Origin of the sequence: Streptomyces sp. ISL-98, assembly GCF_018614055.1 — a bacterium.
Lineage (GTDB): Bacteria > Actinomycetota > Actinomycetes > Streptomycetales > Streptomycetaceae > Streptomyces > Streptomyces spiramyceticus.
On the sequence record NZ_JAGGPB010000023.1, the window covers coordinates 113,877 to 165,028 of the forward strand.

Annotated in this window: 45 protein-coding genes (1 of these 45 only partly in view); 30 read left to right on the forward strand and 15 right to left on the reverse strand. The window is 70.5% G+C overall.

Features of this window, described 5'->3' with window-relative positions; genetic code table 11:
• Window positions 1–1,027: the 5' portion of a fibronectin type III domain-containing protein gene (locus J7I98_RS16910; RefSeq protein WP_214921538.1), read on the reverse strand. 998 nt of this gene lie to the left of the window's left edge; the window shows 1,027 of its 2,025 coding nt (coding positions 1–1,027); the start codon lies at window positions 1,025–1,027; its stop codon lies off the left edge, out of view.
• 112 nt (window positions 1,028–1,139) lie between these two features.
• The gene (locus tag J7I98_RS16915; RefSeq protein ID WP_214921539.1) at window positions 1,140–2,123 is read right to left on the reverse strand and encodes a helix-turn-helix transcriptional regulator; all 984 of its coding nucleotides are present in this window, start codon (window positions 2,121–2,123) and stop codon (window positions 1,140–1,142) included.
• A gap of 357 nt (window positions 2,124–2,480) precedes the next feature.
• On the opposite strand from J7I98_RS16915, the gene J7I98_RS16920 reads away from it, so the two are divergent.
• Window positions 2,481–2,801 carry a (2Fe-2S)-binding protein gene (locus J7I98_RS16920; RefSeq protein ID WP_214921540.1) on the forward strand — a complete coding sequence of 107 codons (321 nt, stop codon included), beginning with the start codon at window positions 2,481–2,483 and terminating at the stop codon, window positions 2,799–2,801.
• Window positions 2,802–2,947: 146 nt separating this feature from the next.
• Here the strand turns inward: J7I98_RS16920 and J7I98_RS16925 are convergent, their stop codons facing one another.
• On the reverse strand, window positions 2,948–3,364 hold the full coding sequence (locus tag J7I98_RS16925) for a pyridoxamine 5'-phosphate oxidase family protein (RefSeq protein ID WP_214921541.1): 417 nt from the start codon (window positions 3,362–3,364) through the stop codon (window positions 2,948–2,950).
• A 139-nt stretch (window positions 3,365–3,503) separates the two neighbouring features.
• On the opposite strand from J7I98_RS16925, the gene clpB reads away from it, so the two are divergent.
• Together clpB and J7I98_RS16935 are read left to right on the forward strand one after the other, a co-directional pair.
• Window positions 3,504–6,143, forward strand: coding sequence for an ATP-dependent chaperone ClpB (clpB, locus tag J7I98_RS16930; RefSeq protein WP_214921542.1), 2,640 nt, complete (start codon window positions 3,504–3,506; stop codon window positions 6,141–6,143).
• Between the two features lie 124 nt (window positions 6,144–6,267).
• Complete coding sequence (locus J7I98_RS16935; RefSeq protein ID WP_214921543.1) at window positions 6,268–6,804, forward strand: YbjN domain-containing protein; 537 nt, start codon at window positions 6,268–6,270, stop codon at window positions 6,802–6,804.
• Window positions 6,805–6,829: 25 nt separating this feature from the next.
• Here J7I98_RS16935 and J7I98_RS16940 read toward each other — a convergent pair whose 3' ends face one another.
• A complete protein-coding gene (locus J7I98_RS16940) occupies window positions 6,830–8,026 on the reverse strand; it encodes a hypothetical protein (RefSeq protein WP_214921544.1) in 1,197 nt (398 codons plus the stop codon).
• A 153-nt stretch (window positions 8,027–8,179) separates the two neighbouring features.
• Entirely contained in the window at window positions 8,180–9,370 is a 1,191-nt protein-coding gene (locus J7I98_RS16945; protein WP_214921545.1) for a pyridoxal phosphate-dependent aminotransferase, read from the reverse strand.
• Window positions 9,371–10,050: 680 nt separating this feature from the next.
• Between J7I98_RS16945 and J7I98_RS16950 the strand changes: the two genes are divergently transcribed.
• The 14 genes from J7I98_RS16950 (at window position 10,051) to J7I98_RS17015 (ending at window position 24,787) form a co-directional block, all read left to right on the forward strand.
• Window positions 10,051–10,569: a DUF2617 family protein gene (locus tag J7I98_RS16950; protein ID WP_214921546.1), complete on the forward strand. Its 519-nt coding sequence runs from the start codon at window positions 10,051–10,053 to the stop codon at window positions 10,567–10,569.
• Window positions 10,570–10,632: 63 nt separating this feature from the next.
• A complete protein-coding gene (locus tag J7I98_RS16955; protein ID WP_214921547.1) occupies window positions 10,633–12,243 on the forward strand; it encodes a polyamine aminopropyltransferase in 1,611 nt (536 codons plus the stop codon).
• A gap of 161 nt (window positions 12,244–12,404) precedes the next feature.
• On the forward strand, window positions 12,405–13,241 hold the full coding sequence (locus tag J7I98_RS16960) for an SRPBCC domain-containing protein (protein WP_214921548.1): 837 nt from the start codon (window positions 12,405–12,407) through the stop codon (window positions 13,239–13,241).
• A 201-nt stretch (window positions 13,242–13,442) separates the two neighbouring features.
• Window positions 13,443–14,225: an aldose 1-epimerase gene (locus J7I98_RS16965; protein WP_214921586.1), complete on the forward strand. Its 783-nt coding sequence runs from the start codon at window positions 13,443–13,445 to the stop codon at window positions 14,223–14,225.
• Window positions 14,226–14,249: 24 nt separating this feature from the next.
• On the forward strand, window positions 14,250–14,789 hold the full coding sequence (gene pyrE, locus J7I98_RS16970) for an orotate phosphoribosyltransferase (protein WP_214921549.1): 540 nt from the start codon (window positions 14,250–14,252) through the stop codon (window positions 14,787–14,789).
• Between the two features lie 195 nt (window positions 14,790–14,984).
• Window positions 14,985–16,007 (forward strand): class II fructose-bisphosphate aldolase, encoded by a 1,023-nt coding sequence (gene fbaA, locus J7I98_RS16975; RefSeq protein ID WP_214921550.1) that lies wholly within the window; start codon window positions 14,985–14,987, stop codon window positions 16,005–16,007.
• A gap of 245 nt (window positions 16,008–16,252) precedes the next feature.
• Complete coding sequence (locus tag J7I98_RS16980) at window positions 16,253–17,746, forward strand: DHA2 family efflux MFS transporter permease subunit (RefSeq protein ID WP_214921551.1); 1,494 nt, start codon at window positions 16,253–16,255, stop codon at window positions 17,744–17,746.
• A gap of 19 nt (window positions 17,747–17,765) precedes the next feature.
• A complete protein-coding gene (locus J7I98_RS16985) occupies window positions 17,766–18,179 on the forward strand; it encodes a DUF3151 domain-containing protein (RefSeq protein WP_214921552.1) in 414 nt (137 codons plus the stop codon).
• Between the two features lie 250 nt (window positions 18,180–18,429).
• Complete coding sequence (locus J7I98_RS16990; protein WP_214921553.1) at window positions 18,430–19,272, forward strand: tryptophan 2,3-dioxygenase family protein; 843 nt, start codon at window positions 18,430–18,432, stop codon at window positions 19,270–19,272.
• Window positions 19,265–20,509: a kynureninase gene (kynU, locus tag J7I98_RS16995; RefSeq protein ID WP_214921554.1), complete on the forward strand. Its 1,245-nt coding sequence runs from the start codon at window positions 19,265–19,267 to the stop codon at window positions 20,507–20,509. Before J7I98_RS16990 ends, kynU begins: the two co-directional genes overlap by 8 nt.
• Window positions 20,510–20,571: 62 nt before the next feature.
• Window positions 20,572–21,444 (forward strand): alpha/beta hydrolase, encoded by an 873-nt coding sequence (locus tag J7I98_RS17000; RefSeq protein ID WP_214921555.1) that lies wholly within the window; start codon window positions 20,572–20,574, stop codon window positions 21,442–21,444.
• Window positions 21,445–21,556: 112 nt separating this feature from the next.
• The gene (locus J7I98_RS17005) at window positions 21,557–22,879 is read left to right on the forward strand and encodes a sensor histidine kinase (protein ID WP_374225135.1); all 1,323 of its coding nucleotides are present in this window, start codon (window positions 21,557–21,559) and stop codon (window positions 22,877–22,879) included.
• Complete coding sequence (locus tag J7I98_RS17010; protein WP_214921556.1) at window positions 22,876–23,535, forward strand: response regulator transcription factor; 660 nt, start codon at window positions 22,876–22,878, stop codon at window positions 23,533–23,535. Before J7I98_RS17005 ends, J7I98_RS17010 begins: the two co-directional genes overlap by 4 nt.
• Window positions 23,536–23,578: 43 nt before the next feature.
• Window positions 23,579–24,787: a cytochrome P450 gene (locus tag J7I98_RS17015; protein ID WP_214921557.1), complete on the forward strand. Its 1,209-nt coding sequence runs from the start codon at window positions 23,579–23,581 to the stop codon at window positions 24,785–24,787.
• A 236-nt stretch (window positions 24,788–25,023) separates the two neighbouring features.
• Here the strand turns inward: J7I98_RS17015 and J7I98_RS17020 are convergent, their stop codons facing one another.
• Window positions 25,024–26,637, reverse strand: a complete 1,614-nt coding sequence (locus J7I98_RS17020; RefSeq protein WP_214921558.1) for an ABC transporter permease — start codon at window positions 26,635–26,637, stop codon at window positions 25,024–25,026.
• A complete protein-coding gene (locus J7I98_RS17025) occupies window positions 26,634–27,578 on the reverse strand; it encodes an ABC transporter ATP-binding protein (RefSeq protein WP_214921559.1) in 945 nt (314 codons plus the stop codon). Before J7I98_RS17025 ends, J7I98_RS17020 begins: the two co-directional genes overlap by 4 nt.
• A 92-nt stretch (window positions 27,579–27,670) precedes the next feature.
• Here J7I98_RS17025 and J7I98_RS17030 point away from each other — a divergent pair, with 92 nt between their 5' ends.
• A complete protein-coding gene (locus J7I98_RS17030) occupies window positions 27,671–28,198 on the forward strand; it encodes a GbsR/MarR family transcriptional regulator (protein ID WP_214921560.1) in 528 nt (175 codons plus the stop codon).
• A gap of 24 nt (window positions 28,199–28,222) precedes the next feature.
• On the opposite strand, the gene J7I98_RS17035 is transcribed toward J7I98_RS17030, so the two are convergent.
• Window positions 28,223–29,083: a diacylglycerol kinase family protein gene (locus tag J7I98_RS17035; protein WP_308377832.1), complete on the reverse strand. Its 861-nt coding sequence runs from the start codon at window positions 29,081–29,083 to the stop codon at window positions 28,223–28,225.
• A 165-nt stretch (window positions 29,084–29,248) separates the two neighbouring features.
• Between J7I98_RS17035 and J7I98_RS17040 the strand changes: the two genes are divergently transcribed.
• Window positions 29,249–30,532, forward strand: a complete 1,284-nt coding sequence (locus J7I98_RS17040) for an adenylosuccinate synthase (protein WP_214921562.1) — start codon at window positions 29,249–29,251, stop codon at window positions 30,530–30,532.
• Window positions 30,533–30,692: 160 nt separating this feature from the next.
• Here the strand turns inward: J7I98_RS17040 and J7I98_RS17045 are convergent, their stop codons facing one another.
• The 3 genes from J7I98_RS17045 to J7I98_RS17055 all read right to left on the reverse strand — a co-directional run bounded on the left by J7I98_RS17045 (window position 30,693) and on the right by J7I98_RS17055 (window position 34,479).
• The gene (locus tag J7I98_RS17045) at window positions 30,693–33,269 is read right to left on the reverse strand and encodes a serine/threonine-protein kinase (protein ID WP_214921563.1); all 2,577 of its coding nucleotides are present in this window, start codon (window positions 33,267–33,269) and stop codon (window positions 30,693–30,695) included.
• Window positions 33,270–33,418: 149 nt separating this feature from the next.
• Window positions 33,419–33,883 carry a MarR family winged helix-turn-helix transcriptional regulator gene (locus tag J7I98_RS17050; protein ID WP_214921564.1) on the reverse strand — a complete coding sequence of 155 codons (465 nt, stop codon included), beginning with the start codon at window positions 33,881–33,883 and terminating at the stop codon, window positions 33,419–33,421.
• A complete protein-coding gene (locus J7I98_RS17055; RefSeq protein ID WP_214921565.1) occupies window positions 33,880–34,479 on the reverse strand; it encodes a DJ-1/PfpI family protein in 600 nt (199 codons plus the stop codon). Before J7I98_RS17055 ends, J7I98_RS17050 begins: the two co-directional genes overlap by 4 nt.
• A 184-nt stretch (window positions 34,480–34,663) precedes the next feature.
• On the opposite strand from J7I98_RS17055, the gene J7I98_RS17060 reads away from it, so the two are divergent.
• The 4 genes from J7I98_RS17060 (at window position 34,664) to J7I98_RS17075 (ending at window position 40,127) form a co-directional block, all read left to right on the forward strand.
• Window positions 34,664–36,064: an aspartate aminotransferase family protein gene (locus tag J7I98_RS17060; protein WP_214921566.1), complete on the forward strand. Its 1,401-nt coding sequence runs from the start codon at window positions 34,664–34,666 to the stop codon at window positions 36,062–36,064.
• Between the two features lie 127 nt (window positions 36,065–36,191).
• Window positions 36,192–36,899, forward strand: coding sequence for a GntR family transcriptional regulator (locus J7I98_RS17065; protein WP_214921567.1), 708 nt, complete (start codon window positions 36,192–36,194; stop codon window positions 36,897–36,899).
• Window positions 36,896–39,358 (forward strand): dolichyl-phosphate beta-glucosyltransferase, encoded by a 2,463-nt coding sequence (locus J7I98_RS17070; protein ID WP_214921568.1) that lies wholly within the window; start codon window positions 36,896–36,898, stop codon window positions 39,356–39,358. The genes J7I98_RS17065 and J7I98_RS17070 overlap by 4 nt, the downstream gene beginning before the upstream one ends.
• A gap of 118 nt (window positions 39,359–39,476) precedes the next feature.
• Window positions 39,477–40,127, forward strand: coding sequence for a hypothetical protein (locus J7I98_RS17075; protein ID WP_214921588.1), 651 nt, complete (start codon window positions 39,477–39,479; stop codon window positions 40,125–40,127).
• Window positions 40,128–40,209: 82 nt separating this feature from the next.
• Here the strand turns inward: J7I98_RS17075 and J7I98_RS17080 are convergent, their stop codons facing one another.
• Window positions 40,210–41,010 (reverse strand): SLATT domain-containing protein, encoded by an 801-nt coding sequence (locus J7I98_RS17080; RefSeq protein ID WP_214921569.1) that lies wholly within the window; start codon window positions 41,008–41,010, stop codon window positions 40,210–40,212.
• Window positions 41,011–41,303: 293 nt separating this feature from the next.
• Between J7I98_RS17080 and J7I98_RS17085 the strand changes: the two genes are divergently transcribed.
• From J7I98_RS17085 to J7I98_RS17115, 7 genes are all read left to right on the forward strand, one after another.
• The gene (locus tag J7I98_RS17085; RefSeq protein WP_214921589.1) at window positions 41,304–41,639 is read left to right on the forward strand and encodes a YbaB/EbfC family nucleoid-associated protein; all 336 of its coding nucleotides are present in this window, start codon (window positions 41,304–41,306) and stop codon (window positions 41,637–41,639) included.
• Between the two features lie 100 nt (window positions 41,640–41,739).
• A complete protein-coding gene (gene recR, locus J7I98_RS17090) occupies window positions 41,740–42,339 on the forward strand; it encodes a recombination mediator RecR (RefSeq protein WP_214921570.1) in 600 nt (199 codons plus the stop codon).
• Window positions 42,332–43,024 carry a DUF5063 domain-containing protein gene (locus J7I98_RS17095; RefSeq protein WP_214921571.1) on the forward strand — a complete coding sequence of 231 codons (693 nt, stop codon included), beginning with the start codon at window positions 42,332–42,334 and terminating at the stop codon, window positions 43,022–43,024. The genes recR and J7I98_RS17095 overlap by 8 nt, the downstream gene beginning before the upstream one ends.
• A 221-nt stretch (window positions 43,025–43,245) precedes the next feature.
• Window positions 43,246–44,517: an aspartate kinase gene (locus J7I98_RS17100; RefSeq protein WP_214921572.1), complete on the forward strand. Its 1,272-nt coding sequence runs from the start codon at window positions 43,246–43,248 to the stop codon at window positions 44,515–44,517.
• 7 nt (window positions 44,518–44,524) lie between these two features.
• A complete protein-coding gene (locus tag J7I98_RS17105) occupies window positions 44,525–45,583 on the forward strand; it encodes an aspartate-semialdehyde dehydrogenase (protein ID WP_308377833.1) in 1,059 nt (352 codons plus the stop codon).
• Between the two features lie 296 nt (window positions 45,584–45,879).
• The gene (locus J7I98_RS17110; RefSeq protein WP_214921573.1) at window positions 45,880–46,539 is read left to right on the forward strand and encodes a SigE family RNA polymerase sigma factor; all 660 of its coding nucleotides are present in this window, start codon (window positions 45,880–45,882) and stop codon (window positions 46,537–46,539) included.
• Window positions 46,536–47,831 carry a hypothetical protein gene (locus tag J7I98_RS17115; RefSeq protein WP_214921574.1) on the forward strand — a complete coding sequence of 432 codons (1,296 nt, stop codon included), beginning with the start codon at window positions 46,536–46,538 and terminating at the stop codon, window positions 47,829–47,831. Before J7I98_RS17110 ends, J7I98_RS17115 begins: the two co-directional genes overlap by 4 nt.
• Before the next feature lie 50 nt (window positions 47,832–47,881).
• Here J7I98_RS17115 and J7I98_RS17120 read toward each other — a convergent pair whose 3' ends face one another.
• The 3 genes from J7I98_RS17120 to J7I98_RS17130 all read right to left on the reverse strand — a co-directional run bounded on the left by J7I98_RS17120 (window position 47,882) and on the right by J7I98_RS17130 (window position 51,084).
• The gene (locus tag J7I98_RS17120; protein WP_214921575.1) at window positions 47,882–48,664 is read right to left on the reverse strand and encodes an SURF1 family protein; all 783 of its coding nucleotides are present in this window, start codon (window positions 48,662–48,664) and stop codon (window positions 47,882–47,884) included.
• Between the two features lie 81 nt (window positions 48,665–48,745).
• The gene (locus tag J7I98_RS17125; RefSeq protein ID WP_214921576.1) at window positions 48,746–50,533 is read right to left on the reverse strand and encodes a prolyl oligopeptidase family serine peptidase; all 1,788 of its coding nucleotides are present in this window, start codon (window positions 50,531–50,533) and stop codon (window positions 48,746–48,748) included.
• A gap of 86 nt (window positions 50,534–50,619) precedes the next feature.
• Entirely contained in the window at window positions 50,620–51,084 is a 465-nt protein-coding gene (locus J7I98_RS17130) for a hypothetical protein (RefSeq protein WP_251020743.1), read from the reverse strand.
• Window positions 51,085–51,152 lie beyond the last annotated feature (68 nt).

The following is a 51,152-nucleotide window of genomic DNA, read 5'->3' on the forward strand; positions in this document are numbered from 1 at the left end:
CGTCGTGGGCCCTCACCTCGTACACGTAACGGGTGTTGTCCTTGGCCGTGGTGTCGGTCATCGAAGCCGTGGTGGGCGTGCCGATGGCCACCAGGCCGAGGTTGTCCCCCTCGTGCCGCGCCACGCTGTACCGCACGGCGCCGGCGGACGGCGTCCAGCTGAGCGCGATGCCTTTCGCGGTGTCGGTGGCCTTGAGGCCGGCCGGCGCGACGGGGTCGGGCAGGTCGGTGGTGATGACGTACTTGGCGCCGCCCAGCGGCGACTCGTTGCCTGCCTTGTCGACGGCCGAGACGGCGTAGCTGTACAGCTGCCCGTTCGCCAGCGGCACGTCGGTGAAGGACGTGCCGGTCAGCAGGGTGCTGCCGCTGACGGTCTTCCAGTTGCCCTGGCTGTCCGTGGCGCGCTTGACGCGGTAACCGGCGAGGTCCATCTCCTTGTTGCGCGCCCAGGTGACGGTCGGCCGGTAGGTGGAGGTCGAGTACGTGGTCGCCCCTCCGGTCGGGGTGAGGGGCTTGACGGTGTCGACGCTCGCCGAGGTCCTGGGTGCGTACGCGAACTTGACGTTGGCGTAGCCGGTCCAGGCGACGAAGTCGACGCGCAGGGTGTGGCGGCCCTTGGGGATGGTGAGGTTGACGGTCTTGGTCTGGGTGGTGGAGACGTTCTTCCAGACGTCGACCTTGCGGACTCCGTCGACGTACACGCGTATGCCGTCGCGGACTTCGGTGCTGAAGGCGAAGGGGCCGCCGGAGCCGAAGTCGCGGGTGGTGGACCAGCGGACGGTGAAGTTGTCGTTGGGGAGGGTGACTCCGGCGGGGTCGCCGGTGCCGTAGTTCTCGTTGATCGACGTGTCGCAGGCGGTGAGCTTCGGCGTACCGGAGAAGGACGCGTTGGCGTAGTACGTCGCCTTCCACACGCCGTCGGCGCAAGTGACCGCGGCCTGCGCGGCGGTGGTGGGCAGGGCGACGCCGGCGACGGCTGTGCCGAGTACGGCGGCGGTCGCGAAGGCAGCGCGGAGACGCTGAGGCATGGAGTTGGGGATCGCTCTCGGTCCGGTCTGAAGGCACCAGGAGTGTGGGGGGAGCGCCGGGCGTGATCATGCCACGGGCCCGGCGCCCGGGCAACGGAGGTCTGTGGTGCAGTCAGTGATCTTGGTCGAGGATTTCCGACTGCGCGATGAGGAAGCCGAGTTGAGCGCGGCTGCCGCTGCCCAGGGTGGCGGCGAGCTTGGCTATGTGGGCCCGGCAGGTGCGGACGTTCATGCCGAGGCGGCGGGCGATGGCCTCGTCCACGTAACCCTCTACGAGCAGTTTGGCTATCGAGCGCTGTACGCCGGATATGCCGTCGGGGGTGTGGCTGTACGAGACCTGCTCCTGGAGGGGGACCGCGCGCTGCCAGAACTGTTCGAAGACCGCGGCGAGGTAGTCGACCAGGCCCGGGTGACGCAGTTCCAGGGCGACTTGGCGGTCGTCGCGCGCGGGTATGAAGGCGACCGTGCGGTCGAAGATGATCAGGCGGCCGAAGAGCTCTTCGAGCGTACGTATCTCCAGCTTGCCGTCGGCCAGGCGCTCCGCGTAGGCGAGAGTGCCCTGGCTGTGGCGGACGGTGTGCTGGTAAAGCGTGCGAATGCGAACGCCGCGCTCGATCAGCGGCCGGTCGCGTTCCAGTGCTTGCGTCAGCACATTCGCGCTCCGGCCGCCGCCGGGTTGAACCGTGAGCATCTCGCTGTGGCACTCGGCGGTCGCGAGGTTGAGCGCACCGTTGATCCGGTCGAACCCCTCCAGCACGGTGATGGCATGAGTGGGCGCCGGACTCTGGGCGCTGATGGCCATGAACGGCTCGAAAGCATCGGTGAGCTCGACCGAGAGCCGTCTACGCTCCTGGATCTCGCGTTCAAGGGGGTGAAGGCGCTGCGCGAGAACGGCGGACGGCGGAACAGGGCGGAGCCAGTTCGGGTCGTCCGGGTCGGGATGAAGCAGGGCGAACTCCAGGAGGCAGGGGGCAGGTTCCACCTCCGCGCGGGGGATGCGTCCGGTCCCCAATGCACTGGCGTAAAGTCGCGCCCCCTCGTCGCACAATTCAGTCACGGCGTGGGCATGTGTCGGGTTTGAGCTGAATACTGGCAAATCTCCACCCCCCAGGGTCCTGAACGTGCAGGAACATGATGCATCGTTCCTGTGGCACTGACGTGCCTGAATGAGCCATCGTCTTGTGACGCGGGGGAGAGGAATCCATCAAGTGAGGACGAAGCCGACTATGTACAAGAGAATGCTTCGCTCGGTGCTTGCCGGTCTTTTCTCCGCGGCCGTGGCCTTCGGGGCGATGAGTGGCGCCGGCCTTGTTTCGGGCAACGCTCGAGCGGAAACCCCGCCGGACTCCGGCTGGGATGTGATCCAGGCCGGGTCGTTGGACTCGGGCTGGGATGTGGTTCAGGCCGGGTCGTTGGACTCGGGCTGGGACACCGCACCGGCCAAGTCGGACGCATGACCGTTCCACCGGACGACCGTACCTTCAGGCGCGAAATGGCCACCGCCTACCGTTCGGGCTGGCACTTCATCGACCTGGTCACGGCCATTCCCCACCGTGGCGACTCGCTGATGGTCACCCTGTTCGGCGAACCGATCCTGGTCGCGCGCGAAGAGGACGAGGACGTCCGTGCCTATCGGTGCCTCCGCAAGCCCCGGGGGGCTCCACAACCCGTTCGCTGTGCCGTGCGCTACGGCATGGTTTTCGTCAATCTCGACCAGCGCGACCACCAGCTGATCGAGCCAAATGCCAGCACCGCCACCCCCCGCAGCGCCTGACGCGATTCCCCCGTCGTTAAAAATCGCCCAGGCGCTCCCCCACACAGCGGCGCCATCGTGGACCTGAACACGATGGCGCCGTTGTGCTGCGCCCGGCCGGTCCGGCCGGTCTCAGCTGCGCCCAGGTGTTTCACGCCCGGGTGTTTTCATTCGGGAAGCGGTGCGCGGCCCAGTGCCCTCTCCAGGGCGATCTCGATCAGTACGCGGTCCGGGTTCGGGGACGGCATCCGCTCGTACCGCTCCGCGTAGCGGCGTACCGCGTCCGCGATCACGTCCGGCTCTGTACGGACCACCGCGCGCCCTTCGAGCGTCGCCCAGTACCCGCCCTGCACCTGGCAGACGGCGACCTGCGCGCCCAGCTCGCCCGCTGCCTGCACATTGGCGACCTTCGTGCTGTTCTTGTTGGTGATGACGCGGGCGAGCCCGGCCTCCGGGTCGTACGTCACTCCGACCGGCACGACGTGCGGCGAGCCGTTCGGGCGCAGGGTCGTCAGCGTGCAGAGGTGGCGCTCGCGCCAGAAGGCCAGGTACTCCGGGCCGGGGTTGCGTACGTCGATGGGCATGCCTGAAAGCGTAGTCCCGGGGGTCAGTTCGCTATCGCCCCAAGCTTGAGTGGAATAGACTCAACTTTGTGCACGCTGAATGAGTCATAGCTGGTGATTGGCCCACTTAGCAAGGGTTTGCCAGGAGGAGAGAGCGCACGTGGATGCAGAGCTGACCAACAAGAGCCGGGATGCGATCCAGGCGGCGAGCAATCGCGCCGTGCAGGACGGACACGCGGACCTGACCCCCGCGCATCTGCTGCTGGCCCTGCTCGCGGGCGAGGACAACGCGAACATCATCGACCTGCTGGCCGCCGTGGACGCGGACCAGGCGGCCGTACGCGGCGGAGCCGAGCGGCTGCTCGCCGCGCTGCCCAGCGTCACCGGGGCCACCGTCGCCCCGCCCCAGCCCAATCGCGAGCTGCTGGCCGTCATCGCCGACGCCAACCAGCGGGCGAAGGAGCTCGGCGACGACTATCTCTCCACCGAGCACCTGCTCATCGGCATCGCAGCCAAGGGCGGCAAGGCCGGGGACATACTCTCCGCGGAGGGGGCTACTGCCAAGAAGCTCCTCGACATGTTCGAAAAGATCAGGGGAGGGCGCCGGGTGACCACACCCGACCCGGAGGGCCAGTACAAGGCCCTGGAGAAGTTCGGCACCGACTTCACGGCCGCCGCGCGCGAAGGCAAGCTCGACCCGGTCATCGGCCGGGACCAGGAGATCCGCCGCGTCGTACAGGTGCTGTCGCGGCGTACGAAGAACAACCCGGTGCTGATCGGTGAGCCGGGCGTCGGCAAGACGGCCGTCGTCGAAGGGCTCGCCCAGCGCATCATCAAGGGCGATGTGCCCGAGTCGCTCAAGAACAAGCGGCTGGTGGCGCTCGACCTCGGCGCGATGGTCGCCGGGGCGAAGTACCGCGGCGAGTTCGAGGAGCGGCTGAAGACTGTCCTCTCCGAGATCAAGGCGAGCGACGGCCAGATCATCACCTTCATCGACGAGCTGCACACCGTCGTCGGCGCGGGCGCGGGCGGCGACTCCGCCATGGACGCGGGCAACATGCTCAAGCCGATGCTGGCCCGCGGCGAGCTCCGCATGGTCGGTGCGACGACCCTCGACGAGTACCGGGAGCGGATCGAGAAGGACCCGGCCCTGGAGCGCCGCTTCCAGCAGGTGCTGGTCGCCGAGCCGAGTGTCGAGGACACGATCGCCATTCTGCGGGGGCTCAAGGGGCGGTACGAGGCCCACCACAAGGTGCAGATCGCGGACTCCGCGCTGGTCGCGGCCGCCTCGCTCTCCGACCGGTACATCACGTCGCGCTTCCTCCCCGACAAGGCCATCGACCTCGTCGACGAAGCCGCGTCCCGGCTCCGTATGGAGATCGACTCGTCGCCCGTCGAGATCGACGAGCTGCAGCGCGCCGTCGACCGGCTGCGGATGGAGGAGCTCGCGCTCAAGAACGAATCCGACCCGGCGAGCAAGCAGCGGCTGGAGAAGCTCCGCCGCGACCTCGCCGACAAGGAGGAGGAGCTGCGCGGCCTCAACGCCCGCTGGGAGAAGGAGAAGCAGGGCCTCAACCGCGTCGGTGAGCTGAAGGAGAAGCTCGACGAACTGCGCGGCCAGGCCGAGCGCGCCCAGCGAGACGGCGACTTCGACACGGCCTCCAAGCTGCTGTACGGGGAGATCCCCGGCCTGGAGCGGGAGCTGGAGGAGGCCGCGGCCGCCGAGGCGGAGGTCCGTACCGACACCATGGTCAAGGAGGAGGTCGGCCCCGACGACATCGCCGATGTGGTCGGCTCCTGGACCGGCATCCCGGCCGGGCGGCTCCTCGAAGGCGAGACGCAGAAGCTGCTGCGCATGGAGGACGAACTGGGCCGGCGGCTCATCGGGCAGCACGAGGCGGTCCGTGCGGTCTCGGACGCGGTACGCCGCACACGTGCCGGAATCGCGGACCCCGACCGCCCGACGGGCTCGTTCCTCTTCCTCGGCCCGACCGGTGTCGGCAAGACCGAGCTGGCCAAGGCGCTCGCGGACTTCCTCTTCGACGACGAGCGGGCCATGATCCGCATCGACATGAGCGAGTACGGCGAGAAGCACAGCGTGGCGCGGCTGGTGGGCGCTCCCCCCGGCTACGTCGGCTACGAGGAGGGCGGCCAGCTCACGGAGGCGGTGCGCAGGCGCCCGTACAGCGTCGTACTCCTCGACGAGGTCGAGAAGGCGCATCCGGAGGTCTTCGACATCCTGCTCCAGGTCCTCGACGACGGCCGCCTCACCGACGGGCAGGGCCGGACGGTCGACTTCCGCAACACCATCCTCGTCCTGACCTCGAACCTCGGCAGTCAGTTCTTGAGTGGGCACAGCCTCGTCGATCCCCCAAGCTCTTCGAGCAGGGGGTACCCCCAGACCGGCGAGGAAGAGAAGAAGCAGCAGGTCCTGGAGATCGTACGGGCCTCCTTCAAGCCGGAATTCCTCAACCGGCTCGACGACCTGGTCGTCTTCTCGGCCCTGTCGAAGGACGAGCTGGCGCACATCGCCGAGCTCCAGATCGGGCGCCTCGCCAAGCGGCTCGCCGACCGCCGCCTCACCCTCGACATCACCCCGGCCGCGCTGGCCTGGCTGGCGGACAAGGGCATGGACCCGGCGTACGGCGCACGGCCCCTGCGCCGCCTCATCCAGACGGCGATCGGGGACCGGCTCGCGAAGGAGATCCTCGCGGGCGAGGTCACGGACGGCGACACGGTGCGGGTGGATGTTGCGGGGGACGGCCTGATCGTGGGCCCGGCGCCGGTCAAGACGCTGTGAGGCGCTGCGAAGCGCTGCAAGGCGGACTCGGGGCCCGGCGGATTCGGGGCGGAGGGTTGCCGGACGGCAATCGGGGCTAGGGTCGATAGAAGTAACGGCATGCCATCCTCAGGAGTACCCAGCGATGTCTATTGACCCCTCCTCGATTCCGAACTTCGGGGGCCAGCCCGAACCGCAGCCGGAAGGGCCGACGGGCCCCGTCGTCCCCGACCAGGACCTCGTCAAGCAGCTGCTCGAGCAGATGGAGCTGAAGTACGTCGTCGACGACGAGGGCGACCTCGCCGCGCCGTGGGAGGAATTCCGTACGTACTTCATGTTCCGCGGCGAGGACGACCAGCAGGTCTTCTCCGTCCGTACCTTCTACGACCGTCCGCATCAGATCGAGGAGAAGATCCAGCTCCTTGAGCTGATCGACGACTGGAACCGCCGCACGCTGTGGCCCAAGGTCTACAGCCACACCCACGACGACGGCACCGTCCGCCTCATCGGTGAGGCGCAGATGCTGATCGGCACCGGCGTCAGCCTTGAGCACTTCGTGTCGTCGACGGTCAGCTGGGTGCGGGCCTCGATCGAGTTCGACAAGTGGCTCGTCGAGCAGCTCGGCCTGGAGAAGGACGTCGACTCCGCAGACGGAGACGGCGACAGCGACGGCGACGCCTGAACGGGAGGTCCTGCAAAGGGCGGTCCTACAAAGGCACCGGGGCGATCGTCACCAGATACGTCCCGTAGCTCAGCGAAAGCCCGGCCAGGGCGGCGGTCACCACGACCGCGGCTCGGGGCCGGGCTTTTGCCATGGCGCCCGCGAGGGGGATCAGCAGGGGGAAGGCGGGCAGCAGGAAGCGGGCCTTGGACTCGAAGAAGCCGGAGCCGCCGACCGTGATCAGCACCAGTACGGCCGTGTAGACGAGCAGCGGCAGCGGCGGGCGGTCCAGCAGGAACAGCGCGAACAGCACCAGCGCCGCCGCGACGATCACCAGCACCATCGCGAACGACAGGCGCTCGGGGGCGAGCAGCAGGCGGCGTACGAAGCGCAGTGACCCGGCGCCGAAGTCGAAGCGCGAGGTCCAGCCGGCCTGTACCGCGAAATACCCGCCCAGCGGGTCGCCCCGCCCTGCCCCCACCCACAGCACGAAGCCGCACCAGCCGAGCGGTGCGACGGCGGCGCCGGTCCAGATCTGCCAGGGCATACGGCCGCGGCGCTTCCACAGTTCGTACGCCGCTGCCGCGCCCACCGCCGCCGCGACGGCGATGCCGTTGGGCCTGGCCAGACCGGCCAGCGCGGCCAGGGTTCCGGCCCAGAGCCAGCGGCCGCTGAGCACGGCGTACAGCGACCAGGCGGCGAAGGCGGCGAGCACCGGCTCCGTGTACGCCATGGTCAGCACGACCGAGTGCGGGAGCAGGGCCCAGAGCAGGACCAGCAGAGTGCCGGTGGGGCGGCCGTACAGGCGCTCGCCGATCAGGTAGATGCCGCAGGCGGCTGCGGCTGCCGCGGCCCAGGCGATCAGGAGCCCGGCGGCGCCCGATGAGAGCGGGACGGGGACGAGGGTGGTGAGCGTCCGGATCAGTGCCGGGTAGAGCGGGAAGAAGGCCAGGTCGCTCTGGACGACGGCGCCGTCGGCGAAGGTGAGGGTGCGGTGGCCGTAGCCGTGGGCGGCGATTCCCGTGTACCACCGCGAGTCCCAGATGTCGCCGAGCCGCGTGAGCGGGTTCTTGCCGACGTGCCAGGAGGTGAGGGCAACCGCGAGGAGCCCGGCCAGCCGGACGGCGGCGAAGAGCGCGAGCGCGGGGATGGCGCGGCGCAGGGCGGTGCGGATTGTGGGGACGCCCGCGGAGGTACGGGGGGCGGGCCGGACGGCGGCTCTCTCGGCGGTGTCGGCGGACACGGTGTACCTCCGGGCGCGCGGGTTGTACAACCCGACGATGGGCGGAGGCGGGAGGGGGCGCGAGCGGGGGGCGGCCGAGTGGGCGTACGGGACGCCGGGGCGTGCGTTGCGGGGCTGTTTCGCAGGCAACCCGCAGCGCACGCCGCATCCGGCCTACCCCGCCAGCCCCTTCAAGCGGCCGACCGCGTCCCGGAGGACGTCGAAGCCCTTGCAGAATGCGAATCGCACGAAGGGCGAGCCTTCCCCCCGATGGTCGTAGAAGACCGCATTGGGAATCGCGACCACCCCGCACCGCTCCGGCAGCGAGCGGCAGAAGGCGAAGCCGTCGTCCTCCCCGAAGGGCCGGATATCGGTCGTGACGAAGTACGTACCGGCAGGCCGGTAAACCTTGAAGCCCGCGTCCGCAAGCCCCGCCGACAGCAAGTCGCGCTTGGCCCGCAGATCGTCGCGCAGCGCGGTGAAGTACGTCTCGGGCAGGCGCAGGGCCTCCGCCACCGCGTACTGGAAAGGCCCCGCGGACACGTACGTCAGGTACTGCTTCGCCGACCGGACCGCCGCCAGCAGCGCCGGGGCTGCGGTGATCCAGCCGACCTTCCAGCCCGTGAACGAAAACGTCTTGCCCGCCGACGAGATCGTGACCGTACGCTCGCGCATCCCGGGGAATGAGGCGAGCGGGATGTGCTCGCCCTCGAAGACCAGGTGCTCGTAGACCTCGTCCGTGACGACGATCAGGTCGCGCTCGACGGCGAGCCCGGCGACGGCCGCGAGCTCCTCGCGGGTGAGGACGGTGCCGGTGGGGTTGTGCGGAGTGTTGAGGAGGATGAGGCGAGTGCGGGGCGTCACGGCGGCCCGGAGCTCGTCCAGATCGAGACGGTACGAACCGTCGTGCGGGCGGAGGGTGACCGGGACGCGCGTGCCGCCCGCCATCGCGATGCACGCGGCGTACGAGTCGTAGTACGGCTCCAGCGCGATGACCTCGTCGCCCGGCTCCAGCAGGGCGAGCAGGGACGCGGCGATCGCCTCGGTCGCGCCGGCGGTGACGAGGACCTCGGTGTCGGGATCGTACGTCAGGCCGTAGCGCAGTCGCTGATGGTCCGCGACGGCGGTGCGCAGTTCGGGGATGCCGGGGCCCGGCGGGTACTGGTTGCCGCGGCCTTCGCGCAGCGCGCGGACCGCCGCCTCCCTGACCTCCTCGGGGCCGTCGGTGTCGGGGAAGCCCTGGCCCAGGTTGATCGAGCCCGTCGTCAGGGCCAGTGCCGACATCTCGGCGAAGATCGTCGTACCGAATTCGGCGAGTCGGCGGTTGAGCAGCGGTCGTTCGTTCGGCCTCGTCATGGCGGCCATCCTGGGCCGAACCTCTGGAGTTGCTCAAGTCTGCTTTCGCGGAGGTTGGCCGAGGGCATCCCCCTGTCACGCAAGAAGCAAGAAGCGAGTGCCTCGCTTCGGGGGATCGGAAAGTCGGTGAGGGGCATGGAGTTCGGGTTGTTCGTACTGGTCGTTGTGGCGGTGGTGGTCGTGGCGCTTACCAGGGTCACGGGACGGCGCGGCGGACGGAATCGGTCCGGCCGTTACAGCGGCGGCGGCAGCAGCTGGTGGGCGGGCGGCAGCGGCAGCGGTGGTTCATCGTGCGGCAGCAGCGGTGGCTCCTCCTGCGGGGGCAGCTCGTCCTGCGGCGGCGGCGGTGGCGGCGGCGGATGTGGTGGCGGAGGCAGCTGACACGGGGCAGCTGGTCCGCGTACCACCCTTCGCATCAGTCATGCACCACATCAGGCGCCCGGCGGGTAACTCCCGCCGGGCGCCCTTTTGTTGAACAGTTGAACTGCTTGGCCCCCGAGGGGGTGGAAACCCCTTCAAGTTGGGTAAAAATGCTATGAGCGGCGCGCGCTTCGTGATTCCCTCGCTGTGCAGAACGTCAGTCCTCGGACCTCATGTGGACCCGAGCGGGCGGTCCCCCGAATCCCCTGATCACACTTCCCGGGTGACCCCGGTCCACCCTTCCAAACGCCTGTTTGCGGAGCCCACACATGCTCACGACACTCAAGACCGCCTATACCGACACGCGTGCCGCCGATCTGGCGTGGGCGCTGGGTCGGGAGCCGCTGCCCGCCCTTGCTGTACTCGATCTCCAACTCGGCTGTGCCACACTCCAGTTGAGACTCCTCGGCGCGTCCCATCAAGTGCTCCTGGACGAGGCCGGAAATGCCTGCTCCGAGACCGTCGCCTGCATGCCGGGCAGCAGTACGCCGCTGCCGCTCGGGGTGGCAAAGAGATTCGGGGAGTGGGAGTACGAATTCGCGGCGCGCGTCGAGACGCTCTCGCAGGGCCAGTTCGCGGGGCGCGCGCAGGAACTCCTCGCGCTGGTCGCCGACCACCCCAACGGCCTCGCGGGCACGTTCCCCGGCAGTCCGCACGCGTTCACCGCGATGCTCGCGCAGCGGCACGAGGGGCAGGTGCGGTGGCGTACATGGCATGCGTATCCCCAGGAGGGGCGGCTGGTGGTGACGCGGTCACGAGTCGGCGCGCGTATGCCTGTCGCGCTGTAGTTGCACCCTTGTGGGTGACGGGCAGTGAGACAATTGTGACGTAGCGTTCGCATGGTGATCGAAATGCCAGTGCTGCAGACGAAGCCGGTAGCCGCGGCGCCCCTGCCTGTGCGGCCGCGGACCGGCCGATTCCTGGTGCTGGGCGTGGTGTTCGTCTGCGCCGCGTGCGGACTCGTGTACGAACTCGAACTGGTCGCTCTCGCCTCCTACTTGATCGGCGACTCCGTCACCCAGGCGTCCGTCGTGCTTTCGGTGATGGTCTTCGCCATGGGGATCGGCTCGCTGCTCGCGAAGCGGCTGCGCTGCCATGCCGCGTTCGGATTCGGGCTGGTCGAGGCGGCGTTGGCGCTGGTCGGCGGGTGTTCGGCGCTGGTGCTCTATGCGACCTTCGCGTGGGTCGGCGGGGCGCGGTATGTGCTTGTCGCCTTCTCGCTGACGATCGGTGTCCTCATCGGCGCCGAGATTCCGCTGCTGATGACGCTGATCCAGCGGATGGCCAGGCGCGGCGAGAGCGGGGACGCGAGCGGTGATGTGGCGGATCTGTTCGCCGCCGATTACGTCGGGGCGCTGGTCGGGGGGCTTGCATTCCCGTTCCTTCTGCTGCCGCTGGCCGGGCAGTTGACCGGTGCGCTGGTGACCGGAGCGGTCAATGCCGTGGCGGGCGGGGCGCTGGTTCTGCTGCTGTTCCGGCGGGACTTGACGCCGCGGTCGCGCTGGCTGCTGGTCGTCGCGAATGCCGTCGTTCTCGCGCTGCTGGCCACCGCGACCGTCCTCGTCGACGACTTCGAGCGGGCGGCGCGGCGTTCGGTGTACGGGGCGCAGGTGCGCATCGCCGTACAGACCGACGTGCAGGAGGTCGTCGTCACCGGGAGTCCGCGCGGGCCGCTCGGTCTCTTCCTCGACGGGCGGCTGCGGATCAGCGGCCGCGACGAGTACCGGTACCACGAGGCGCTCGTGCACCCCGTGATGCGCGGGCGTCACGCGCGGGTGCTGATCCTGGGCGGCGGTGACGGGCTCGCGGCGCGCGAGGTCCTGCGCTACCCGGACGTCGAGTCGCTGACCATGATCGAACTCGACCCGGGCGTCGTGCGGCTGGCCCGCACCGACCCCGCCCTGTCCGCGCTGAACGAGCACGCCCACCGGGATCCGAGGCTGCGGGTCACCAACTGCGACGCGTTCACCTGGCTGCGGGAGAAGGGGCCGGGGGAGGCGCCGTACGACGTGGTGATCTCGGATCTGCCCGATCCCGGCATTACGCCGAGCACGAAGCTCTACTCCCAGGAGTTCTACGGGCTCGCGTCGCGTGTCATGGCGGGCGGCGGGCGGCTGGTCGTCCACGCGGGGCCGCTCGCGACGCGGCCGCGCGTCTACTGGACGGTGGATGCGACGCTGCGGGCGGCCGGCCTGCGGACCCGCCCGTACCGTGCGGCCGGCCGCCTCTCCGGTTTCACCGCGGGCCCCGACCGGGCGTCGGGCGCGGCGGCGGCCCCGGACGACTGGGGTTTCGTACTCGCTGCGAGAGGTACGTCCCCTGAGCTCGCCCTCGCGGCGGATGCGCCCCGGCTGCGGTCGCTGACGCCGGAGGCGCTCCGGGCGGGGGAGCGGTCGGCGGAGGGGGCGCGGGTGCAGGGGGTGCCGGCTTCGACACTGGTGCACCCGCGGTACACGAGCTGAGCGGTGCATGGGCTGAGCGGTACGCGGCTGCGCGGGCGCACGGGCTGGGTGGTGCACGGGCTGTGCGGTACGCGGTCCGAGCGGTACGCGGGGCTGTGCGGCGCGTGCGGATTCCGCGCAGAGGCGGGTGCGGGTGGGTGTGCGTGAGTAGGCTCGGGCCCATGGAGCATGAGGTGTTCGTTCCGGTTCCGGCAGAGGCCCTGCGACAGACGCTGGGGGACCCCGCCCGCGTCGCTCGCTGCGTCCCGGGGCTCCAGCAGGACGCCGACACGGCGTCCGGGCCGCTCTCGGGGCGCCTGAAACTCCGCGTCGGCGGCCACACGATCACGTACCGGGGAACCCTGCGCGTCACCGCCCGGCCCGACGGCCGCTTCGATGTCGAAGGCGAGGGCACGGAAGCGCGCGGCACGGGTGCGGTGAAGCTGGCGCTGACGGTGGGGTTGGCCGAGGGCGATGACGGTGGTGGTGGCGGTAGGGGTACGACCGTGACGTACGCCGGGACGGCCAGTGGCGAGGGCCGCATCGCGGAGCAGGATGCGGAAACGACGCTGGCTGCGGCGCATCGGCTGCTGGACCGGTTTACCGCGAGGCTGGTGGACGAGGCGGGGCGGGAGGCGGTGGCGGAGGCCGATGCCGACGCCGCGGCCGAGGCGGAGTCGGAGGGTGGCCCGGAGGAGGCTGCCCCCGCTTCCCCCGCGGAACCGCGTGAGTCCGTGTTCGACACCGAGGTGCCGCCGCCGGGGCTCGACGCGATGGCGGACGTACCGGGAGTGCCTGCCCCCAGCGAGCCGCCCGCCGAGGCGGCTCATGCGCGGCGCACGATGATCGGGCGCAGCGCGGAAGAGGTCGACCACGCGCCACCGCGCGGGCGTTACGCCCCGGTGCCGGCGCCCCAGGCGACGTCGACCAGCGCCACCCTCCGCTGGATCGCACCGGCGGCGGCGATTGCGCTGGCGTCGGCGGTGGTGGTGGGCCGGGTGCTGCGGCGGAGGCGGTAGCGGGCGGTGCGGGTGCGGGGCGGCGGTGCGGGTCGCCTGCGGCGCAGTTCCCCTCCCGGCCCCTTCCCGGCTGTGACACTTTGCGGCTGCCGCCGCGTGAGGTGCTCCCCCCCCAGACCCCGCTCGCGGGGAGCGGAACCAGCGCCGCAGGCAACCGCACCACGCGCCCCCTCCCCCAGCCCATAGGGTCGGAGTGTGAGCATCCAACAGACGCGACTGACGGCGGGCGACACCGAACTGACCATTGACCAGGACAACGGCTGCCGCATCACCGGCCTCCGTATCGGCGGCACCGAGCTGCTGCGGCAGGGCGACCGGTACGGCTGCTTCCCCATGGTGCCGTGGTGCGGCCGCACCGAGCACGGGCAGTTCCGCAACGGTGCGACCCTGCACCAACTGCCGCTCAACTCGCCGCCCCACGCCATCCACGGCACCGGCCGCGACACCGCCTGGCGCACCGCCCGCGCCGAGAAGAGCGAGGCCGCGTTCACGTACGACCTCGCCGACCCGTGGCCGTACCCGGGCCGGGTCACCCAGACCTTCGAGCTGGCCGAGGACTCGCTCACCCTGGCCATGGGGATCGAGACGTACGGCGACTCCTTCCCGGCGCAGGCCGGCTGGCACCCCTGGTTCCGGCGGAACCTCGGCGGCGAGGACGTCCAGGTGGACTTCACCCCCGCCTGGCAGGAGGAGCGCGGCGACGACCACATCCCGACCGGGCGGCGTATCGACCCCGCGCCCGGCCCGTGGGACGACTGCTTCGGGATGCCGTACGGCGTGGACGTCACACTCACCTGGCCGGGGCAGCTGGAGCTGAAGGTGGCCAGCCGCGCCGAGTGGGTCGTCATGTACGACGAGCAGCCCGAGGCCGTGTGCGTGGAGCCGCAGTCCGGGCCGCCGAACGGTCTGAATACGACCCCGCAGTTCGTCACACCGATCGAACCGCTGGAGATCGCGACCACCTGGACCTGGCGGCGGCTCTAGTGCGACGGCTTTAAGCTCATGGGCATGACTGACGTACGTGGTGAGCTGCTCCAGCAGATCAAGGACAAGGCCGTGGTGCACGGCAAGGTGACCCTGTCATCCGGCATCGAGGCCGACTACTACATCGACCTGCGCCGGATCACGCTGGACGGCGAGGCCGCACCGCTGGTCGGCCAGGTGATGCTGGATCTGACCGCGGACCTCGACTTCGACTGCGTCGGCGGCCTCACGCTGGGCGCCGACCCGGTCGCGACGTCGATGCTGCACGCCTCCGCCGCGCGCGGCGGACGCCTGGACGCCTTCGTCGTACGCAAGGCGCAGAAGGCGCACGGCATGCAGCGCCGCATCGAGGGCGCCGACGTCAAGGGCCGCCGCTGTCTCGTCGTCGAGGACACCTCGACCACGGGCGGCTCCCCGCTGACCGCCGTCGAGGCGGTCCGCGAGGCCGGTGGCGAGGTCGTCGCGGTGGCGACGATCGTCGACCGCGGAGCGGCCGGAGCCATCGCGGAGGCCGGGCTTCCGTACCTCACGGGCTACCAGCTGGCGGATCTTGACCTCGGCTGACCGGGCTTACCAGGACTGACCTGGGGTTTTGTGAGGGGCGGGCTGTTTCACGTGAAACAGCCCGCCCCTCACTCATGTCCGTGCGGTACACCGCGGTGGAGTCCTGGCGAGAGTCTGGAAAGATGGGGGCGACGATGACGTCGCCCCCAGGTCAGGGCCCAGCACCACTACCCGCACATCACAAGGAGCGGACAGATGCCCATCGCAACCCCCGAGGTCTACAACGAGATGCTCGACCGGGCGAAGGCAGGCAAGTTCGCCTACCCGGCCATCAACGTGACCTCGACCCAGACCTTGCACGCGGCGCTGCGCGGATTCGCGGAGGCCGAGAGCGACGGCATCATCCAGATTTCCACCGGCGGCGCCGAGTTCCTGGGCGGTCAGTACTCCAAGGACATGGTGACCGGCGCCGTCGCGCTGGCCGAGTTCGCGCACATCGTTGCCGAGAAGTACCCGGTGACCATCGCGCTGCACACGGACCACTGCCCCAAGGACAAGCTGGACACGTACGTACGTCCGCTGATCGACATCTCCGCCGAGCGCGTCGCCAAGGGCCAGAACCCGCTCTTCCAGTCCCACATGTGGGACGGCTCCGCCGAGACCCTCGCCGACAACCTGGCCATCGGCCAGGAGCTGCTCGCGAAGGCCGCCGCCGCGAAGATCATCCTTGAGGTCGAGATCACCCCGACCGGCGGCGAAGAGGACGGCGTCAGCCACGAGATCAACGACGAGCTCTACACGACCGTCGACGACGCGCTCCGCACCGCCGAGGCGCTCGGCCTGGGTGAGAAGGGCCGCTACCTGCTGGCCGCCTCGTTCGGCAACGTGCACGGCGTCTACAAGCCCGGCAACGTCGTGCTCCGCCCCGAGCTGCTCAAGGACCTCCAGGCGGGCGTCGCCGAGAAGTACGGCAAGGCGTCTCCGTTCGACTTCGTCTTCCACGGCGGCTCCGGCTCCACGGCCGAGGAGATCGCCACCGCGCTGGAGAACGGCGTCGTGAAGATGAACCTCGACACCGACACCCAGTACGCCTTCACCCGCCCGGTCGCGGACCACATGTTCCGCAACTACGACGGCGTCCTGAAGGTCGACGGCGAGGTCGGCTCGAAGAAGACGTACGACCCGCGTACGTGGGGCAAGCTCGCCGAGGCGTCGATGGCCAAGCGCGTCACCGAGGCATGCGCGAACCTGCGCTCCACGGGTACGAAGCTGAAGTAGCTGGTGTAACCGCCGATGCGGCGTGCTCGTCGGGCCCGGTACCTCTCAGGAGGTGCCGGGCCCGAGGGCTGTTCTGCTGCGCGCGGCGCGCCAGACGAGGATGATCCTGGCTGTGACTCCTCCACCCTGTAAACGGGGTGGCTTCTCACTCGACTCCGGGGAGTCTCGTGACGGCCAAGCCCTGACCGCTGCCGAAGCAGGTTGGCAGCGTACTACGCCGCGGGGATTCCCACGCAAGGAGAGAGATGGACATCAGGCTCGGCACCCGCACCGGGCGCTGGGTGATGCTGACGACCGTCCTCGGCTCCAGCATGGCGATGCTGGACTCCACCGTCGTCAACGTCGCCCTGCCCCGCATCGGCGAGGACCTGGACGCCGATCTGGCCGTCCTCCAGTGGACCGTCAATGCGTACATGCTGACCCTCGCCGGGCTGATCCTGCTCGGCGGAGCGCTCGGCGACCGGTTCGGGCGGCGGAAGATCTTCGTGATCGGTGTGGTGTGGTTCGCGGTGGCCTCGCTGCTGTGCGGACTGGCGCCGAACGCCGGGATCCTGATCGCCGCACGTGCCCTGCAGGGCGTCGGCGGTGCGCTGCTCACACCCGGTTCCCTCGCGATCATCCAGGCCTCGTTCCACCCCGACGACCGGGCTCGCGCGGTCGGTCTGTGGTCCGGGCTCGGCGGGGTCGGGGCTGCTGTCGGGCCCTTCCTCGGCGGCTGGCTGGTCGACGGTCCCGGCTGGCGCTGGGTGTTCCTGCTCAACGTGCCGCTGGCCGCGCTCTGTGTCCCCGTCGCGCTCAAACACGTACCGGAGTCGAAGGACCCGCAGGCGCACGGCCGCTTCGACGTGCTGGGTGCCGGGCTCGCCGCACTGTCTCTCGGGCTCGTGACGTACGCCCTGATCGAGGCGCCGGAGCGGGGCGCGTCGGCGCTGGTGGTCGGTTCCGCGGCCGTCGGGATCGTGCTGGGTGCGGTCTTCCTGTACGTCGAGAAGGTGCGGGCCGACCCGATGATGCCGCTGACGCTCTTCGCGTCGCGGCAGTTCAGCGCCATCAATGCCGTGACGCTGTGCGTGTACGCGGCGTTCAGCGGCTTCTTCTTCCTCACCGCCCTCCAGCTCCAGGTCGTCGTCGGCTACTCCGCCGTCCAGGCCGGTACGGCGCTGCTCCCCACCACCGTGCTGATGCTGTTCCTGTCCGCGAAGTCCGGCGAACTGGCACAGCGGATCGGCCCGCGCATCCCGCTCACCGTCGGCCCCCTGCTGTGCGCGGCCGGGATGCTGATGATGCTGCGCGTCGGCGAGGGGGCGTCGTACGTCGTCGATGTGCTGCCCGCGATGCTCGTGATGGGCTCGGGCATGGTGACCCTGGTCGCGCCGCTCACCGCGACGGTCCTGGCCTCCGTCAGTACCGGCAAAGCCGGGCTGGCCAGCGGTATCAACAACGCGGCAGCCCGCGCGGCCGGCCTGGTCGCGGTGGCGGCGCTGCCGCTGCTGGCCGGGATGGGGCCTGAGGCTTACCGCTCGGCCGCCGAGTTCGGCGAGACATTCCGGCGGGCGATGCCGATGTGCGCGGCGCTGCTGGTGCTGGGGGCGGTGATCGCTTGGGCGACGGTGCGGGTGCCGGAGCCGGAGGTGGAGTGCGAGGTGCCGGAGTGCAAGGTGCACTGCGGGGTGACGGCACCGCCGCTGGAGCGTGCGGGCGGCGGCCCCCGGCCCCCGGCGGTGCCGCCCGGCCACTGAGCCAGGCAGACTGGAGCTCATGGCCATTCACAAAGACCTGCTCGGGGGACCGCCCCCGACCCACCTGCCCGACGACCCGGAGCCGCGCGAGCTGCTCGCGAACGGATCCGCGCCGACCGACGTCGCCGCGAAGTACCCCGCGTCCTCGCTCGCCTGGGCCCAGCTCGCCGACGAGGCGTTCGAGAGCGGACGGGTCGTCGAGTCGTACGCGTACGCCCGTACGGGCTACCACCGTGGCCTCGACGCGCTGCGCCGCGCCGGCTGGAAGGGCCACGGTCCCGTGCCGTGGGAGCACGAGCCGAACCGCGGCTTCCTGCGCGCGCTGCACGCCCTCGCCCGCGCCGCGCAGTCGATCGGTGAGCAGGAGGAGTACGAGCGCTGCTCGGCCTTCCTGCGGGACTCCTCCCCGGCGGCGGCCGACACCCTCGGCTGAGCGGTAGCCAGGAGCCAGGAGCACCTTCTGGAGCCCGCGCCCACGCGTTCACGGACGCGTACGGCGCGGGCTTCCCGCGTCTGCGGCGTACTACCAGGCCGTACCACCAGGCCTTGCGCCGCAGACGGGACGCACCTCACAGGGCCGACCGTCGAGCGCTCGTCTTATGATGCCGGGAAGGGACCGGGGCTCCGTAGCCGACAAGGAAGGGGCGGACCGCTACCTGGAAGTTTGTGTCGAGGAGACAGCGATGTCGCAATACCCCGATGCCCCCGGTGCAGGTTCGGAGACCCCGAACCTGGATTTTGCGGGCACTACTCCCTATGAGGACTACGTCCAGGCGGATGTGCTCACCCACCTCCAGCACCCTCGCTCCGACGATCCCGGCGAGATGGTCTTCCTGGTGACGACCCAGGTCATGGAGCTGTGGTTCACCGTCATCGTCCACGAGTGGGAGACCGCGGCCACCGCGCTGCGCGAGGACAATCTGCCGGTCGCGATGGACGCGCTCAAGCGCTCCCTGCGTGAACTCGAAGCGCTCAACGCCTCCTGGCGCCCGCTCGCCCACCTCACCCCCGCGCAGTTCAACTCGTACCGCAGCGCGCTCGGCGAGGGCTCCGGGTTCCAGTCCGCGATGTACCGGCGGATGGAGTTCCTGCTCGGCGACAAGTCCGCTTCGATGCTCGTCCCGCACCGCGGTGCGCCGCGTGTGCACGCCGAGCTGGAGAAGGCGCTGCACCAGCCGGGCCTGTACGACGAGACGCTCCGGCTCCTCGCACGGCGCGGTCTGCCGGTGCCCGCCGGCGTACTGGACCGCGATCTGGCGCAGAAGTACGAGCCTTCGCCCGAGGTCGAGGAGGTCTGGGCCGAGGTCTACCGCGGCGACCAGAACGACGAGCTGGTCCGCCTGGGCGAGGTGTTGACCGACGTGGGCGAACTGGTGTGGCGATGGCGCAACGACCATCTCGTCGCGACCCGGCGTGCCATGGGCTCCAAGGTCGGCACCGGCGGCTCCGCCGGAGTGGCCTGGCTGGAGAAGCGGGCCACGAAGAACGTGTTCCCCGAGCTGTGGACGGCGCGCAGCCATGTCTGATCTCCGGGACGATCTCCAGCGGCGGGCCGCGGCCCTGGACGCCGCCGACGTACTCGCCAAGCGGCGCGAACTCTTCGCCCTCGAAGACTCCGCCGTCTACCTGGACGGCAATTCGCTGGGCGCGCTGCCCTGCCATGTACCGGCGCGGGTGGCCGACGTCATCAACCGTGAGTGGGGCGACCTGCTCATCCGCTCCTGGGACGAGAGCGGCTGGTGGACCGCGCCCGAGCGCATCGGCGACCGGATCGCGCCGCTCGTCGGCGCCGCCGCCGGTCAGATCGTGGTGGGCGACTCGACAAGCGTCAATGTCTTCAAGGCGGTTGTGGCAGCGGCCCGCCTGGCGCCCGAGTCGCGGGACGAGATACTCGTCGACGCGACGACCTTCCCCACGGACGGCTACATCGCCGAGTCGGCAGCCAGGATGACGGGCAAGCGGCTCGTCCCCGTGGCCCCCGCCGACCTGCCGGCCGCCCTCGGCCCGCGTACCGCCGCGGTTCTGGTCAACCACGTCGACTACCGCACCGGCCGCCTCCACGACCTGCCCGGACTCACCGCCGCCGCCCACGCGGCCGGGGCCCTGGCTGTCTGGGACCTGTGCCACAGCGCGGGCGCGCTGCCGGTAGGACTCGACGCGCACCGCGTCGACTTCGCGGTCGGCTGTACGTACAAGTACCTGAACGGCGGGCCCGGTTCGCCCGCTTATCTGTACGTCGCCGAGCGCCACCAGGCGGCATTCGACTCCCCGCTCCCGGGCTGGAACTCGCACACCGACCCGTTCGGCATGACACCCGGTTATGCCCCGGCGGACGGTGCGGCACGGGGCAGGGTCGGCACGCCCGACATCCTGTCCATGCTGGCGCTGGAGGCCGCGCTCGACGTCTGGGACGGCGTCGCCGTCGAAACCGTGCGCGAAAAGTCACTCGCGCTGACGGACTTCTTCCTGGAGTGCGTGGACGCGTACGTGCCCGAGGGGCGGGTCGTGCCGGTGACCCCGGCGGCGCACGCCGAGCGGGGCAGCCAGGTCTCGCTGCGGTGCGACGGGGGTTTGAGTGCCGGCGAGGTGATGCGGCAGCTGATCGCGTGTGGTGTGGTCGGTGATTTCCGCCGCCCCGACGTCCTGCGGTTCGGATTTACACCGTTGTATGTGGGCTTCGCCGATGCGGAGCGAGCGGCCCGGGTTCTGGCGCAAGTCCTGGCGGAAACGCCGGGCGAAGTGCCGGGAGAAGTGCCGGCCTGAGGGCTGGTAGCGTCCCGTCGGCTAGATCAATTGGCTGTACGCACCGAAGGGTTGGTCCCCTCATGCCGGACCCCTCAGCCGAACGGGACGCTGCCGAGGCCGAGTCGGCCTTCGCCCACCCGGCCGTCGTGCCCGACGCAACCGCGGCGTACGGCGAACACCCCGACCAGGTGATCGACTTCTACGCGCCGCGTGACGGCCGGGAGCGGGCCCCGCTGGTCGTCGTCCTGCACGGCGGCGCCTGGCGGGCCCCGTACGACCGGCAGCACATCACGCCGTTCGCGGACTTCCTGGCCCGCCGGGGCTTCGCCGTCGCCAATGTCGAGTACCGGCGGGGCGGGGAGCTGCCGCAGCAGCGGGGGACCGATCCGGTCGCCGGGCGCTGGCCGGAGACGTTCGACGACGTGGCGGCGGCGATGGACCTGCTGCCCGGTCTCGTACGGGAGGCACTGCCCGGCGCCGACTCGCGGCGCACCGTCGTCACCGGCCACTCGGCCGGCGGGCACCTCGCGCTGTGGGCGTCCGCCCGGCACGTACTGCCTCCGGATTCGCCGTGGTACCTGGCGGACGCGCCGCCCCTGCGCGGGGTCGTCGCGCTCGCGCCGATCGCGGACTTCGCGGTCGCGGACGAGCTGGATGTGTGCTCCGGTGCGGCCGTGCAGCTCCTCGGCGGGCGGGCGAAGTTCGACGAGCGGCGGCCGTACGCCGACCCGGCCGCGCTGCTGCCGACGGGCATCGCCACGGTCATCGTCCAGGGCCGCACCGACATCGTCGTACCGCAGGCGGTCGCGGAGGCGTACACCGAGGCGGCGGCGAAGGCGGGCGAGACGGTCGGTCTCACGCTGCTGGAGGACGTCGGGCACTTCCCGCTGATCGACCCGGCGGCGGACGCGTGCGCGGTCGCTGCGGAGGAGATCGCGCAACTGGCCTGGTGAACGGCGTGGTGTACGGCGCGGAGCAGGGAGCCGCGTAGTACCTGGGACGGACGCGGGAGGATCCCCATCGGGGCTGACGACCGCGGCCGTACCCTCGCCTACCGTTCTGTACGTGACCGAGAAGACCCGCAGTCCCGAGTTCCGCCTGGCCATGGGTGCGCTGAGCGGCCTCCGCCAGGACCTGTTCCACGACGCCTTCGCCTACCGGCCGCTGCCGCCGATGAGCACGGACGGCCCGCTCACCCGACGCCTTCCGGAGCGGATGCGCACGTACGCGGCCTGGACGCCGCACGCCGTGGTGGCGGGGCTGGCGATGTTCGTGCTGCTCATCGCCTTTGCCGTCAGCGGGGGCGCGGCGGAGGGTCTCGTGACCGGTGTTCTCCCGGTCGCCGCGCTGCTGATGACGCTGGTCAGGCCGTCCGGCGCCTGGTGGGTCTCACTGCTGTCCACGCCCTTCGTGGGCATCCTCGGCAGCTCCGGGGACGGCTGGCCGTGGACGCCGCCCGCCTTCGTGGCGCACCTCGGTGTGATGGTGGTGGTCGCAGCCAGGACCCGGCCGCGCACTGCCGCCTGGATGTGGCTGGGCACAGCGGCGTACGCCCTGTTCGCCGAGGTGTTCCTGGGCGGCTACAGCACCGACAGCCCGCAGATGCTGTTCGTCGCCGCACTGGCGCTGCTCGCGACGACGGTGGTGAACGTCCGTCGCGAGGCGCAGCGCGAGGTGACCGTCCAGCGGACCGTCACCGCGGTCGAGCGCGACCGGCGCACCCTGCTGGAGGAGCGGACGACGATCGCCCGCGAGCTGCACGATGTCGTCGCGCACCACATGTCGGTGGTCGCGATCCAAGCCGAGGCCGCCCCGTACCGGGTGGAGAACCCGCCGCCCGAGCTGGAGCAGGCCTTCGTGACCATCCGCGAGAACGCGGTGGCGGCGCTGACCGAGCTGCGGCGCGTGCTCGGGGTCGTACGGGTTGAGTCCTCCGAGTACAACGCGGCGCCGGACGCGCCGCAGCCGACGCTGGCCGAGCTCGACGGGCTGATGGCGAATGTGCGGGACGCGGGCCTGACGGTGGACAAAACGATCACAGGCTCCGTACGGGAACTGCCGCAGGGCGTCGAGCTCTCGGCGTACCGGATCATCCAGGAGGCACTGAGCAACGCGCTGCGCCATGCGCCGGGCTCTACGGCGAAGGTCGAGGTGTCGTACGTGCTGGGAGGCCTCGGTCTGCGCATCGTGAACACCGCACCCCAGGGCCTGGTCAAGCCGTCGCCCGGGGCCGGGCACGGAATCACGGGGATGCGGGAGCGGGTGTCGATGCTGAACGGCGAGATGGCGGCGCAGGCGACGGAGGAGGGCGGGTACGAGGTGGCGGCGTTCATCCCTGTCGCGCCCGCCGAAACCGCACCCGTAGTGAAGCCGGAGCCGACCGCATGACCATTCGCGTGCTGATCGTCGACGATCAGATCATGGTCCGCGAGGGCTTCACGGTCCTCCTGAACGCGATGCCGGAGATCGAGGTCGTCGGCGAGGCGGTGAACGGCCGCGAGGCGATCGCGCAGGTCGCCGCACTGCGGCCGGACGTCGTGCTGATGGACATCCGTATGCCGGAGCTGAACGGCATCGAGGCCACGCGGGAGATCGTCGCCGCCGACGCGGACGCCAAGGTGCTGGTGCTGACGACGTTCGACCTCGACGAGTACGTGTACCAGGCGCTGCGCGCCGGCGCCTCCGGCTTCCTGCTCAAGGACGCGTCGGCGCGGCAGCTGGCCGACGGGGTGCGGGTGGTGGCGTCCGGCGAGGCGCTGCTGGCCCCGACGGTGACGAAGCGCCTCATTTCGGAGTTCTCGAAGCTCGCCGAGGCCCCGCGCCCGCCTGCTCTTGCCCAGATCGGCGACCTCACGGAGCGCGAGACCGAGGTCCTGGTGCTGATCGCCCAGGGCCTGTCGAACGCGGAGATCGCGTCGCATCTGGTGGTCGCCGAGTCCACGATCAAGACGCATGTGAGCCGGATCCTGGTGAAGCTGGGCCTGCGGGACCGTACGCAGGCGGCGGTGTTCGCGTACGAGGCGCGGCTGGTCACGCCGGGGTAGAGGGTCTCTGTCGTGGGCGGGCGGCTTCCGTTAGCGTCTTGTCATGGCAGAGACGTTCGACCCCTGGTCGCCCTCCTTCGTCGCCGACCCGTACCCGGCGTACGCCGAACTGCGGGCCCGTGGCCGAGTCCACTGGTACGAGCCGACGCGGCAGTGGCTGGTCCCGCACCACGCCGACGTCTCCGCCCTCCTGCGCGACCGCCGGCTCGGCCGTACGTACCTTCATCGCTTCACGCACGAGGAGTTCGGGCGCACGCCGCCGCCGCCCGAGCACGAGCCGTTTCACGTCCTCAACGACAACGGCATGCTGGACCTCGAAGCGCCCGACCACACCCGGATCCGGCGCCTGGTCTCCAAGGCGTTCACGCCGCGCACGGTCGAGCGGCTGGCGCCGACGGTGCGGCGGCTTGCGGGTGAACTGGTCGGGGCGTTCGTCGCGGAGGGCGGCGGGGACCTGCTGTCGGCGGTGGCCGAACCTCTGCCGGTGGCGGTCATCGCCGAGATGCTCGGCATCCCGGAACCGGACCGCGAGCTGCTCCGGCCCTGGTCGGCGGACATCTGCGGGATGTACGAGCTGAACCCGCCGGAGGAGACGGCCCGCCGCGCGGTCCGGGCGTCAGTCGAATTCTCGGCGTACTTGCGGGAGTTGATCGCCGTACGCCGCAAGGATCCGGCGGATGATCTGATCTCGGCGCTCATCGCCGCGTACGACGAGGGGGACCGGCTCAGCGAGCAGGAGATGATCTCGACGTGTGTGCTGCTGCTGAATGCGGGGCACGAGGCCACGGTCAATACGACGGCCAATGGGTGGTGGACGCTCTTCCGCCACCCGGAGCAGCTGGCGGCGCTGCGGGCGGATCACGGTCTGCTGCCCACCGCTGTGGAGGAGTTGATGCGGTACGACACGCCGCTGCAGCTCTTTGAGCGGTGGGTGCTGGACGACGTCGAGGTCGACGGGGTCACTCTGCCGCGGGGCTCGGAGGTGGCGCTGCTCTTCGGCTCGGCGAATCGGGATCCGGCGGTGTTCGACCGCCCCGATGTCCTCGACCTCGCCCGCACGGACAATCCGCACGTGTCGCTCGGCGCGGGCATCCACTACTGCCTGGGGGCACCGCTGGCGCGTCTCGAACTGGCGGCGTCCTTCGGCGAGTTGCTGCGGCGGGCACCGGCGATGCGGCTTGCTGGGGCGCCGCCGGAATGGAAGCCGGGTTACGTGATCCGTGGCTTGAGGGGGCTACGGGTGGAGGTCTGAGGGGGAGGCGGGTGCGTTGTGTGGTGCGGGTTGCCTGCGGCGCTGTTCCCCTACCCGCCCCTTTCCCGGCTGTGACATTTTGCGGCTGCCGCCGCGTGGGCTCCGCCCCAGACCCCGGTCTTCCCCGGGCGTCCCGGGGGTCTGGGGGCTTGCCCCCAGTTCGGGAAGGGGCGGGGTGGGGAAGAAGCCCGCCCCGCAGGCGCAGGCCCGCCGCACCCGCGCACCGCACGCCTCCCTCACGAAAGGACGTCCCGGCGTCGCAGCCCCGCCAGGCCCGTCGCCACCAGCAGAAACGCGACCACCGTCATCGCCACCACCGGCGCCCACACCACCTCCGCCCCCGGCAGCTTCGGCAGGTGCCCGAACGGTGAGAGGTTCATCAGCCACTGGGGGATCTCCAGCGCCGGGCCGATCCAGCCGAGGGCCAGCGAAAGGCCCGCCGCCGCCCACGCCGCCACCGCCGCCTTCGGGAACGCGCCGTACAGCAGTACCGCCAGGCCGCCGAGCAGCCAGATCGCCGGGAGCTGGGCCAGCGACGCGCCGAGGACGGGGCCGAGTTCCTTGCCGTAGCCGACGGCCAGGCCAAGGCCCGCCACCAGCATGATCAGCGCCGCGCCGCCGAAGGCGATGACCAGGTGGCCCGCCGCCCACCGCAACCGGCCGACCGCATTCGCCAGCACCGGCTCCGCACGCTGCGAGGTCTCCTCGCCATGCAACCGCAGCACGGACGCGACGACGTACAGCGCGGCGACCATGCCGAAGATGCCGGCCATCGCGGCGAGGAAGGCCTGGGACATCCCGGCCTGCCCGCCCATGCGCTCGAAGATCGCCTTCGCCTGTTCGTTGTCGCCGACGAGATCCGCCGCGCCTTCGACCATCCCGCCGAAGACGAGCCCGGCGAGGCCGAAGCCGACGGTCCAGCCCAGGAGGGAGCCTCGCTGGAGCCGCCAGGCGAGCCCGCCCGCCGTGGCCAGGCGCCCGGCAGCAGGCCCCGGCCGCGTCGCGAGGAAGCTCATCCCGACGTCCCGCCGCCCCGCGAGGGTGTACGCGACAACGCCCTGGACGACGGCCGCCGCCACCACGAGCAGCAGCACCCACCAGCGTTCGCCGGCGTACGGCCGCACATGCTCCGCCCAGCCGAGCGGCGACAGCCACGTCAGTACGGACGAGCCGTCGGCCGTCGCCGAGTCACCGGCCGCACGGAGGACGAAGGCCGTGCCCAGTACCCCGGCCGTGATGCCCTTGGCGAGCCGCGCGCTCTCGGTGAGCTGGGCGGCGATGGCCGCCATGGACGCGAACAGCATGCCGACCGCACCGACGCCCGCCCCGACCGCGAGCGCACCGGCCGCGGACCCGGTGGGTCCGGCGAGCCCGCCGGTGATGATCAGCGCGAGCACCGTGTTGGCGACGAGCGCCGCCAGCAGGGCTGCCGTGAGCGGGGCCCGGCGGCCCACCATGGCGGAGGAGATGAGTTCCTGACGGCCCGTCTCCTCTTCCTCCCTGGTGTGCCGGATGACGATGATCAGGCTCATGGCGGCGGCCAGTACGGCGGCGAAGCCGGCGAAGCGCCAGGCGACGATGCCACCGAGCGAGTCGCTGAAGATCGGCCCGTACATGGCACGCAGGGAGCCGTTGCTGCCCAGCGACTGCACCAGATCCGCCCGCTTTTCGGCGGTGTCGTAGAACTTCTCGATGGAACCGACGCCGCTGGTGACCATGCCTGCGATCACCACCACCCAGACGGCCGTCATGATCCGGTCGCGGCGCAGAGCGAGCCTCAACAGGACGCCCGTACCGGCGAGTTGACGCGATCCTCCCGTGCGTGCCACGGGCAGGGCTACGGCAGTCATCGCGACATCGCCTCTTCGGGTGCGTAGTGACGGAGGAAGAGTTCCTCCAGGGTCGGCGGGGTGCTGGTGAGCGAGCGCACGCCGGATTCGGTGAGCGACCTGAGTACGGCGTCCAGCTTGTCGGTCTCGACCTGGAGCCTGACCCTCCCCCAGACTCCGTCCGGGGGGACCCCCATCCCCTGGCCCCCCTCGATCGACTGAAGGGCCAGGTCGTGCACCCCGGGCAGATGCGCTAGCCCGTTCGGCTCCCCGGCCAGCTCCGCCGTCACGCTCGTACGCGTCAGGTGGCGCAGCTCGGTCAGGGATCCGGTCTCGACGGTCTGTCCCTTGCGGATGATGCTGACCCGGTCGCAGAGGCTCTCGACCTCGCTGAGGATGTGCGAGGACAGCAGGATCGTCCGGCCGCGCCGGCGCTCCTCCTCGACGCACTGCTGGAAGATTTCCTCCATCAGCGGGTCGAGGCCGGAGGTCGGCTCGTCGAGGATCAGCAGGTCCACGTCCGAGGCGAAGGCGGCGACGAGGGCGACCTTCTGCCGGTTGCCCTTGGAGTACGTACGCCCCTTCTTGGTGGGGTCGAGTTCGAACCGCTCGACGAGGTCCGCGCGCCTCGCCCTGTCGAGGCCTCCGCGCAGTCGCCCGTACAGGTCGATGACCTCGCCACCGCTCAGGTTCCGCCACAGCGTCACGTCACCCGGGACGTAGGCGACGCGCCGGTGCAGTTCGACGGCGTCCTTCCACGGGTCCCGGCCGAGCATCTGCGCGGCCCCGGAGTCGGGGCGCAGGAGGCCGAGGAGGACCCGGATGGTGGTGGATTTCCCGGCGCCGTTGGGTCCGAGGAAGCCGTGTACTTCGCCGGTCTCGACGGTGAGGTCGAGGCCGTCCAACGCGTGCGTCCGCCCGAACGACTTGTGCAGTCCGGCGACGGTGATTGCCTTCGTCATGATTCAGAACATACGCTACTTTCACAAAGTTGTGAAGTTAAGGAAGCGTATAAACTCGCTGAGGCAGGCTGAGCAGGGGAGACGATGAGGCGATGAGCAGCAAGAACGGCGAGAGCAGCGAGAACAGCGGTGGCGCCACCGCGACAGGGCCGGACGCGGAAGCCGTATCGCGCTTCGTGGAGCGCTTCGCGTCCGAAATGACCGAAGCCGGCATGCAGCGGACGGCAGCACGCGTCTTCGCGGCACTCCTGGCCTCGGAGACCGCCAGCATGACGTCGGCGGAGCTGTCCGAGCGGTTGCAGATCAGCCCGGCCGCCGTCTCCGGCGCGATCCGCTATCTCTCCCAGGCCAACATGGTCGGCAGGGAGCGCGACCCGGGCTCACGCCGTGACCGATACGTCCTGCACAACGAGCTCTGGTACGAGACCTTCACCCGCCGCGACCAGGTCCTGACCCGCTGGGAAAAGGTCCTGCGCGACGGGGCGGAAATGCTCGGCCCCGACACACCCGCGGGGGCGCGGGCGGCCGAGACCGCGGCGTTCTTCGAGTTCCTCCACAACGAATTGCGAACGATGCTCGACCGGTGGAAGGAACACCGGGCGACCCTCGATCTCGGCTAGTCAGGCGGTCAGGCAGTCAGGCGGTCAGGCAGTCAGGCGGTCTGGCGGTCGGGTCGGCAGCATCAGCGACCACGCCCCCGGCCGCACCGTCCATGTCCGCGTCCGGACCGGACCCGCGACCAACGCGTCCGCCCGGTACCGGAAATCCGCGCCCGACACAGTCACCGCAAGCGCGTCCGCCCGCACCTGATCACCCGACTCCGGGCTGATCACCACCTCCGCGCGGCCGCCGCGCGAGCACAGCCAGACGTCCTCGACCGGCCGGTCCAGGTCGTGCAGCAGCACCCCGTCGGCCTCCACCCGGAGCCGGTGCGTACGGACGGCGTGCGGCCCGGACAGCGGCGCGGGCCGCACCAGGGTCCGTACCAGCGAGCGACAGGTGTCCCAGACGGAAGCCGCGGCAGGGCTGCCGACCGCCCGCACTCCCGGAGCCGCGGCCGCAGCCGGGATCCGCAGATCGCCCAGCACCACGCCGTCGCTGTCGTCCACCAGCAGATCGAGCCGCTGTACGACGCCCTCCAGCACCGCACGGGCCGCGGCCACCGCCGACGTCGGGACGCCGAGCGCACGCGCGAGATCCAAGCCCGCGCCCACCGGAATCAGCGCGAGCGCCCCGTCACCGAGCTCCCGGTCCCGGTGCAGGAGGGACACGGCGCGCAGCAGCGCCCGGTCGTCGCCGATGACCACGGGGCGGCGACTGCCCCGGCGGGCCAGGGCCCGCGCGAACTCCTCGGGCCCCTCGGGGAGGCAGATTTTGGCGTTGGCCGCGGCGCACAGCACGTCCTTGGCGATACGCACGGACTCGCCGTCCGTACGCCGGGCGACCGGGTCGATGACCACCAGCAGCGGATGCGCGGTGTGCGCGGCGGGCTCTGGAGCCGACACCTCGGTCCTTCCTCGGGTAGCATCTTTGTGCAAGAGCCCCTTGCGCTATTGCGCCAGGGGCTTCGTCTATTCCGGGGCACCCGGTCCGACGGCTCAGTATCAGGTGTACGCCGTACGTACGCCCCCTGACGTTGGACATGCCCCGCCCGGAAGGGGTGTACGCCTGTGCCCGCACTTGTGCTGCTCGGTGCTCAGTGGGGTGACGAAGGCAAGGGAAAGGCCACCGACCTGCTCGGTGGATCTGTGGACTATGTAGTGCGCTATCAGGGCGGCAACAACGCCGGCCACACGGTTGTCGTTGGCGACCAGAAGTATGCGCTGCATCTCCTCCCTTCCGGAATCCTCACTCCGGAATGCACGCCGGTCATTGGTAACGGTGTCGTAGTCGATCCGGCGGTCCTGCTCTCCGAGCTGAGCGGTCTGAACGAGCGCGGCGTCGACACGTCCAAGCTGCTGATCAGCGGTAACGCGCACCTGATCACGCCGTATCACACGACCGTCGACAAGGTGACGGAACGCTTCCTCGGCAAGCGGAAGATCGGCACGACCGGCCGCGGAATCGGTCCGGCCTACGCCGACAAGATCAACCGCGTAGGCATCCGCGTCCAGGACCTCTACGACGAGTCGATCCTTCAGCAGAAGGTCGAGGCGGCGCTCGACGGCAAGAACCAGATCCTGGCGAAGCTGTACAACCGCCGCGCGATCGTTCCCGCCCAGATCGTCGAGGAGCTGCTCGGCTACGGCGAGCAGATCAAGCCGTACGTCGCCGACACGACGCTGATCCTCAACAACGCGCTCGACGAGGACAAGGTCGTTCTCTTCGAGGGCGGCCAGGGCACGCTGCTCGACGTCGACCACGGCACGTACCCCTTCGTCACGTCGTCGAACCCGACCGCGGGCGGCGCCTGCACGGGTACGGGCGTGGGCCCGACGAAGATCAGCCGGGTCATCGGCATCCTCAAGGCGTACACGACGCGTGTCGGCGCCGGTCCGTTCCCGACGGAGCTGTTCGACGAGGACGGCGAGGCGCTGCGCCGCATCGGTGGCGAGCGCGGTGTCACCACCGGCCGTGACCGCCGCTGCGGCTGGTTCGACGCGCCGATCGCGCGTTACGCGACGCGGGTCAATGGCCTCACGGACTTCTTCCTCACCAAGCTGGACGTGCTGACCGGCTGGGAGCAGATCCCGGTGTGTGTGGCGTACGAGATCGACGGCAAGCGCGTCGAGGAGCTCCCGTACAACCAGACCGACTTCCACCACGCGAAGCCGGTGTACGAGAACCTCCCGGGCTGGTCCGAGGACATCACCAAGGCGAAGACCTTCGACGACCTGCCGAAGAACGCGCAGGCGTATGTGAAGGCTCTGGAGGAGATGTCGGGCGCGCCGATTTCGGCGATCGGTGTCGGTCCCGGCCGCACGGAGACGATCGAGATCAACTCGTTCGTCTGACGCTCCGCTTCACCTAGAACACCCGCATGACCCCGTATGACCTGCAGGACCCGCACGACCTGCGGGACTGCGACGGAGGGCCGTGGCGCGACGATCTGGCGCCACGGCCCTCCGGCCTGTCCGGGACAGGCTTCCCACGCCCTCCCTCGCTCTCCCGCGCTCACTCCGACTTGGAGTAGGTGAGGGCCTCCCCACTGGTCGAGTTCACCCGGCGCAGCCGTCCGTCGGGTAGCAGCGATACTTCGCTTGCCGCGCCCGGCGTACAGGCGGTCATGGGCTCGCCGACAACGACCTTGGACGGGCCGATACGCAGGGGTGCGTCGCCGCTCGGGGCGGCGGCGAGCTTCGCCTGGAAGACGCAGTGGTAGGTGCCGCCGCCCTTCATCGGCCCGTCCGCGGTGAGCGACAGCACGGTGTCGCCGACCTGGCCCTGCTGGAGGGTGAGCCGGCGGGTGCTGTACCCCTCGGAGCTGTCGAGCCCGCCGCTCCAGGTGCCGAGGTATGCCGTCGGTACGGCGCCGTCGCCCTGTTCGGGAGTGGGCGAGGAGTCGGCGGAGGGCGTGGCGCTCTCGTCGCCTCCGGACGACGGCGTTGGTGAGCCGTTGCGGTTGTCGGTGCGGCCGTCGGTGTCGCTGCCGCCGGAGTTCATGAAGGCGTATACGGAGCCGCCTGCGGCGAGCGCGACGACCAGCGCGACGGCGATGAGCGCGACGGTGGAACGCGTGGTGCGGGGCGGAGGCTCGGGGGAGGGCGACTGGTAGACGTAATGGGGTGGTACGGGGTAGCCGTAGTGCCCGCGCGGCGCGGGAGGCGGCGCCTGAGGCCGCGCAAGGGCAGGAGGAGGCCCGGCCGCACTGACAACGGTAGGCATCGCATGCACGCCGCCGGCTCGGGCTCCTGGGGGCATGCCTCCGGCGGGGGAACCAGCTGCGGGCATGCCGACGCCAGCCCCCGCGCCGCCGGGCGCGAAGGCCCCGCCTCCGTCGGCTGCGGGTGTTCCGGCTGTGGCGGAACCGGCCGGGGGCGTGTCGGCTCCGGCTCCTCTGCCCGTGGGGGCGGGGGGTCCGGCGTGTGGCTGCCAGGGTGTTGCGGGTGCGCCTCCGCTGGCTGCGGGTGTTCCGGCCGCGGCGGAACCAGCCCGGGGCGTGCCCGCCCCCGATCCTGCGCGCCCGGGGTCGCGAGCTCCGGCACCTGCTCGCCAGGGTGTCGCGGCTGCGCTTCCGTCGGCTGCGGGTGGTGGGCCGGTTCGGTGTCCGGGTGGTGCGGCTTCGGCGGAGCCGGGCGGGGGTGCGTCGGTTCCAGATCCTGTGCGCCTGGGAGCGGGGGCTCCCGCTCCCGGGTGCACAGGCGCGGCGGCTGCTCCGCCCCCACGCCCGCCGACACCCGCTCCGGGACCCCCGTCGGCGGAGCCCTCGGCTCGCGGGCCCTCGGGCGCGGGTGCTGCGCTGGTTCCGCCTCGGGCTGTCGCAGAACCCGGGCTGGGCGCTCCGGCTCCCGCGCCCCCGGGGGCCGAAGATTCGCCCGCTCCAGGCGCCGCTGTTCCTGGTCCGGCGCCTCCGGGCGGGAAGGCTTCGGCTCCTGGGAGCCCGGGCGTAGCGGCTGCGCCTCCGGGCGCTCCGGGTGCTTCACCGGTTCCGTCTCCGTGGGCTCCGGCTTCGGCGGGACCCGCGCTGGCTGCGCCCGCTGCGTCGCCTCCGGGCCAGGCACGTCCGGCTCCCGCTCCGCCGGGCACGCCTCCGGCGCGCGCGTCCCCGCGCGGGGCGGTGCCGGCCTGGGCCGTCGGGTTTGCGGCTTCGGTCGCGTCCGGGTTTTCGACCTCCAGCAGTTTCATCGCGTGGCTGCCCAACTGGGCCACCAGCGCTCCTGGCAGCCACGGTTCCCCGTCCCCGCCGCGCGTGCGGGCCACGATCTGGTCCGGGGACGGACGTGACGCCGGGTTCTTGTGGAGGCACTCGCGGATGAGGTCCTGGAGGCCCTCCGGTACGCCGTCCAGAGTCGGCGGCTCCGTCGCGATGCGGTACATCAGCGCGTGGACACCGCTGTCGGCCGTGCCGAACGGCAGCCGGCCCGTCGCCGCGTACGCCAGCACCGCGCCCAGGCAGAAGATGTCGCACGCCGGGGTGAGCCGCTCGCCGCGCACCTGCTCCGGGGCCATGAAACCGGGGGAGCCGATCAGGGCGCCGGTTCTGGTCAGGCCGGCGTCCGCGACCGTCTCCAGCGCACGCGCGATGCCGAAGTCGATGACGCGTGGCCCGTCGATGGTGACCAGGATGTTGGACGGCTTCAGGTCGCGGTGGATGAGACCGGCGGCGTGGATGTCCCGGAGCGCGTGGGCGAGGCCCGCCCCCAGGATGTGGACAGACCGCTCCGGCAGCGGACCATGGCCGCCGGAGGCTTCAGAACCCCCCGCGCCCCCCGCCGCGGGCGAGACGACCGAGTGGAGGCTCGGGCCGGCGACGTAACCCGTCGCGACCCACGGAATCGCCGCCTCCGTGTCCGCGTCCAGGACCGGCGCCGTCCACCGGCCGCCGACGCGCCTCGCAGCCGCGACCTCCTGCCGGAAGCGGGCGCGGAACTCCTCCTGCTCGGCGAGTTCCTGACGTACCAGCTTGACGGCGACCGTACGGCCCCGGCCGGAGCGGGCCAGATAGACCTGCCCCATGCCGCCCGCCCCGAGCCGTGCCAACAGCCGGTAGGCGCCGATCTGTTGGGGATCGGCCGGTCCCAGCTTCTCCATGGCAGCGCCACCCTCCCCGCGGTGTCCCCCGACGAACCGACAATAGTGCGCCGGTACGACAATGACGGGCGGGAAGCCGACTGCGGTTCCCCCTGCGGTTCGTGGGCGGTCCTACCGGTTCGTACCGTTCCTACCGGTCCTGCGTTTTCCTACCGTTCCTGCGGTTCCCGTACGTCCGCCACCGCGTCCAGCGCCTTCGACAGCCGCTCCAGCACCCGTACCGTCTCGGCAAACCCCTCCACGCCCAGCTCCGCCGCGAGCCGCGCGGCCAGCGCCGCGTGCCCCGGCTCGATCTTGCGCACGGCGTCCCGGCCCGCCTCCGTCGGACGCAGCAGCTTCGCGCGACGGTGGGCGGGATTCGTGGCGTACTCCGCCAGGCCCTTCGTCACCAGCAGGTCGGCGATGCGCTGCACGCTCTGCCGGGTGATTCCCATGGTGCGGGCGATCCCGGCGACGGTGAGCGGTTCGTGCAGTACGGCGCCGATGACCTGCCACCACGCGGCGGTGAGCCCGGCCGGGCGGGCCAATTCCTCCGAAATGGCGAGGAATTGGCCGTTGAGGCGGAAGGTGCCCAGCGCCGTACGGCTGAGCAGGTCCTGTTCCTCCCGGCTCATGACTCCAGTACCTCGAAGGCGGAGGCGTCCGAGTCGTGGAACAGCCGGTACCACGCGTCGAGCTTCTCGCCCTCGTACACCCCGAGGCGTGCGAAGACCTCGCGGGCGAACGCGACAGGCTCGGTCGGCCCGGCCGTGATCAGGAGGCCGTCGTCGTCGGTGACGGCGTCCGCCTCCCGGTAGTGCTCGCCGCCCTTGTACCCGGTCGCGGCGAGGTAGAAGGAAACGGCGCTGGTGTGCGCGCGGTCGTCGAGCAGCCCCTCGCGCGCCAGCCCCGCCGTCGCCCCGCAGATCGCGGCGACCGGCACGCCGGCTTCGAGGAATGCGCGCGCCTTGCGGGCGAAGGGTGCGAGCTTGTCGCTCGTGTCCCACAGGCTCGCGCCGGTGAGGATCAGCAGCGCGCTGTCCTGCGGCTGTACGTCGTCGAGCGTGAGGTCGGGCTGGATGCGCACGCCGCCCATGGTCGTGACGGGATCGGCGGCCGCGGCGACGGTCTTGACGGTGTGGCCGTGCTGGGTGAGGTGGGCGGTGGTGTGGCCCGTCTCCCAGTCGGCGTAGGTGTCGTAAACGGCGAGGTGCACGGTCTTGCCGGTCATGACGGTCTCCCTCGGCTCGAAGCCCCGCTGCTCGAAGCTTGATGACAACATGCTGTCGTAATGACAGCATGTTGTCAATAGTGGTCGCCGGGCCGGACTCGATCGACACCCTGCCCACGAAAGTGGCGCAGTCCATACAAGGTGGCCATGTCACCCCCCACCTGCGCGTCTTTACGCTGGCCCCATGACCCCTCATGTCGACTCTTCCCCAAGCTCTCAACTCCGTTCGAGCAGGGGAGGCCCCGAGGCCGGCGCGGCCGTAAAGGCAGCAGACCGTGCGCACGTGTTCCACTCCTGGTCCGCCCAGGGCCTGATCGATCCGCTCGCCGTCGCCGGCGCCGAGGGTTCCTACTTCTGGGACTACGACGGCAACCGCTACCTCGACTTCACCAGCGGCCTCGTCTTCACCAACATCGGCTACCAGCACCCCACGGTCGTCGCCGCGATCCAGGAGCAGGCGGCGAAGATGACGACCTTCGCGCCCGCCTTCGCCGTCGAGGCGCGCTCCGAGGCCGCACGCCTCATCGCCGAGCGCACCCCCGGCGACCTCGACAAGATCTTCTTCACCAACGGCGGCGCCGAGGCCGTCGAGAACGCCGTCCGCATGGCCCGTCTGCACACGGGCCGCCACAAGGTGATGGCCGCCTACCGCTCGTACCACGGCGCCACCTCCACGGCGATCAACCTGACCGGCGACCCGCGCCGCTGGGCCTCCGACAACGGCACGTCGGGCACGGTCCACTTCTGGGCGCCCTTCCTGTACCGCTCGGCGTTCTACGCCCGGACCGAGGCCGAGGAGTGCGCCCGCGCGCTCCAGCACCTGGAAGACACCATCGCCTTCGAGGGCCCGGCCACGATCGCCGCGATCGTGCTCGAAACCATCCCGGGCACGGCGGGCATCATGACGCCGCCGCCCGGCTACCTCGCGGGCGTACGCGAGATCTGCGACCGGTACGGCATCGTCTTCGTCCTCGATGAGGTCATGGCGGGCTTCGGCCGTACGGGCAAGTGGTTCGCGTCCGAGCACTTCGACGTCGTACCGGACCTGATGACCTTCGCGAAGGGCGTCAACTCGGGTTACGTGCCCCTGGGCGGCGTGGCGATCTCCGCCGAGATAGCCGAAACCTTCTCCACCCGCCCCTACCCCGGCGGTCTCACGTACTCGGGCCACCCCCTCGCCTGCGCCGCCGCCGTCGCCACCCTCCAGGTGATGGACGAGGAGCGTGTCGTCGAGAACGCGGCCCACATCGGCGAGACGGTGATCGCCCCGGGCCTGCGCGAGCTGGCGGAGCGCCACCCGAGCATCGGCGAGATCCGCGGTACGGGGATGTTCTGGGCACTCGACCTGGTCAAGGACCGCGAGACCCGCGAGCCGCTCGTCCCGTACAACGCGGCGGGCGCGGCCAACGCCCCGATGGCGGCGTTCGGCGCGGCCTGCAAGAAGAACGGCCTCTGGCCCTTCATCAACATGAACCGCACCCACGTCGTCCCGCCGTGCAACGTCACCGAGGCGGAGGCGAAGGAGGGCCTGGCGGCCCTCGACGTGGCTCTCTCGGTCGCGGACGAGCACACGACGGCGGCCTGATCCAAGGCGGCGCGCGGCTCCTGGCCTGTGTAAAAACGCAGGTCAGGAGCGGCGGCCCCCGGCCCTCCGGCAGGTCCCGGACAACAGCGCCTAAGGTGTCCGGAGCCATACGAAGGGGAAAGACGCCATGCCCGCGACCGGAGCTGTGACCCGCAACACCCTGCGGCAGCAGATCGCGGACGCGCTCCGTGACGAGGTGCTGGCAGGGCGTTTGCGGCCGGGCCAGGAATTCACCGTCAAGCAGATAGCCGAGCAGTACGGCGTCTCCGCGACGCCCGTCAGGGAAGCGCTCGTCGACCTGGCCGCACAGAGCCTGCTCGACTCCGACCAGCACAGGGGCTTCCGCGTCTGCGAGATCTCCGTCGCCGACTTCCGGGGCATGGTCGAGGCCCGCTCCCTGATCGCCGACGGCGTCTTCCGCAAGATCGCGGAGGGCGGTGTCAGCGGTGCGCACGTCGGCGCGCTGATGGCCGTACGGCGCCGGGCGGACGAGGCCGCGCGGGCGGCCAGGGCCGGCGACCTGGACATCTTCATCGGGTACGACCTGCGCTTCTGGCGTGAGCTCGGTTCGCTCATCGAAAATCCCCATATCTCGGACTTCCTGCACCAGTTGCGGCTGCGCTGCTGGGTCTTCTCCGTCCCGCATCTGCGCGGCGACCCGAGCCTCAAGGAGCGGCTGTGGAGCGGCCACTCGGAGGTCGTGGACGCGGTCACGCGCGGTGACGGCGAGGCGCTGCGGGCGGTGATAGGCGCGTATTACGCGGAGCTGGTCGCGTGGGCGGAGCGCCTGGAGAGCGCGGAGAGCGCAGAGAGCCTGGAGCGTTCTCAACAGTGAGTGTCGATCTGACGGTCGTCGTCCCCGCGTACAACGAGGAACGGCGACTGGGCCCCACGCTGGACGCCATCTCCGCCCACCTGCGCGCCGATCCGGGCCGCTGGGACAGCTGGGAGCTGATCGTCGTCGACGACGGCTCGACGGACGGTACGGCCGACGCGGTACGGGCCGCCGCAGCCCGGGAACCGCGCATCCAGCTGGTCGAGGCGGGCGCCGAAGGGAACCGCGGCAAGGGCCACGCCCTGCGCCGCGGTGTGGCCGCCTCGCACGGCCGCATGGTGCTCGTCACGGACGCCGACCTGGCGACCCCGATCGAGGAGCTCGACCGGCTCGACAAGGAGCTGTCGGACGGGGACGGGCGGCTCAGCGCCACCATCGGCTCGCGCGCACACCCCGACTCGGCCATAGACGTACACCAGCGGCGCATCCGCGAGTGGCTCGGCCGGATGGGCAACCGCCTCATACGGGCCGTCGCCGTCCCCGGCATACGGGACACGCAGTGCGGCTTCAAACTCTTCGACGGGGACAAGGCGCGTACCGCTTTCGCCGACGCGCGGCTCGACGGGTGGGGCATAGACGTCGAGATACTGCAGTTCTTCCGGCGGCAGGGATGGCCGGTGGCCGAGGTTCCGGTCCGCTGGGCGCACCAGGAGGGCTCCAAGGTCAGGCCCGCCGACTACGGCAAGGTGCTGCTGGAGCTGGTACGCCTGAAGACACGGCCGACCGAGTCGGTACGGCGGCGCGTACGCCCCGTCGACCTCGCCGTCGCCGGTCTCTTCCTCCTCGCCTCAGTGATCCTCTACAAGGGGCTGTGGGCAGACCTGGACCACCGCTACCTCGCCGACTCGGGCCAGGACCAGAACCAGTGGGAATGGTTCTTCGCGGTCACCGCCGACAACATCGCGCATCTCCGCAATCCGCTCTTCACGACCGCGCAGAACTTCCCCGACGGCGTGAATCTCATGGCGAACACCGTCATGCTCGGCCTGTCCGTCCCGCTCACCCCCGTGACGCTCACCCTCGGGCCGACCGTGACCTGGGCGCTCGTCCTGACCGTGGGCCTGGCTGCGACCGCCGTCGCCTGGTACTGGCTGATCGCGAAGCGGCTCGTAAGCAGCCGCTGGGCGGCGGCCGTCGGCGCCGCGCTGTGCGCCTTCGCGCCGCCGATGATCTCGCACGCCACCGCCCACCCCAACTTCGCGGTGCTGTTCATGATCCCGGTGATCGTCGACAGGGCACTGCGGCTCTGCGAAAGGGACGCCCGGGTCGTACGGGACGGGGCCCTGATCGGCCTTTTCGCGACGTACCAGATCTTCCTCGGCGAGGAGCCGCTGCTCCTCGCCGCCATGGGCATGCTGCTCTTCGCGCTCTCGTACGCCCTCGCGAACCGGGAGGTGGCACGGGCGGCATGGCGCCCGCTGCTCAAGGGCGTCGGGGTGGCCGCCGCCGTCTGCCTCCCGCTCGTCGCCTACCCGCTCTACTGGCAGTTCTTCGGGCCGCAGAGCTACCACAGCGTCCTGCACGGCGACAGAGCCGGCAACAGCCCGCTCGCCTTCCTGGAGTTCTCCGGCCGCGCGCTGCTCGGCGACGAGGCGAGGGCAGATCCGCTCGCCATGAACCGCACTGAGCAGAACGCCTTCTACGGCTGGCCGCTCGTCGGCCTGACCTTCGCGATCGTCATCAGCCTGTGGCGCCTCGCCCTGGTCAAGGCGCTCACTTTCACCGCCCTCGCGGCGGGGCTGCTCTCCCTCGGCCCCACGTTCCGCATCCCGTACACGGACATGATCCTTACGGGACCGTGGCGGGCGCTGGCCCACCAGCCGCTCTTCGAATCGGTCATCGAGTCCCGGGTGGCCATGATCTGCGCCCCGGCACTGGGCATCCTGGTGGCACTGGCAGCGGACCGCCTGAACGCGCTACCGGACGGCGTCCCCCGTCTCCACCGGACCCTGGCCGCCACAGCGCTCGCCCTCGCACTCGTCCCCATCGTCCCGACGCCGATGCCGACACGGGACCGCCCGGACGTCCCGGCGTTCATCGCGGAGGGCATGTGGAAGTCGTACGTCGCCGAGGGCGAATCGATGGTCCCCGTCCCGCTCCCGGACCCCGGCAATGCGGAGGCCCTGCACTGGCAGTCCGCCACCGCCCCCCACTTCCCGGTGGCCCACGGCTACTTCAACGGCCCCTGGGGCCCGGACCGTATCGGCATTTACGGCGCCTCCCCGCGCCACACTTCCAACCTCCTGCGGGACATCCGTTACGGCGGCCGGATCCCAACGATCGGCCCCAACTGGCAGGCACAGGCACGGGCCGACCTGACGTACTGGCGGGCGGGCGTCGTCGTACTCGCCCCGCAGGACAACGAGGCGGCGCTGTACAGGACGGTGTCGAAGCTGTTGGGACGGCCGGGAGAGCGGGTGGGCGGAGCCTGGATCTGGGACGTGGGCAGTACCGGTTGAAAAGACGTGGGCAGCACCGGTTGAAAAAGTCCGCCCCCATCCGCCAACTGTGCGCAGCGGGTTCGTAGCACTACGCTGTCCCGACCGTCGCACGAACCCAGTGGAGAGCGAGCCGTACGTGGCCTGTGACCTGTGGCTGGTCCCCCTCGTCGATGTGCTGTGCCACAGCCCCGACAATCCCTTCGCCGAAGAGATCGCGTCGTACGACAAGGCCCTCACCGACGAGGGCCTGCCCACCGTCCCCGTATTCGCCTACATGCCGGGCCTGTCGGGCGACGTAGCCCCGGTGGCCGGCTTCGACTACGACGCCCTGCACTTCCTGCGCCGCGCGTACCTGCTCCAGATCTGCGGCCTGGAAGTGACCCCGGTGGATGCGCTGGGCGGTGACTACGCGCAGCTCCTGGAGATGTTCGAGTCGACGGCCCAGCAGTCGCACCTGGTCTGGCACTACGACCACGCGGGCGCGTACGTCCCGGTGGACTTCGCCGCGCCGCTGTCCAACGAGGAACTCCTGGCCGGCGGCGGCCCATTGGGCTCCACGCAGGGCCTGCTGCGCGAACTGGAATTCGTGGCCGCGTCGATCGGCATCGACGCGGCGAACCCGCCGTCGCCGCCCCGGCCGCCGGGCCGCCCCACAACCCTGGAAGAACCGGCGGACCCACTGCCGTACGACGAAAGCCCCTTCGCCCGCGAACGTCACGTCTGGCTGGGCCTGCACGCGGCAGCAACCCGTAGTCTCGGCCAAGGCTCCATGATCATATTCAGCTAGAGCGTTCGCGGCGCGAAGCGGCCGCACCGGGGATGTGGGGTGCCCCGCACCCCACATCCCCACTCCGGGGGTCCACAGGCCCTCAGCGAGGCGACTCCGGGGGCCTCTGGCGCGGCATGTTCGGACGCGTGCCCGGGGGCAGCGGATAGCGCCCGGCCGACGACCCGCCCTCGCCCCGTGGGCCGCCCACGCCGCCCAGCGAGGACTGCATCCCCAGCGGCGCAGGCCCCGCCCGGAACTCCACCATCCAGTCCGCCGTCTCCGACCGCACCAGCTCCGTCACGTCCTCCGAAAACCGCCGCAGCACACCGAGGCACCGCTCGGCCGCCTCGCTCGCGGTCCCCTCGGCAGGGCCGAGGACCTCCCGCACACTCTCCGACGCCCAGTCGAACTGCAGCGCCTGCAGCCGCCGGTGCACCGCCTGCGCCGTGGCCATGTCCCGCATCCACCCGGACGTAAGCCCGAAGTACCGGTCGCAGCCCATGCACGCCGCCCCGATCAGCAGCGCCAGGTAGCCCCACACCGCCGTCCCGTCCACCGCCCCGGCCAGGTCGACGAGCGGCAGGGCGGCCCCGGTGATCACGCCGGCCGCTGTCCCGATCCGCAGCGCACGCGCGCTGCGGCGCTTCCACGACCGGTCGGCCAGATACCAGTCGGCGGTACGCAGCGCACCCGCCTCGACCCACTGGTAGAGCTCGTCGAGACGCTCGGCGGGCTCGCCCCAGTCGCCGAGCGGGAACGGCCGCCCGGTCAGATCGGTCAGATCGCCTTCGCCGTTCGACCGCCCCGAGGATCGCCCGTACGACCGCCCGGGCAACTGCTCGTCGGCGCCCTTGCCCTCCCTCCGGGCGGGCCCCTCGGGCTGCATCTCCGGCTGGCTCACCGGGCACTCCTCTGCGCTCTGTTCATGACGTGAGTGACGTGACGTTACGTGACGCAACATGACGTGAAGTAACGCCTGATGCGCGCAGCGCATACGCGTGCCCTTCCTACCGCCGAATGGTGGGCGGCGGGGCCGACATGCCGGTATTTCCGGCCGGAAGGGGGTCTTGGTCAGGTAGTGCGCGCAAACCTTCTCACCCGAAAGAGTCGCTTCGTACGGCATGGGGCAGGGCGCCCGGCGAACACGTAGGCTCGCCATACCGAACAACCGTCGTCGAAGTGCCAGGAGTGACCGTGATTCCCGGTGGTGGCCAGCCCAATATGCAGCAGCTGCTCCAGCAGGCCCAGAAGATGCAGCAGGACCTCGCGAAGGCCCAGGAAGAACTGGCGAGGACAGAGGTCGACGGCCAGGCCGGCGGCGGCCTCGTCAAGGCGACCGTGAACGGCTCGGGGGAGCTCCTCGGTCTCACGATCGACCCCAAGGCGGTCGACCCGGACGACACGGAGACGCTCGCGGACCTGATCGTCGCCGCGGTCCAGGCCGCCAACGACAACGCCCAGCAACTCCAGCAGCAGAAGCTCGGCCCGCTGGCCCAGGGTCTTGGGGGTATGCCGGGCCTCCCCTTCTAAGGCGGCCCCGCAACAACTACCGTACGTATTGAGCAAGGCCTGCAGGACAAGCAGACCAAGACAGCAGCACCAGGACGAGCAGTACCAGGAAGGCAATCCGTTGTACGAAGGCGTGGTCCAGGACCTCATCGACGAGTTGGGCAGGCTGCCCGGCGTCGGTCCCAAGAGCGCGCAGCGGATCGCCTTCCACATCCTCCAGGCCGAGCCCACCGACGTCCGCCGCCTTGCCCACGCCCTCCTGGAGGTCAAGGACAAGGTCCGGTTCTGCGCGGTGTGCGGCAACGTCGCGCAGGAGGAGCGGTGCGGGATCTGCCGCGACCCGCGCCGCGACCCGGCGGTCATCTGTGTCGTCGAGGAGCCCAAGGATGTCGTCGCGGTCGAGCGGACGCGGGAGTTCCGCGGCCGCTATCACGTACTCGGCGGGGCCATCAGCCCCATCGAGGGCGTCGGCCCGGACGATCTGCGGATCCGCGAGCTGCTTGCGCGCCTCGCGGACGGCACCGTCACCGAGCTGATCCTGGCCACCGACCCGAACCTGGAGGGCGAGGCAACCGCCACCTACCTCGCCCGGATGGTCAAGCCGATGGGTCTGCGGGTGACACGCCTGGCCAGTGGACTCCCCGTCGGGGGAGATCTTGAGTACGCCGACGAGGTCACGCTGGGCCGTGCCTTCGAGGGGAGACGATTGCTCGATGTCTGACGCAAAGCCTGACGCCAACGCGAACGCCAACACGAAGCTGCTGCATGCGGTCGCGCAGGACCCGGACGATTTCGCCGTCCAGATCGCGGACCAGATCGAAAGCTTCATCGTCGCGGTCACGGAAGTGGCCAAGGGCGACGAGCCCGACAGTGCGGTCCCGTTCCTCCTGCTCGAGGTGTCCCAACTCCTCCTGGCGGGCGGCCGGCTGGGCGCGCACGAGGACATCGTCCCCGACGAGCGGTACGAGCCGGACCTCGGCCCGGAGCCGGACGTGGACGACCTGCGCGAGCGCTTCGCCCGCATGCTCGACCCCATCGACGTCTACTCCGAGGTCTTCGACCCGTACGAGCCGCGCAAGGCGCCGGTCGCCTGCCGGATCTCCGACGACCTGGCCGACGTCATCACCGACCTCCGCCACGGCCTGGCCCACTACCGCGCGGGCCGCACGTCCGAAGCCCTGTGGTGGTGGCAGTTCTCGTACTTCTCCAACTGGGGCTCAACCGCCTCCGCCTGCCTCCGTGCCCTCCAGTCCCTGGTCGCGCACGTCCGCCTCGACCAGCCCCTGGAGGAGCTGGACGGTCTGGACACGGACCAGGACCTCGGCGAGGAGGAGCTGGAGAAGGAAGCCGGCAAGGTCATGGCGGAGGAACTGGCGGGCCCGCTCGGCCTGCGCACGGTGACGTGACCGTACGCCGCCACGAGCGGTGACCGGTATGTGAGCCACCCCACGTTCCGCGTACCGGACGTGCGCCGGGGCAGGCATCCTCACCGAGCAGGTCAGAGCCTGCCCGGGTTGCGTCTTGATCACATCATGAGCGGGACATCTCAGGATGTGATACGGCGTGGGCGGGCCCGGCCTGCTCGGTAAACTGAGCCGACCGCAGTAATGACTAGCGAGGAGCGCACGTGGGCCTTGTCGTGCAGAAGTACGGAGGCTCCTCCGTTGCCGATGCCGAAGGCATCAAGCGCGTCGCCAAGAGGATCGTCGATGCCAAGAAGGACGGCCACCAGGTCGTTGTCGTGGTTTCGGCGATGGGCGACACGACGGACGAGTTGATCGATCTCGCCGAGCAGGTATCCCCGATCCCTGCCGGACGTGAATTCGACATGCTGCTGACCGCAGGTGAGCGGATTTCCATGGCCCTGCTGGCCATGGCGATCAAAAACCTGGGCCACGAGGCCCAGTCGTTCACGGGCAGCCAGGCAGGTGTCATCACCGACTCGGTCCACAACAAAGCGCGCATCATCGATGTCACGCCGGGCCGTATCCGCACCGCCCTCGACGAGGGCAACATCGCCATCGTCGCCGGCTTCCAGGGTGTGTCCCAGGACAAGAAGGACATCACCACCCTCGGCCGGGGCGGCTCGGACACGACCGCCGTGGCGCTGGCCGCGGCGCTCGACGCCGAGGTCTGTGAGATCTACACCGATGTGGACGGTGTCTTCACTGCCGACCCCCGGGTCGTGAAGAAGGCCCAGAAGATCGAGTGGATCTCCTTCGAGGACATGCTGGAGCTCGCCGCCTCCGGCTCCAAGGTGCTGCTGCACCGGTGCGTCGAGTACGCACGCCGATACAACATCCCGATCCACGTCCGCTCGTCCTTCTCGGGCGGGCGCGGGACCTGGGTCAGTCACGAGCCGCAAGGGGACCAGCAGGTGGAGCACGCGCTAATCTCCGGAGTCGCCCATGACGTCTCCGAGGCCAAGGTCACGGTCGTCGGTGTGCCGGACAAGCCGGGCGAGGCCGCGGCGATCTTCCGTGCCATCGCGGACGCCGAGATCAACATCGACATGGTCGTGCAGAACGTCTCTGCCGCGACCACCGGCCTGACCGACATCTCCTTCACCCTCCCCAAGACCGACGGCCGCAAGGCCATCGACGCCCTGGAGAAGGCGAAGGCAGCGATCGGGTTCGAGTCGCTTCGCTACGACGACCAGATCGGCAAGATCTCCCTGGTCGGCGCCGGCATGAAGACCAACCCGGGCGTCACGGCGGGCTTCTTCGAGGCGCTGTCCGACGCGGGTGTGAACATCGAGCTGATCTCGACCTCCGAGATCCGCATCTCGGTCGTGACCCGCGCCGACGACGTCAACGAGGCCGTGCGCGCCGTGCACACCGCCTTCGGCCTGGACAGTGACTCCGACGAGGCCGTCGTCTACGGGGGCACTGGAAGGTGACTCGCAAGTGACTGGCAAGCCGACACTCGCGGTCGTCGGAGCGACCGGAGCCGTCGGCGCCGTCATGCTCCAGATCCTGTCGCAGCACGCCGACGTCTGGGGCGAGATCAGACTCGTCGCCTCCCCGCGCTCGGCCGGCCGGAAGCTGGTCGTACGCGGGGAGGAGACCGAGGTTCTGGCGCTGTCGGAGGAGGCTCTGACAGGCGTCGACGTCGCGATGTTCGACGTACCGGACGACGTGGCCGCCCAGTGGGCGCCCATCGCGGCGGGCCTGGGCGCGGTCGTCGTGGACAATTCGGCCGCCTTCCGGATGGATCCGGAGGTGCCACTGGTCGTCCCCGAGGTCAATCCCCATGCCGTACGGGTCCGCCCGCGCGGCATCGTCGCGAGCCCCAACTGCACGACGCTGTCGATGATTGTTGCCATAGGCGCGCTGCACGCCGAGTTCGGACTGACCGAGCTGGTCGTCTCGTCGTACCAGGCGGTGAGCGGCGCGGGCCGGGCCGGGGTCGACACGCTGCGCACCCAGCTCTCCCTCGTCGCGGGTACGGAGCTGGGCACCAGCCCCGGCGACGTACGACGGGTCGTGGGCGACGACAACGGCCCCTTCCCCGGCCCTGTGGCGCTGAACGTCGTGCCGTGGGCCGGCTCGCTGATGGACGACGGCTGGTCGTCGGAGGAGCTGAAGGTCCGCGCCGAGTCGCGGAAGATCCTGGACCGGCCCGATCTGCGGGTCTCGGTCACCTGTGTCCGGGTGCCGGTGATCACGACGCACTCGCTGGCCGTGCACGCCCGCTTCGAGGACGAGGTCACGGTCGACCGGGCGCACGAGATCCTGGCCACGGCGCCGGGCGTGGTGCTGTTCGACAACCCCGCGGCGGGCGAATTCCCCACGCCCGCGGACGTGGTGGGGACGGACCCGACGTGGGTGGGGCGCGTGCGGCGCTCGCTGGACGACCCCACCGCACTCGAACTCTTTGTGTGCGGCGACAATCTCCGTAAGGGAGCCGCCCTCAACACCGCCCAGATCGCGGAGCTCGTCGCAGCGGAGCTTCGAGCCGCGTAACTCCGGGCGCCGTAGAGCGGAATTCTTTGTAGGATCTGTGAACGCCCTGTGATCAAGTCGAACATTGAACGACTTGGCTAGATCACTTGAACGCGGGCGTTGTTGTGTTCGATTATTCGCTCCTCGCCTTACTGCAACCGGCAGTTGGGAGGGGAGCGTCTTTGCGGTCGCCCCAACAAGGCGTCTCGACATATGGGGCATTCGGGAGGGCGGGTACGCATGCGGGCGTTTGTTACACCGTCAAAAGCGGTGCCTCGCGCGTACAACCCTGGCGGGGGGAAGCGTGTCCAACAGGCGTGGCAGAGGTTCTCGACATCACAGTGGTCCCGGCTCGCGGCGTGGCAGTGCGCCCCCTCCGGCGACCCCGCACACCCGGCGGCATGCCGGTGATCGCACCCATGCCGACCGCACGTCCCGCCCGTATACCGTCCCCGCGCGAGGGCACTGACGACGCCATGACCGCGGGCACCACAGTCGACCACCTCACCGAGACCTACCGCGCGCACTACCGCTCGCTGCTCGGCCTCGCGGCCCTGCTGCTGGACGACACGGCCTCCTGCGAGGACGTCGTCCAGGAGGCGTTCATACGCGTGCACTCGGCGCGCAACCGTGTGCGCGACCCCCAGAAGACCCTGGCCTACCTGCGCCAGACCGTCGTCAACCTCTCCCGCTCCGCGCTGCGCAGGCGCATCCTCGGGCTGAAGCTGCTCTCGAAGCCGATGCCGGACATGGCGAGTGCGGAGGAGGGGGCGTACGACCAGCTGGAGCGCGACGCGCTGATCAAGGCGATGCGTGGCCTGCAGCGCAGGCAGCGCGAGGTGCTGGTGCTGCGCTACTTCGCGGACATGACGGAGGCCCAGGTCGCCGAGACGCTGGGGATATCGCTGGGCTCGGTGAAGGCGTACGGCTCACGCGGTATCGCGGCGCTGCGCGTCTCCATGGAGGCGACGGCATGAGCGGCAAACAAGAGCGGCACGGGCCGGACGGGCCGTTGAACGACCTGACTGGAAAAGCGATTGTGAACGACGTGCCGAACGAGAGCGACAACCTCGGCAAGGACGACGTACCCGGCAAGGACCACGTACCCGGTACGGGCGGGCTCCTTGCGGACGGATCCGGTACGGACGCAGCCGGTACGGACGCAGCCGGTACGGACGGATCCGGTGCGGACGCAGCCGGTACGGACGGGCTCGGCGCCGACGAGCTCGGCATCGCACTCGGTGCGGACGAGCTCGCCCTGCGCCGCCTGCTGCGCGGCGCCGTGGAGGAGCTCGAACCTTCCCAGGGCGCCCTCGACCACCTGCGCAAGGCGGTCCCCGCCCGGCGCGCGAGGCGGCGCCAGGCCGTCGTCGGCATGGCGGCCGCCGCGCTCTTCGTCGGCACCGCGATCCCTGCCTTCGTCCATGTGTCTAACTCCGGCGGAGCGTCGGACGACCGCCCCTCGATCGCCGGCCACGGGCAGGAAGCGCACGGCGGTACGGGCGGGGAGAAGGACGCGGACGGCGGCAAGAAGGGGGCAGGACAGCCCTCGGACGAGCCGACCTCCAAGGACGAGAAGAAAAAGAAGGACAAGGAAAAGGGCAAGGAGAAGGGTTCGTCGGGCAGCGACGACACGGACAGCGGCTCCGGCGGCGACGACGCCCCCGGCACGGCGGCCGCGTCCGCCCCGACGTGCGATCCGAGCCAGCTCGCCGGTTCGGCGGGTGCGGGCGTGCCCGACGCCGAGGGCAAGGTGTACGGAACCTTCCGCATCGCCAATGTCTCCGGCCAGGAGTGCGCGGTCGCAGGCAGTGGCGCGGTGAGCTTCCAGGCGATGGGGGCGGCCGACCCGGCACGCATCAACGTGGTCGAGCACACCTCGGGGGACGCGGCGACCGGACTGCCGGACCCGTCCCTGGAGACGACCGGCTTGGTGCTCGCACCGAACATGTCGTACGAGGTGAAGTTCGCCTGGGTGCCGACGGACACCTGCCCGACGGTCGACCCCACCCCCGACCCCACGCCGACGGAAGACCCCAGCACGGGCGGTACGACGGACGGCGGCGCCGCGAGCGGCGGCGGTGGCGAGGGCGAAACGGAGCAGACGGGCACGGAGACGCAGCTCGGCAGCGAGGACGGCGGGACCACCGCGGACGGCAGTGTCTCGGTGAGCCACACGCCGGACGTGGGGTCCCCGAGCTCGCAGGCGACGATCTCCAACGCGTGCGCGGGCACGATTTACCGGACGGGCGTGCTGGCGGCGTCGTAAGCCGGCCGTGAGGTGACGGGCGGGGCGGGCGCTTCCGAGAGGACGGCGCCTCAGCCGCCGGTGCCGACGGAGGTGCGTCCCTCGTCCTCCGGCAGGATCCCGAGCGCGAGATCCCGGGCGGCCTCCGCCTCCCGGCGCATGAGCCGGAACCACATGAAGAGCACGAATCCGGCGAAGACGAACCACTCGCCGGTGTAGCCCAGGTTCTGGAACGCCTTGAGATCGAGGCCACTGCCCTGCGGCGCGACAGCGGGGACCGGCTCCATCCCGGCGTCGCCCTTGCCGAGGGTGATCCAGGCGTCGTACACGTCGTACGGCACGAGATTCACCAGCGACGCAGCGCTGATCATCCCCAACTGCCCCTGCGGCAGCCCGCCTCCCGCGTGCACCCCGTCGGTGCCCGCGTTCTCGGAGGCCTGGAGCGCACCGGTCACGGTGACCTCGCCCGAGGGCACGGCGGGGGCCTTGCTCCCGGCGGGCAGCCACCCGCGCACGACGGGCAGGGCCTTGCCGTCGTCGGTACGCAGCAGGGTCAGCACGTAGGAGCCACGCTTGCCGTCGAGCTCCCGCCCGGGCACGACGAACTGCTCCGCGTACCGCCCGGTGGCCGTGGCAGGCCGCCCCGATGTCTCCTGGTCGACGGGCAACAGCTCGTCGAGCGGTACGGCGGCCTGCTTGCCGGGGCCGGGCTTCTCCTCGGCGTCCTGGTGCGACTCGACGCGGTCTTCGAACCGCCCGAGCTGCCACGACCCCATGAAGACGCAGAAGGGGATGGCCAGCGCGACGAAGAGGTGGATCCCCCACCAGCGGGGCGTCAGCAGGAACCGGTACACCCCCCAAAGGTACGTTCCCCCCACCCTCGCCCCACCGCCCGGGGTCCACTCGGCCACCGCGGTGGGGCACCCCCACCCGCGTCAGCTCAGATACCGCTCCGCGAAGTCGAGCTCGAGCCGCACCTGCTTGATCCGCTCCTCCACCACCAGCGACCCGTGCCCCGCGTCGTACCGGTACACCTCGTGCGCCGCGCCCCGCTTCTCCAGGCGCCTCACGTAGTTCTCGACCTGGCGGATCGGGCAGCGCGGGTCGTTGACGCCCGCCGAGATGTAGACCGGTGCCCGCACCGCATCGACGTACGTCAGCGGCGACGACGCCTCGAACCGCTCCGGCACCTCCTCCGGCGTACCCCCGAGCAGCGTCCGGTCCATCGCCTTCAGCGCCTCCATCTCGTCGTGGTACGCGGTGACGTAATCGGCGACCGGCACGGCCGCCAGCCCCAGCGCCCAGGACTCCGGCTGCGTGCCGAGCCCGAGCAGCGTCAGATAACCGCCCCACGAGCCGCCCGCCAGCACCAGCTTCGCCGGGTCCGCGAGGCCGGACGAGACCGCCCACTCCCGGACCGCCGCGATGTCCTCCAGCTCGATCAGCCCGACGCGGTGCTTCAGCGCGTCCGTCCACTCGCGCCCGTACCCGGTCGAACCCCGGTAGTTGACCCGTACGACCGCATAGCCGTGGTCGACCCAGGCCGCGGGCCCGGCCGCGAACGCGTCGCTGTCGTGCCAGGTCGGCCCACCGTGAATCTCGAAGATCGTCGGGAACGGCCCCTCACCCGTGGCCGGCCGCTGCACCAGCGCATGGATGCGCCCACCCGGCCCGTTCACCCACGCGTCCTCCACCGGCACCGACGCCGGCGCCTTCATCCCCGGAGGGTCGAGCACGACGTCACCCGACGTCGACCGCACCACCGGCGGCTCCGCCGCCGACGACCACAGGTACTCCACCGACCCGTCGGGCCTGGCCGTCGCGCCCGACACCGTTCCGGTCGGCGTCGAAACCTCCACCAACTGCCGTGTCGCGAAGTCGTACCGCAGCAGCTCACTGCGCGCCTCGAAGCTGTGCGCGACGAGCAGCGCGGAACCGTCCGGATACCACTCGGCCGACACGTCGCCCGGCAGCTCGATCCCCAGCTCGGTCTCCTCGCCCGACCCCACGTCCCACACCATCGGCTCCCAGCGCCCGCGCCGCTGGTGCCCGACGAGCAGCCGGGTGTCCCCGCCCACCGGCGCGAAGCCGAGCACCTCAAGACCCAGCTCGACCTCCCCGCCCTTGGTGTCGTCCATGTCCGCGACCGTCGTGCCGTCCAGCCGCATCACCCGCAGCGCGGAGTGCATCGCGTCGCCGTGCTCGGTGTGCTCTATCGCGATGTACGTCCCGTCGTGGGAGAGGTCCCCGACCGCGGCCGACTCCCGGTGCCGGTAGATCTCGACGGGCTCGGCCCCGGGACGTACGACATGGACCGTCGATCCGTCCTCGTCGGTCGACCGCCCCACGACCGCGGTTCCGTCCCGCCCGAGCGCGAGCCCGCCAGGGTACGACGCCTCAAGACCCGGCGTCGCGGGCTCGTCGCCGCCGCCGCCGAAGGGCTGGCGCATCCAGACGCCGAACTCGTCGCCGTCCGTGTCACTGAACCACCAGATCGACTCCCCGTCGGGAGTCAGCAAGCCGTCCGTTGTCCCGTTCGGCCGGTCCGTCGCCCGGCGCTGCGCCCCGGTCACCCGGTCCCAGGCGTACAGCTCGTACGTCCCGGTCGCGTTGGACACGAACAGCGCGCGGTCGGGCGCGTCGTCGGCCCAGTCGGGCAGCGAGACGCGCGGCGCCCTGAAGCGCTTCTCCCAGTCGGGCGTGGACCCGGTGATGTCAGTCATTCCCCCATTCTGCTCTGCCCCACTGACAGCCAGTCCGGCGGCTGACGCGGTCCGGCGGCGGAGCACCAGCATCCCCTGCCCACGGCTCAGTTACCTGCCATGGCCCCATAGGCGGCGAGCGCGACGAGAGTGGCGGCGCCGGCCAGCACCGCGACCACCAGCCGGGAGGACACCCCGCGCTTCTTCGTCACCTTCTTCTTCGCCGGTCTTCGTTGCCGGGCCGTTCCCGATCGCGGCGTCTCGGCGCCGGTGGTCGCGGCGGCGGTGGCAGTGTCCGCCAGGAGGCGGCGGCAGGCCGCGGCCAGCTCGCCCGTACCGCTGGACAGTGGCATCACGGTCTCGGCGCGGGCGGGTGCGGTCGTTCCACCGTCGAGGAGGCGGCCCGCCCGTATGAGAACCTCGCCGCGGGTGCCGGTGGAGGCGAGGCTGATCCACCGATGTATGTGGTCGGCCCGGATGACCATGCCGCCGGTCCGGTCGCGGTACACCGTGTGCTTCTGCCACAGAATGGCGGCCAACTGGTGTGTTGTGTCGCTGAGTTGTGCGCGCAAGGTCCCCCCTTGTTGTGGCACGTACGGGACAAGACCCGCACTCTAGCCTCGCGCTTTCATGAAAGCGG

Coding starts and splice junctions, on each gene's coding strand:
- J7I98_RS16925 (WP_214921541.1), bottom strand. CDS start 3,364: ATGCCCATCGACGTACGCAACCCCGGCCCGGAGTACCTGGCCTTCTGG.
- kynU (WP_214921554.1), top strand. CDS start 19,265: ATGTCTGATCTCCGGGACGATCTCCAGCGGCGGGCCGCGGCCCTGGAC.
- J7I98_RS17065 (WP_214921567.1), top strand. CDS start 36,192: ATGCCCGCGACCGGAGCTGTGACCCGCAACACCCTGCGGCAGCAGATC.
- J7I98_RS16920 (WP_214921540.1), top strand. CDS start 2,481: ATGACCGTTCCACCGGACGACCGTACCTTCAGGCGCGAAATGGCCACC.
- J7I98_RS17010 (WP_214921556.1), top strand. CDS start 22,876: ATGACCATTCGCGTGCTGATCGTCGACGATCAGATCATGGTCCGCGAG.
- J7I98_RS16980 (WP_214921551.1), top strand. CDS start 16,253: ATGGACATCAGGCTCGGCACCCGCACCGGGCGCTGGGTGATGCTGACG.
- J7I98_RS17015 (WP_214921557.1), top strand. CDS start 23,579: ATGGCAGAGACGTTCGACCCCTGGTCGCCCTCCTTCGTCGCCGACCCG.
- fbaA (WP_214921550.1), top strand. CDS start 14,985: ATGCCCATCGCAACCCCCGAGGTCTACAACGAGATGCTCGACCGGGCG.
- J7I98_RS17020 (WP_214921558.1), bottom strand. CDS start 26,637: ATGACTGCCGTAGCCCTGCCCGTGGCACGCACGGGAGGATCGCGTCAA.
- J7I98_RS17055 (WP_214921565.1), bottom strand. CDS start 34,479: ATGACCGGCAAGACCGTGCACCTCGCCGTTTACGACACCTACGCCGAC.
- J7I98_RS16955 (WP_214921547.1), top strand. CDS start 10,633: ATGCCAGTGCTGCAGACGAAGCCGGTAGCCGCGGCGCCCCTGCCTGTG.
- J7I98_RS17125 (WP_214921576.1), bottom strand. CDS start 50,533: ATGACTGACATCACCGGGTCCACGCCCGACTGGGAGAAGCGCTTCAGG.
- J7I98_RS16935 (WP_214921543.1), top strand. CDS start 6,268: ATGTCTATTGACCCCTCCTCGATTCCGAACTTCGGGGGCCAGCCCGAA.
- pyrE (WP_214921549.1), top strand. CDS start 14,250: ATGACTGACGTACGTGGTGAGCTGCTCCAGCAGATCAAGGACAAGGCC.
- J7I98_RS16950 (WP_214921546.1), top strand. CDS start 10,051: ATGCTCACGACACTCAAGACCGCCTATACCGACACGCGTGCCGCCGAT.
- J7I98_RS17095 (WP_214921571.1), top strand. CDS start 42,332: ATGTCTGACGCAAAGCCTGACGCCAACGCGAACGCCAACACGAAGCTG.
- J7I98_RS16945 (WP_214921545.1), bottom strand. CDS start 9,370: ATGGCCGCCATGACGAGGCCGAACGAACGACCGCTGCTCAACCGCCGA.
- J7I98_RS17050 (WP_214921564.1), bottom strand. CDS start 33,883: ATGAGCCGGGAGGAACAGGACCTGCTCAGCCGTACGGCGCTGGGCACC.
- J7I98_RS17000 (WP_214921555.1), top strand. CDS start 20,572: ATGCCGGACCCCTCAGCCGAACGGGACGCTGCCGAGGCCGAGTCGGCC.
- J7I98_RS17060 (WP_214921566.1), top strand. CDS start 34,664: ATGACCCCTCATGTCGACTCTTCCCCAAGCTCTCAACTCCGTTCGAGC.
- J7I98_RS16960 (WP_214921548.1), top strand. CDS start 12,405: ATGGAGCATGAGGTGTTCGTTCCGGTTCCGGCAGAGGCCCTGCGACAG.
- J7I98_RS17045 (WP_214921563.1), bottom strand. CDS start 33,269: ATGGAGAAGCTGGGACCGGCCGATCCCCAACAGATCGGCGCCTACCGG.
- J7I98_RS17025 (WP_214921559.1), bottom strand. CDS start 27,578: ATGACGAAGGCAATCACCGTCGCCGGACTGCACAAGTCGTTCGGGCGG.
- J7I98_RS16990 (WP_214921553.1), top strand. CDS start 18,430: ATGTCGCAATACCCCGATGCCCCCGGTGCAGGTTCGGAGACCCCGAAC.
- J7I98_RS17030 (WP_214921560.1), top strand. CDS start 27,671: ATGAGCAGCAAGAACGGCGAGAGCAGCGAGAACAGCGGTGGCGCCACC.
- J7I98_RS17115 (WP_214921574.1), top strand. CDS start 46,536: ATGAGCGGCAAACAAGAGCGGCACGGGCCGGACGGGCCGTTGAACGAC.
- J7I98_RS16985 (WP_214921552.1), top strand. CDS start 17,766: ATGGCCATTCACAAAGACCTGCTCGGGGGACCGCCCCCGACCCACCTG.